The sequence below is a fragment of the Bhargavaea ginsengi genome (assembly GCF_900109165.1).
GTDB classification, from domain to species: domain Bacteria; phylum Bacillota; class Bacilli; order Bacillales_A; family Planococcaceae; genus Bhargavaea; species Bhargavaea ginsengi.
The window spans coordinates 1-57,331 of sequence record NZ_FNZF01000004.1 but is presented as its reverse complement, the minus strand read 5'-3'; the positions used below and the strand labels follow the sequence as shown (position 1 = coordinate 57,331).

Genomic DNA, 57,331 nt, shown 5'->3' with positions numbered 1-57,331 from the left:
TTCCCTGATCAAAGGGAAAGAAGGAACCGATGTCGCCATGACGATATTCCGCCCTGATGAGGACAGGCATCTGGAAGTGACGATGAAACGCAGTGCGATACCGGTCAAGACAGTAAGCAGCCGCCTGGTCGAGAAAGACGGTTACCAGATCGGCATTGTTTCCATTTCGATGTTCGGCGAAGAAACGGCTGCTGAGTGGGAAACCCACACGAAGAAACTGATCGGCCAGGGGGCGGACGGCCTGATCATTGATGTGCGCGGCAATCCGGGCGGGTACCTTCACAGTGTATCGCGGATAGCGGGCAGCCTTCTCCGGGAAGGGACGGTCTTCGCATTTATGCAGAATGCGGAAGGCGTGAAGGAACCCGTACGCTCCGAGGCCCCGAAGGACGATGAGTACGGCAAGGCAATGCGCGGCATGAAGGCTGTACTGATCCAGGACAAGGGCAGTGCCTCTGCAAGCGAGGTGCTGAGCGGAGCGCTCCAGGGTAACGGGCGTGCGTTCATCATCGGTACAGTCAGCTTTGGAAAAGGGACCGTGCAGGAGACCTGGCCGCTTTCGAACGGCGGTGAAGTGAAACTATCGACACATAAGTGGCTGACCCCGTCAGGAGAGTGGATTCACGGCAAGGGCATCAAACCGGACCTCGAATCCGAACAGCAGCCGCTGTACGGTCTGCCGGTCATGCCTGTCGAGGGCAGCTTCCAGCCCGGAGACTATGGGGAAGACGTAGGCTACGCCCAGCGGGTGCTTGCGGCACTTGGCTACGATGTGACGCGTGAGGACGGCTATTATGATGAGACCACATTAAAGGCGGTCGAGCGCTTCCGTGACAATGAAAAGCTGGAACCCGGCGGAGCCATGGATGATGCCTTTTTCCGGGCACTGCGCGCCAAGGTGATCGAATACAAGTCGGACGAGAAAAATGACGATCAGCTGCAGCTTGCCGTCGGCTATATGAAACATGTATTAAAGTCCGGCAACTAAAAGCATTCTCATCCCTCCCCGGGTTTGATAGAATGAAGTGAATGAAGTTTGTTGTCTAGAACCGGGGATGGTGACAGTCTGATGTTCCAGGAAATCTTGTTTGAATTGCTGCAAGCCGCGGGAAGGTTTTTCATGAACCCGCTGCTCTATATTATTTTGTTGTTCTCGGTACTGCTTGGTTATACAAGGGTTCGGCGTGAACGCCGGAACTTCCGGGTGAGGGTGGACGAAGGCCTGACCGAATTTCGCCGGCTGCTGAAGGAGTCATGGCTGACCGCGCTTGTTCTGTCGATCGTCATTGCAGGAGCAGGGCTTGCTGTGCCCAAGGGCTGGCTTGTATTGTTCTGCGGGTTCATGCTGGCCGCCGTATTGCTTTTCCGCTACCATGCGGGGGCACCGGTCTATGCTGCCGGGCTCGCGGCACTTGCCTACTGGCTGATTGGCCGGAACGATATTCCGACGGACTGGCCGGTCATCGGCTGGACCTATGCGGGAATTTCAGGGGAGGAGGCGGTCACCATCACGGCGATTGCCGGCCTGCTGACTGCTGCAGAAGGTCTCCTGATCCGAAAGTATGCGGCCCGGGATTCGTCCCCGCTGCTCCTGAAGACCGGGCGCGGCCTGCAGGGGGCGGCCTATCGGACAAAGCGCCTCTGGCTGTTGCCGCTGCTTTTCGCCGTTCCTGGCGGCCCGTTGGAAGAAATGCTTCCATACTGGCCACAGTTCACGCTCGGCGGAACTTCCTACTATCTGATCCTTATCCCGGCAGTGATCGGCTTTGAGCATACGGCCAAGCACGTTCTGCCCGGACAGGTATACGGACGATACGGCAAGGCGGTCTTCGTCACCGGACTCGGTGTCACGGCAGCCGCATTTCTTGGACTATGGGAGCCTATCGCCGCTTGGGCCGTCCTTGCAATCGGATTTATTGTCCGGATGGTAATCACCATCATGGCCGCAGTCCGTGAAAACAAGGGTAACTTCGCAGTGGCGCCGAGGAGCGACGGTGTCGTCGTGGCGGCAGTGCTGCCGGGATCTCCTGCCGACAAGATGGGGATCCTTCCGGGTGAGACCATCCGGAAGGTGAACGGTGTCACCGTGACGGATGAACGGGAACTGTACGAAGCCATCCAGGTCAATGCGGCGCACTGCCGTGTCGAGGTGCTCAATATGGAAGGGGAACTGCGGCTCTGCCAGCATGTCATCTTCCGTCATGATCATCACCGGATGGGCCTGCTTGTCGTGCGCTGACCGTTCATTTGCAGGAGAGGGGGAGCGATCCGTGGAATCCTACGCACTAAAAATTATCCTTGCGCTTTTCCTGCCGGCGGCTCTGGTGGTCCTGTTTACACGGGTGACCTATCATCATGTCGTCGGACTGATTCTGACCGTGGCCCTGATTGCGGCATCCGTTTATGCGGGTTACACGCATACGTGGCTGCTGTACGCGATTGATGCACTCTCGCTCACCGCCGGCTTCTATATTGCCGGCAGGATGCGTGAGCAGGCGAAACATGGGGACCGGGATCCATCATAAAAACGACCTGGCGCACTTTTGCGCCAGGTCGTTTTTATGATATCGGCCATTAATCAGCCGGCAAGCAGGCTGTATACCGCGAGGATGGCAATGGTGCCAAGGACAGTGCCCATGACTCCTCCGCCCCACCAGGCAATAAGCGCGGCGGAAGCGAGTCCGATTACACCAAACAGGAGATCATCGGGCTGGGCATACAGAATAGCCGGAAAGATCAGTGCGCCCAGTACGGCATAAGGAATGTTGCGAAGCACGCCGGATACGGCCGGCGGCAATTCCTTCCCTTCCAGGAAGGTCAGCGGAATGGCACGCGGCAGATAAGTCACGACCGCCATGCCCAAGAGCATCCACCAGTACCAGTTTCCCATCATGCTCCCTCCTTTCGCTCAACCGCACGGCGGATCACATTACCACGGCGCGTGTAGAGGATTTCAACAAAAATCGCGGAAGCGAGCGTCGACACCATGATCGCCCAGCCGGTCGAAAGCAGTCCGGACCAGAAAAAGAAGCCGTTCATCGCGGCCGCTGTCAGTGCGAGCAGGACGACTTTCCTGTTTCCCTTCAGGGAAGGGATAAGAAGCGCGACAAACATGGCGTAAAGCGCGATTGACATCGCTGCCTGCAGGAAAAGCGGCAGGTTGGCTCCGATCACATGCCCGATTCCGCTAAAGATCACCCAGCTTGCATAGGAAAGGATGATGACACCTGCGGCATAGGAAGTCCGGACACGGCCATCGCCGGTGGTGGAGATCACGGAAAAGGTTTCATCGGTGATGCCGAAGGCGTAGACCGCTTTTTTCCATCTGGCATCAGGCTGCATCTTTTCATTGAGCGAAGCCGTCATAAGGAAATGGCGGATGTTCACGATGAACGTATTCAGTACAATCAGAATGGGGTCCACTTTGGCTGCAATCAGACTGAGGGATATGTATTGGGCAGCTCCGGCAAAGACGAAGATGCTCATGGCCACCGTCTCGATCAGGGAAAGACCGGTTGTCTTGGCGAGCAGACCGAACGTCAGCGCCACCGGGAAGTAACCGATTGCGATGGTCAATCCCGCTTTAAGACCGGCGGAAAGGCCTTCTCGTTGCATGAAATCACATCTTTCTTGCATGATTATAATAAGAATTATACTACAAACGTTTCCCGGTGGACGCCTCATTTTGTAGAGTTGCATGAATAGCGTAAAATAAGGGAAATGACACATGAAATCAAGTCGGGGGTAGGACATGGAGAATTGGCTGGATCTTGACACCTTGTTTGAACTGACATCACAGTATCGTGCGCTGGGGCCGCTGCTGGGCTTTCTGCTGCCGTTTATCGAGGCATTTCTCCCGTTTCTGCCTCTTTTCGTGTTTGTCCTTGCGAATGCCAATGCGTACGGATTCTTTTTCGGTTTTCTGATCAGTTGGGGCGGGACAGTTGCAGGGTCTTACACTGTATTTCTCCTTATCCGGAAATACGGGGATGCGAGAGTGTTCAGGTTCCTTACGAAAAGTGAGCGTGTCCGGAAACTGATCCAATGGGTGGAGCGCAACAGCTTCGGGCCGTTATTCGTATTGCTCTGCTTCCCGTTCACTCCGTCTTCGCTTGTGAACCTTGTCGCGGGGCTCTCCAATCTGAAGAAGAAGGTCTATTTGTTCACCCTGATGGCAGGAAAGTTCGTGATGATCGGCATTGCCAGCTTTATCGGGCATGATCTGCGCTCGCTGATCACGCAGCCCGCACGTACCGCAGTGGTCATAATCGTCATCTTCCTGCTGTGGCTGGGCGGAAAGCAGCTCGAAAAATGGCTGGAAAAGCGAGTGGAAAATGACTTTAGGTCCATTCAGGAAGAGCAGACAGCAGCCGGGGAAGAAGAGTCCCGCGAAAAGGAAAGCTGATCGGATGACCGCAACGCCCTGCAGTGATTACATACGAAAGGAACATTTGTTCGTTTTTGTTTCTTCTATTATACTGGAATGACCAAATAGAAAGGGGTGGCTGCAGATGTCATTCAGGCTGATTACCGGCCGTGCCGGTTCAGGGAAAACCACGATGATCCGGAAAGAAATCGCCGCAAAGCTGCAGGAGAATCCGCTCGGTTCGCCGATTTTTGTCGTTGTCCCGGACCAGATGTCTTTCTCCATGGAGAAAAGCCTGTCGACCGAGTTCGGGCTGAAGGGCACGATCCGGGCCCAGGTGGCAACCTTCAAGAGATTGGCCTGGAGAATCCTTCAGGAAACGGGCGGAATCACCCGGACGGAAGTGAACGGCTTCGGCTACCGGATGTTGATCCGAAGCCTGCTCGCGGAAAACCGTGACGAGTTCAAGCTGTTCCGCCAGGCCGCAGATAAGCGTGGATTCACGGAGCAGCTGGAAGAGCTCCTGAAAGAATTCAGCCGTTATTGCCTTGACTGCACAAAGATGACCGATATGCATGAAGAGCTCGAGCAAGCCGGGGCGCCGAGGGCACTGCTGGACAAAGCCGATGACCTCGAGCTGCTCATGAGCAAGATTGAGGAGCGGCTTGGTACCGCCTACGTAGACAGTGAAGGTTATTTGGCGCTCCTCGCTTCCCAGATCCGGCATTCCGGCCTTGTGAAAGATGCGGAGGTGTATGTGGACGGCTTTGTAACGTTCACAACACGGGAGCTGGAAATCGTGGAAGCGCTCATGATGCATGCCAAGCGAGTGACTGTCGTTCTGCCCATGGAGGATCCATACGGCGCGCCGACAGGTTCACAGCTGTTTTTTAATGCGCAGGGAAGCGCCGCCCGGCTGATGGATGCCGCCAAGCGGAATGCGGTGGAGATGGAAGAGGGATTCCACCTCGGAACACCGCGGCGCTTTAAAAGCAAGGCATTGGCCCATCTGGAAGGGGCGTTTGACCGATATCCGGCACCGACCGCCTCTGCCGAAGGCGATGTGGAGCTGATCCGGGCGGCGGATGCCCGTGCGGAAGTCCACGCAGTGGCCAGAAGGATCCGGCAACTGATGATGTCTGGAATGCGCTACCGGGACATGGCGATCCTGTACCGGCAGCCGGAGGTGTACGATGATCTGATCGAGACGGTGTTTCCTCTCTATGACGTGCCCGTCTTCATCAGCCGGAAAAAGCCGATGCTCCACCATCCGCTTATCGAGTTCAGCCGTTCGGTGCTGGAGGCGGTAGCGGAGGGCTGGGAATACGAAGACATCTTCCGGGCAGTGAAGACCGACCTGTTTTTCCCACACGGGGCCGACCCGTCGGAATGGCGGGACCGGGCGGACCGCCTCGAAAATTTCGTGCTGGCAAACGGCATCCGCGGGGAGCGATGGTTCGATGAAAAGCGGTGGCAGGTAAAACGCTACCGCGGCCTGGAGTTCCACCGCAACGTGCAGACAGACGAGGAACTGGCGATGCAGGAAGACATCCACCTGATCCGGGATGCCGTCAGGGAACCGCTCGCCAACCTGGAAGCACGCCTGCGCCGGGGGCGAACGGGCCGGGACATTGCGACAACGCTCTTTACATTCATGGAGGAACTCCATGTATTTGACAAGATCGTCGACCTGAGAAAGAGGGAAGAAGAGGCCGGCCGGCTATTTGAGGCGGCGGAGCACGACCAGGCCTGGAATTCCTGGATTGAAGTGCTGGATCAGTTTGTTCTCATGTTCGGCGACCGGGAGCGTCCGCTTGCAGAGTTCATCCGCATCCTGGATGAAGGATTCGACACGCTCGAGTTTGCCCGCATCCCGCCTTCGATCGACCAGGTGACCGTGACGACCGTCGACATCTCGAGGCTGATGGACATGGAGGCGGTCTTTATCATCGGCGTCAATGATGGCGTATTTCCGAAGCGCATCGACCAGGAAGGCCTCCTGTCAGACCGCGAGCGGGAATGGTTCATGGAGATCGGTTTTGAACTGGCACCGACGACGAAGATGCGTCTTATGGATGAGATGTATATGGCATACCGCGCATTCACGACCGCTTCCTCAAAACTGTTTATTTCTTATCCGGCCTCAGATCCGGAAGGGAAGGCGCTGATTCCTTCGCTTTATCTGAAGCGAATCCTGCAGGTGCTGCCGGATGCCGCGGAGTCGGATGTGCTCAATGACCCCTCGGGCCTGCCGGAGGAGGAAAGCTGGAAAGAGTACATCAGCCACCCAAGGGCGACGCTCCAATACGCATCCGCCCAGCTCCGTCATGCGGAAAGTGACGGAAACCTTTCCGCTCCGTGGAAGACAGCCATCGGTTTCTACCGGAATGATCCATACTGGTCGATGATTTTCGGCAAGGTGTTCCGTCCCACACGCAAAAGGGAGACGGAGCGGCTGGAGCCGGCCGTCACGGCATCACTCTACGGAGAGGAAATCGGTTCAAGCGTATCGCGGGTGGAGTCGTATTTCAGCTGCCCGTTCCAGCATTATGCCAGCTTCGGGCTAAAACTGCGAGAGCGCGGCGAGTTCACGCTGGACCCGCCGGCCCTCGGCGACCTGTTTCATGCCGCGCTGAAGTGGATCTCCGATGAGACCGGCAGGCTGGACAGGCCATGGGGCTCCCTTAGCCGGACAGAATGCCTGACACTCGCAAGGGATGCCGTGGAGTCGATCAGCCCGTACTTCTTTAATCAGATCCTGCTGAGTTCCAGCAGGTATGCCTATATCCAGAGGAAGATTACACGCATCATCCAGAGGACTTTGCTTGGGCTGGCCGGCCAGGCAAAGCATTCCGGATTCAATCCGGTTGCCATCGAGGCGGCATTCGGCCCGGGTGAGAAATTCCCCCCTCTGCGTGTCCCTCTTAAACGGGGCAGGACGATGCAGCTGAGAGGAAGAATTGACCGGGTGGATGCAGCGGAGGTGGACGGCAAGCCGTTTATCCGGGTGGTTGACTACAAGTCATCGGCCAGGGCATTGGACCTCGCAGAAGTGTACTACGGCCTGTCTCTTCAGATGCTGACTTATCTGGACGTCGCGCTCCTGAATTCTGATGAGTTGTTCGGCAGGGAGGCTTTGCCTGCTGGTGTCCTGTACATGCATGTCCACAACCCGATGCTTCGAGCGGATTCCGGTGTGCTGGAGGAGGCGGAGATCGAAGCCGAGGCGATGAAATCGTACCGGATGAAAGGATATGTCCTGGATAATCCGGATGTCGTGCTTGAAATGGACAAAAGCCTGGACGGCTCTTCCGATACACTGCCGGTCCGCATGAACAAAAACGGCACGTTTTCTAAGACATCCAAAGTTCTTGGACCGGAAAGCCTGTCACTCATGCGCTCCTATGTCCGCCGCAAGCACAGGCAGGCGGGTGATTCCATGATTGACGGCGACACCCGTGTGCTTCCGTATCGGATGAAGGACCGGATGCCGTGCCAGACGTGCGCGTATCGGTCGGTCTGCCAGTTCGATCCCGCGGACCCAGCCCAGCGCTATCAGGCGCTGCGGCAGCTGACTCCCGAAGAGACGATCAAACTGATGGAAAAGGAGGTGCAGGAAGATGAAGATTCCGGCGAAACCCGCTGATGCGACGTGGACGGATGCCCAGTGGCAAGCCATTCATGCCACCGGCAGCGACCTTCTCGTCTCAGCCGCTGCCGGTTCCGGCAAGACGGCAGTCCTCATCAACCGCCTGATCGGCAAGGTTACCGATCCCGAAGACCCGATAGATGTTGATGAGCTGCTTGTCGTGACGTTTACCAATGCGGCAGCGGCGGAAATGCGACACAGGATGGCGACGGCCCTCGAAGAGGCAATCGTGAACAATCCGTCTTCCTCGCGTCTCCGGCGTCAGCTGAGCCTTTTAAACAAAGCCCAGATTTCGACGCTCCACTCTTTCTGTATGAACGTCGTCCGCCAGTATGCCTATGTGCTGGACATTGATCCGGGCTTCCGCATCGCGGATACCGCGGAGGCGGCACTGCTGCGGGACGATGTGGTCGGGCGCGTACTCGAGGAAGCATACGGATCGGAAAATCCGGAGCCGGTCTACCGGCTTGCAGATAGCTTTACATCCGACAGGGATGACCAGGCCATCGAAGTGCTGATCGACAAGCTGTACGACTATTCGCGTGTCCATCCGAAACCGGAAGATTGGCTGAGGGACATCCCGCGGCAATACCACCTTGCACAGGATGCGGACATTGACAGCCTGCCGTTTATCGGACCGCTCAAGGAAGCGATCAGCCATCAGCTTGAAGAGGCGGCGTCGATGGCAGCTGAAGTGGGCCGCATTGCCCGCCTGCCGGACGGTCCTGCGCCGCTCGCAGTGACAGCGGAAGAAGACGGTGCCGTCATCGCCTCGCTGCTCGGTATTATGAAAGGCGGCACATGGGAAGAGGCGTATCATGCCTTTTCTGCGCTTAAATGGGCCAAGGCAGTCACCATCCGCAAAGACAGCTGTGACGAGGAGCTGGCAGAACGCGCAAAGAAAAAGCGCAATGATATCAAGAAACTGGTCAACGGCCTTAAGGAAGCCTATTTCGTCAGGACGCCTGCCCGTCTCCTGGAAGAGATGCGGCTCATGGCACCGATGATGGATACGCTGGTCGGCCTGACAATCCGGTTTGGCGATCAGTATGCCGATGTGAAAAAGAACAGGGGAATCGTTGACTTCTCCGACTTGGAGCACCTGGCGCTCGCCATCCTGTCCGAAGAGGAGGACGGCCGGCTCGTGCCTTCCGGGATCGCGAATGACTTCCGGGAACGGTTCAGGGAGGTGCTCGTCGATGAGTATCAAGATACGAACCGCCTTCAGGAGACGATCATCTCGCTCGTCAAAAGCGGAAGAAGCGAGGACGGCAACCTGTTCATGGTTGGTGATGTAAAGCAGTCGATCTACCGCTTCCGCCTTGCCGAGCCGATGCTGTTTCTCAGGAAATACCTCAGTTTCAACGGAGAGGCGGATGGCACGGGCATGAAAATTGACCTGAATGCCAATTTCCGCAGCCGCAGCGAAGTACTGGATGCGACAAACTATGTATTCCGACAGGTCATGGGAGCACGTGTCGGGGAGATCGACTATGATGAAGCCGCGGCACTCAAGCCCGGAGCGCCTTACCCGGGCGAGGGCAGGGCAGCCTCCCTCACAATCCTCCATGGAGAAGAGGAAGAGGACGGGACAGAGGCTGCAGAGCAGGACGAAGAGCTGAAGCAGCCAAGGCTGGAAGCGCGGGCGATCATCCGGGAGATCCGGCAACTCATGGAATCCGGTTCCGAGGTGACCGATCCATGGACAGGAAGCAAACGCCCGCTCCGTTACCGGGATTTTGTCATCCTGATGCGTTCGATGACCTGGTCCGGTGAGATTGCGGAAGAACTGAAGCTCGCGGGAATTCCTGTATATGCCGAAACGTCCGGCGGCTATTTTGATGCCATCGAAGTGATGATCATGCTGAACACGCTCAAGGTCATCGACAATCCATATCAGGATATCCCGTTCGCCTCCGTGCTTCGTGCACCGTTCATCGGGCTTGGCGAAAATGAGCTTGCGAAAATTCGCCTGGCCGCACCCGACGAGCCTTTCTATGAGGCGCTCAAACAGTATGTACGGAACGGTGTATCAGCGGGAATTCCGGCTGGAACGGAAGAAAAGATCCGCCGGTTCTATGTCCACTTTGAGGAATGGCGTGACCTGGCACGAAGGGGGTCCCTCGCAGACCTGATCTGGCAGGTGTACCTGGATACCCACTACTACGAGATGGCCGGCGCCATGCCGAACGGCAAGCAGCGCCAGGCCAACTTGCGCGCCCTGCACGACAGGGCGATCCAGTACGAGCGGACGTCTTTCCGGGGGCTATTCCGGTTCCTCCGCTTCATCGACAGGATGAGGCGGCGCGGTGATGATATGGGAACCGCCAAAGCGGTAGGCGAACAGGATGACGTCGTGCGGATCATGACCATCCATGCGTCCAAGGGGCTGGAGTTTCCGCATGTATTTGTCGCGGGAGTGGGACGGCAGTTCAACAAAATGGACTTTAACCAGCCATATCTGTTCGACCAGCACTTCGGCCTCGCAGTCAAGGCGGTGGATCCGGACAACCGGATCCAGTACACATCGCTGCCGTTTCTTGCAATCAGAGAGAAAAAAGAACTTGAAATGCGGGCGGAAGAAATGCGGGTCCTCTATGTGGCCATGACCCGCGCCAAAGAAGCCCTACACCTGATCGGTTCCGTGAAAGATCCTGAATCGGCGGTCATGAAGTGGCAGGAAGGGCAGCTTTCCGGCGGCGAGCGGCTTCCGGAATACATCCGATCACGTGCAGCGGGCTATCTGGACTGGATCGGCCCAGCCGTGGCACGCCACCGGGCATTTGCCCCTTATGGAGTCGTTCCGGGTGGGAATCTGATCGATGACCGCTCTTCCTGGACCATCGAGTTCCTGGCGCCTTCAGATCTTTCTGCCGGGTATGGGCCGGCTGCAGAGGCAACGGAAGATGTTCATCGGCCCGAGGAGGAGCAGGCAGGCCACGCGGAAGAGGAGGTGCTTGGCCGGCTTAATGCCTCTTACCCGCATGTGGCTTCTGTGCGCAAGCGTTCAAAGCAGTCAGTCAGTGAGGTAAAGCGGATGTGGCTGCTGGAAAACGCGGAAGAGCCGGATCCGTTCATGTCACGCTCGGATGAAATCAGGCCGATGTATATGCACGGCCGTCCGGAGTTCATGCAGGAGAGGACGCTCACGGCCGCCGAGATCGGGACGGCAATGCACACGATCATGCAGCATATCGATCTATCCGGTCCGCAGACTGTCCGGGATGTGCAGAACTTGATCACCGAACTCATCCGGCGAGAACTCATCACGGATGAAGAAGCGCGGGAAGTGGATGCAGCCGCTGTCGCCCGATTTTTCGGGACGCCGCTTTACGAACGCATCCGGAAGTCCGCTGATGTCCGCCGGGAGCTGCCGTTTACCTACGGACTCGATGCGGGGGACGGCGACCGCCAGATCCTGCAAGGGATCGCCGACTGCCTCTTCCGTGAAAAGGACGGCTGGGTCCTGCTTGACTATAAGACCGACAGGACAGGCATGTTCCGGTCGGAAACATCCATCGAAGCCGCGATGACTGAACGCTACGGCGTCCAGCTATCCTTGTATGCCCGCGCGCTCGGGGAAATCCTGAATATTAAAATCAAAGAGAAGCTCCTTTACCTGTTTGACGGGGAACGAGTACTGACCATCCGGGGGGATCATTTTGCCGACACTGAAACCGACCGCATCTTCTGAACGGATCGCGGCGCTGGATTACTTGAGAGGATTTGCTCTGCTCGGCATTTTCGTTGCGAATATGCTATTTTTCCACACACCGTTCGTTTACATCGATCCGTTCACATGGTTCCGGTCGCTCAGCGACGAGGTCTCCCATATGTGGGTGGATATTCTGTTCCAGAGCAGCTTTTATCCGCTTTTTGCGATGCTGTTCGGCTATGGGATGAATATGCAGTATGAAAAGGCCGTAAGTCTCGGAAAGCCGTTCGTTCCGACTGCGGCCAAAAGGATGGGCGTGCTCCTGCTGTTCGGGATCATCCACGCATTCCTGATTTGGCCAGGCGACATCCTGATCACTTATGCACTGATGGGCCTGATCTTCATGTGGCTGATCCGTCTGCCCGCAGCGGCACTGACGGCCATCGGTGCGGTTGTCTATGTTGTGCCGATGGCGGGGCTCGCGCTTCTGACTTTCTTCGTGGAAAAGCTGGACCCGGAAGGAATGATGGGCGCTTATGCGGATATCACCAACATCAACCGATCGATCGAGGCCTATGCCGGCGGGTCGTTTGGCGAAGTAACTGCACAGCGCGCTGCAGACTGGATGTTCATGAATTCGGCTTCTCTCCCGATGGCCATCTTTATGATCCTGCCTCTTTTCATGTTCGGTGCTGCAGCAGGGAAGGCAAAGCTCATTGAGAAAGCATCGGATAATTGGAAAAAGTGGATTCTTCCGGCCGTGCTTTTCACAGCGATCGGACTCACTATCAAATCACTCCCATATTTTTCTGATTTACGTTATACGACACAAGTGGTCCAGGATTCATTAGGGGGTCCGATCCTGACCGTAGGTTATGTGGGGCTGGTCCTGTTGCTCCTGCAGTCCGGACTTGTCCGGAAAGTGTTCCATCCGGTCGCTTCCGCCGGCAGGATGTCACTGACTGTCTACCTGACCCAGTCGATCATCGCGACACTCATCTTTTACTCCTATGGCCTCGGTTATTACGGGAAAGTGTCAGTTTCGCTCGGGACTTGGATGGCCGTGGCTATCTTCGCCATCCAGTGCATCCTGGCGAATCTGTATTTCCAGAAATTCAGGCAGGGTCCTTTCGAGCGTATCTGGCGCAGACTTGTCTACGGAAAATGACGGAATAAAGAGGATTCCACACTTATCTGTCGTAAGTTGAAGAGAGAACAACCAACTCAGTATGGAAAGGATGGCATCAAGATGAAGTTATTGTCGTTCCGGTATGACGGGAAAGAGAGCTTCGGCCCGAAAGTGAAAAAAGAGGAGGCTGTATGGGACCTGGCCGCCATCCATGAGGATTTGGGGGAAAGGGAGCCTTTCCCGGGGCATATCATCGACGGGATCGCGGCAGGCCATGAATTCGTGGAAGGGATCCGCAGGCTCGTAGAACGGGCGGAGACCTCAAGCAATGCGGATTCCTATAAGCGAGGATTTGACACGATTGAGTGGACAGCGCCGATTCCCCGGACACCCAAAAACGTCATCTGCATCGGTAAGAACTATGCTGAGCATGTCAAGGAAATGGGCGGAGACCGTCCACCGGAAAAGCTGGTCGTCTTCACGAAGGCCCCGACGGCAATCGCGGCGGACGAAGAGGAACTGCCTGCCCATGCAGAGACCACGGACAGCCTGGATTACGAAGGTGAACTGGCAATCGTCATCGGCAAGGGCGGACGGAATATCCAAAAGGCGCTCGCCTACGACCATGTTTTTGGATACACGATCGCCAATGACATTACGGCGCGAGACGTCCAGACGGCCCATGTGCAATTCTTCCTCGGGAAAAGCCTGGACAAGTCGTGCCCGATGGGACCTTATCTCGTGACAAAAGATGAGATCCCTGACCCGCAAAACCTTTCTCTTGTCACGAAGGTCAACGGGGAAGTGCGGCAGAACGGCAATACAAAAGACATGATCTTCCCGATCGACGAACTGATCGAGCAAGTTTCGCGCTATGTAACACTTGAGCCGGGCGATGTCATCCTGACAGGCACGCCTTCCGGTGTCGGCAAAGGGATGAATCCTCCGTCCTTTCTCAGAGCGGGCGATACTGTGAAGGTTTCGATCGAGGGCATCGGCACCCTGTCCAATACGTTCGCCTGACCGTCCTGCGTGATTGCCGGTACCCGATTATGGTAGGATAAAAGGGCAATCATAGAAAAAGAGGTGGACTAGTTGGGCATCTTTACGGATACGACACATCTGCACATCTTCACCTGGGTCGTCGCAATCATTTTGTTCCTGGTGGCAGCGGTCATGGCGAAAGGAAGCAAGGGGCGTAAGATCGTTCATATGATCCTCCGTCTCTTCTACATCCTCGTCATCCTCAGCGGGGCCTTCCTGTTCTTCGCATGGTCCAGCTCCGATGCGGCCATGTACGGAGTCAAGTTCCTGCTTGGCGTCGTGACGATCGGATTCATGGAAATGGTGCTTGTCCGTCAGAACAAAGACAAGCCGACCACCGTCTTCTGGGCGCTGTTTTTCATCAGCCTCCTTGTGACGATGTTCATCGGCATGAGCCTGCCGATCGGCATGGACTTCTTCTGACAGGAACAAAAAGCCGGAAACGGGTCTTCGGACCGGTTTCCGGCTTTTTCCTTTTCATTCTGAAGGGCCGGGGAAAAGGAGTGAGACGTTTACGATCTTTATTGAGGCGTTGACGATCTTAGGTGATACGTTGATTAACTCTACTGAAACGTTGACAATCTCGTCAGAAGCGATCATAAACCCGATTGTGAATTCACATTTCCGCCCCATTTCCGGGAGTTTTCATTCATGGATTTTCCGTACGGGTCGCCGCGTACGGTGCGGGATGATAAAATAACGGATGATGGAACAAGGAGTGACGATATAAGTGTTCAAGAAGACAGTTGCCGCACTTGGCGCGGCTTTACTTTTCGGAACCGCCGTAATTCCTGCAGTTGCTGCGGATGAACGGACGATTCACGATGAAAGCATTTATGATACGCTCGTTGACCGGTTTTACAACGGAGCGACAGAGAATGACCAGGGAGCCGATCCCCGTGATAGCCAGGGATTCAACGGCGGGGACTTTGCCGGCCTTCAGGAAAAGTCTGATTATCTCCAGGAAATGGGCTTCACCTCGGTCTCGATCGGCCCCATTTTCGAAACAGTGACCTATGACGGCCGTGCAGTTCTGAGCTACGAAGCGATCGAGGACCGTTTCGGAACGGAAGACGAACTGAGCGATATGCTGTCTGCCTATCATGAGAAGGACATGTCAGTTTATGCAGACTTCCCGCTGGGCGGTGTGAGTCCTGATCACGAGTGGACCGCAGAACATGAAGGTTGGGCCATCCCTTCCGATGACGGAGAAACGGTCAACTGGGACCTTGGCAACGAGGAAGTCCGGGAAGCACTAATCGATGCGGCCGTCTCGTTTGCGGCGGAAACCGGTCTCGATGGCATCCGGCTGACAAGCTTTGGTGAGGCAGATCCGGCGTTTCTGAACCGGATGATCGATGCTCTGAAAAAAGAAGCGCCTTCGATCACCGTGTTTTCGGTCGCACCTTCCGAAGCTGATTTTGATCTGGTGTATGACCCGGATGTGATGGAGGCTCTCCGTGCGGCATTTGTCGAGATGGATCCGGATTCTGCTACTTTGGACAAGGTTGAAAATACGGATCCTCCGTCGATGATGTTCTTCGACACCCTGAACACCACGAGATTCACGACGGAAATGGTGGAACGGAGGATGTTCCCGCCGACACGCTGGAACATCGCAGCAACGGCGCTCTTCACTCTGCCTGGCGTGCCGGTCATGACTTACGGTACTGAAATTGCAGTGGCGGGCAAGGAAGCGCCAGTTACACATCCGCTCCACAATTTCAAGACGGATGAGGAGCTCAAGGACCACATCACTGATGTGAACGGCCTGCGGAACCAATCGGAGACACTCCGTACCGGAGACTTCAAACTTCTCCACAATGAAGACGGGCTGATCGTTTATAAACGATTCAGTGATGAGGAGACGTGGGTTGTCGTTCTCAACAATACGAGCGAGACACAGCGCATCGACCTGTCCCAAGAGGAAATCGGCGAAGGCAAGCGGCTGCGTGCCCTGATGGATGATAATCTGGTCAGTCAGGCGGACAGCGGTGAATACCGGGTCGTGCTCGACAGGGAAGAGGCGGACCTATTCATTGTCGAGGAAGATACCGGGCTCAATATCCCGTATATCATTGCAGCTATCCTCGTCTACGTGACATTCATCGGATTCATCTACATGGTCTGGAGAAAAGGGAAGCAGCGTGCAAAAGACGAGCAGGCTGCACGGGCAAAAAAATAAATTTATAGGAACAGGCCTCCATCCGGAAAAGGATGGAGGCCTGTTCGATGTGGAAATAAAATTCAGGACCGCATTGCCCGGTATCCGAGCATGTTGACCGGATCTTTCGGGGATCCGTATGGCGGGGCATACGCCGTCTCTATGGCCGAAAGATCATCAACGGTGAGTCCGCCCCGGATCGCAGTGGCGATCACGTCGATGCGCTTGTCCGCGCCTTTTTCTCCGACCGCCTGCGCACCATAAATGGCGCGGGTGTCGGGATCATAATGGACTTTCAGGACAAGTTTTCCGCTGTCGGGATAGTATCCGGCATTTGACCGGCTCTTGTGGATAACCGTTTTGTAGGCCATCCCTTCTTTTTTCAGCATTTTCTCTGTCATGCCGGTCATGCCGGCGGTGAGGGAAAAGAGTTTCGTGATCGATGTGCCAAGCATCCCGTCCATCTCCGTGTCTCCTCCGGCAAGGTGGTTTGCGACGATGAATGCGGCCCGGTGTGCAGGCCATGAAAGCGGAACCCGCTTGGGCTTTCCAGTAAACCAGTCCTTGACTTCGGCAGCATCCCCGATCGCATAGATATCCGGATCGTTCGTCCTCATAAACGGGTCCGTCGCAATCCCTCCGGTCGGTCCGATCTCAATGCCGGCTTCTTTGGCAAGCAGTGTGTTGGGCTCCAGGCCGACAGCAGTCGCGATGAAATCAGCTTCCAGTTCGGTGCCGTCATCGAGGGTGATCCTCCTGCCGTCGATCATTTTCAGCTCCCGTCCGAGATGGAGCCGGACACCGTTCCGCTCCATCTCTTCTGCGAGCAGATCCGACATATCTTCGTCCCCGATCGGCATGACATGGTCATTATGTTCGACAAGGGCAGTCTCGATGCCGCGGTGCCGGAAGTTCTCCGCCAGTTCCACACCGATGAAACCGCCGCCGATCACCAGGCAGGAGGCAGGCTTCTGTTCATCAAGGAATGACTTGAACTGCCCAAGATCGCCGAAGTGACGGAGTGTAAACATTGGAATGTCCGGTTTTCCCGGAACGGCCGGCTTCCGGGCACGCCCACCGGGAGAAAGCACGAGCTTATCATAAGGCAGCTCATCAGTTTGACCCGTCTCCAAATTGCAGATGTGGACTTTCTTGGTTGCGCGATCGATTTTCGTCGCTTCATGAAGTAGACGCACATCGATCGATTTCTTCTCACTGAATCCTTCAGGTGTCGCATGGACAAGGTCTTCCTCGCTATCGATCAGCCCGCCAAGCACATACGGCATTCCGCATGTGCCGAAGCCGAGCTCCGAGTCCTTTCCGATCAGGGTGATGTCGGCATCCGACAAAAAGTGGCGGATCTGAGAAGAAACGGTCGCCCCTCCGGCGACCGCCCCGATGACGACGATTTTCATCCAATCATCCTTTCTGGCTGTTAAGCTTCCGGCCCAAGGAAAAACAAGGCAATGCAACCCGGACCGGTATGGGCACCGATCGCGGAGCCGATCTGGTAGATGCCGACCGACGCCGGCTTGTGGGAATCCTCGATCATCCCCTTCAGAGTGAGAGCCGCTTCCTCGTCATCTCCGTGGCTGATGGCCACGTGCTGGCCGGAAAAGCTGCTGCCCCGTTCTTCCATAAGGCCAACCATGCGCTGGAACACTTTTTTGCGTCCCCGGTACTTTTCAATAGGGACCAGCTTGCCGTCCTCGACATGGAGGAGCGGCTTGATATTCAGCAGGCCGCCGATAAAGGCGCTCGCCTTGGACACCCTGCCGCCTTTGGCGAGGTAGTCGAGGTCTTCCACGGTGAACAGAGAGACGACTCGGTCCACCAGGATGCGTAAAGCTGCAGCGATTTCATCACGGCTCTTGCCGGCATCCCGAAGGCGGGCGGCTTCCTGGACGATCAGTCCCTGCCCCAGGGAAGCACCTTTTGTGTCGATGATCACAATGTCAAGTTCCGGATGGTCTTCTTTGACCTGGTCACGGATCACCACACCCGTGCTGTATGTACCGGAAAGTTCGGAGGAAAAGGCAATGTAGAGCCCTTCTTCACCGGACTCCGCCAGTTCGTTCCATTTCCTCGTGAACAGCTCCGGTGATACCTGGGAAGTTTTTGGGCGTTCCCCGTTCCGGATTCTCCGGAAAATGGTGGTGGAATCGATTTCCGAAATATCGTCGTATGAGTCACCGCCAATCTCCACGCGGAGGGGGAGGAGGGTCACGTCATGTTCCTCAAAAAATGAGAGCGGCAGGTCGGATCCGCTGTCTGTGAACAGTTTCATCATTCGTCCTCCTTAAGTATTGCTTTCCAGTTTCAGTTTTAGCCGCTCTTCAAGTACGGCGGCAATGCCGTCCTCGTTATTAGTCCCGGTCACTTCATCGGCGATTGACTTCAGTCCGTTGATGGCGTTGCCCATCGCAACGCCGGTGCCGGCATATTCGATCATTTCATAATCGTTGTCCTCATCACCGAAAGCGATGATCCGCTCCTGCGGAATATCTAGCCATCCGGCAACTTTCGAAATTCCGACCGCCTTGTTCAGGCCATGCCGGATCACTTCGATGACATGCCACGGAGCTCCCCAGCGGCGGTGGTCGATGACTTCCGCATGCACATCGGCCAGATGCTGCCTGATTTTGTCCTGATCTTCCTGCTCGGGATGGATCAGAAGGCTTGTCGGATTGTCCTTGAGATAGGAACGGAGGTCGCCGACCGTCACCGACGGCTCGCCCATCGTGAAGATGTTCATCAGTTTTTCATCATGGCGGTGGATATAGACATCATCCATCACTTCCGCAACGACGTTGTGCACGTTAAAGTCCTGGAGGGCCTCAACGACTTCGCCGACAACCGGCAGGCTGATCGGTTCATGGAACGGCTTCCAGCTCCGATCCGCAGGATGGTGGACAAATGCTCCATTAAAATTGACGATCGGGACATCCAGGTTCAGCTGCCTATAATAAGGCTCGCTGGCGCGATATGGCCGCCCGGTGGCGATCATCACCTGATGGCCGGCCTGTCTTGCAGCTCGCAGAGTTTGCTCCGTTTTATCGGATATTACTTTTTCATCTGTAAGCAGCGTGCCGTCCAAATCAAGTACGATAAGGTGCTGTTTCATATTCGTTCTCCCCCTTCAAGATTGAGTGTAGACCGCAATGGGAGGCCAAGTCAAAAATAGCCCCCGGGAAGGGCTGCCGTTCCGGTTTAGTTTTCCTGTTCTGTCTGATACGATAAAAAGAAAAAAATAGGAAGTGCTGCACATGGAAATCAGAGAAGAACGGTGGGCGGGCATACCGCTCCTGCATATATACCCCGAAACAGGCGGGGAATCCTCCCCGGTTGTTATATTCCTTCATGGCTTTACAAGTGCCAAGGAACACAATCTGCATTATGCATACAATATGGCCAAGCAGGGACTCCGTGTCATTCTTCCGGAAGCTCATCTGCACGGCGAGAGGGAAGAAGGGCTTGATGAGGTCCAGCTGAGCCTAAGGTTCTGGGAAATCGTCCTGACAAGCATCGAAGAAGTCGGCATACTTAAGGAAGAGATCGGCCGCCGCTACCCGAAGGCGGGGAAAATCGGAGTCGCCGGAACGTCGATGGGCGGCATCGAGACTCTCGGCTGCCTGAAGGTCTATGACTGGATTGATTGCGCGGCTGTCATGATGGGCACGCCGGGATATGTCAGCCTGGCGAAAGCCCAGATGGCGCAATACGAAGCGAAAGGCTTTGAAATTCCGCTGACGCCGGATGAGCGGCGCGGCCTTCTGGAGACACTCGGCAAGTTCGACCTGACAAAAGACCGCAAACCGCTTGCCGGCAGGCCGGTCTATTTCTGGCATGGCGAAATGGACGAGACCGTCCCGTTCAAGCCGACCAGGAATTTTGTCGAGGCGCTGCGGGAAGACTACCGGGAGGCACCGGAGAGGCTGAAAACCCGCTACGAGCGCCAGGCGGGACATGCGGTCTCCAGGACGGGCATGCTGGAATGCGCGGACTGGCTTGCAACCTATTTGAATGATGTCGCCACGGTCTGATATGATGGAGTCAGCAAAGAACGGAAGGGGAATGATGATGGATCAGGAGATGAAAGACAGCCTCATGGGTGCGCTCGAGAACGTGATCGACCCCGAGCTTGGCATTGACATAGTGAACCTGGGCCTTGTCTACGATGTGGATATGGATGAAGCCGGCAAAGTGGATGTCACGATGACGCTTACGTCGCTGGGATGCCCGATGGGCCCGATGATCGTTGATAACGTCAAACGTGAACTGGCCGAACTGCCTGAGGTCAAGGAAACAGAAGTTAACATCATCTGGAGCCCGCCATGGTCGAAGGACATGATGTCCCGCTACGCGAAAATCGCGCTTGGTGTACGTTAATAGAATTACCCAGCCGCACGTGCCTAAAAGGGTCAACGTGCGGTTTTTTCGTTTCGCTTTAATGTTCCGGGGGAATACTTTATAATGAATATAGTCAAATAAGGTCAAAGTCAGTATAGATCAATTCAGGGTTTGGGGGCGAATCAACAATGCAGATGAACATGCAGCAGGACGATCAGCGCAGCCCGTTGGAGAAGTTCGGGCGAAATCTGATCGATGATGTAAAGGCCGGAAAGATGGATCCGATCATTGGCCGTGACCAGGAAATCCGCGACGTGGTCAGGATCCTCTCAAGAAAGACGAAAAACAATCCCGTTCTCATCGGGGAGCCGGGTGTCGGGAAAACGGCGATTGTCGAGGGGCTGGCACAGAGAATCGTCAAGAAAGATGTGCCGGAAGGGCTTAAGGACAGGAATCTGTATGAACTGGATATGAGCGCATTGATTGCCGGTGCAAAATACCGTGGTGAGTTCGAGGAGAGGATGAAGGCTGTTCTTCAACAGGTAAAAGACAGCGACGGCCAGATCATCCTGTTTATCGACGAGCTCCATACGATTGTCGGCGCGGGACGTACGGAAGGATCAATGGATGCGGGAAATATGCTGAAGCCGATGCTGGCCAGGGGCGAACTGCATCTGATCGGCGCGACGACACTGGACGAGTACCGTCTGTATATCGAAAAGGATGCCGCGCTGGAACGCCGTTTCCAGCAAGTGCTCGTGCAGGAACCTGATGTGGAAGATACGATTTCAATCCTGCGGGGCCTAAAAGAGCGCTTCGAGCTTCACCATGGTGTCCGCATCCATGACCGCGCCCTGGTCGCTGCCGCATCGCTGTCCGACCGGTACATTACCGAGCGCTTTCTCCCGGACAAGGCGATCGACCTTGTCGATGAGGCAAGTGCGCTCATCCGTACCGAGATTGATTCGATGCCACAGGAGCTGGATGAAGTGACACGGCGCATCATGCAGCTGGAGATCGAAGAGCAGGCCCTCATGATGGAAAAGGATGACCGGAGCAAGGCCCGCTTGGAAGACATCCGTTCAGAGCTGCACGAACTGAGGACATCCACAGAAGATATGCGTGAGCAGTGGGAACGGGAGAAAGAAGCGATCCGCACCGTCCAGGCGAAGCGTGAGGAACTGGACCGCTACCGGCGCGAGCTGGAAGACGCGGAAAACCGCTATGACCTTAACCGGGCGGCGGAGCTCCGTCACGGCCGCATTCCTCAGGCCGAGAAGGAACTGCATGAACTGGAGGCGCCGCTGACCGCTTCCGAGAACCGCCTTCTCCGCGAGGAAGTGACCGAAGAAGAGATTGCGGACATCGTCGCACGCTGGACGGGCATTCCGGTCTCGAAACTTGTGGAAGGGGAGCGGGAAAAGCTGCTCCGCCTGGACGAGACGCTGGAACAGCGGGTCATCGGGCAGGATGACGCTGTCCGCCTTGTGACCGAGGCGATCTGGCGGGCAAGGGCGGGCATCAAGGACCCGCACAGGCCGATCGGATCGTTCCTCTTCCTGGGACCGACCGGAGTCGGGAAGACCGAACTTGCCAAGACGATCGCGGCGACGCTGTTTGATTCGGAGGATCACTTTATCCGCATCGATATGTCGGAGTATATGGAGAAGCACTCTGTCTCCCGGCTAGTCGGCGCGCCCCCGGGATATGTGGGCTTTGAAGAAGGCGGACAGCTGACCGAGGCCGTTCGGCGCAACCCTTATGCCGTCGTGCTGCTCGACGAGATCGAGAAGGCCCATCCGGATGTCTCGAACATCCTGCTCCAGGCATTGGATGACGGGCGCATTACCGACAGCCAGGGAAGAAATGTGGACTTCACTAACACAATCATCATCATGACATCGAACATCGGCTCCTCGCTCCTCCTCCAGATGGAGGGGATCGAAGACCATGCGATCGAGGACGTTGTGATGGCTGAGCTGAAAAAACACTTTAAGCCGGAGCTGATCAACCGGATGGATGATATCGTCATCTTCAACTCACTTAAGGCTGACGACTTCCTGAAAATCGCAATGAAGATGATGCGCGATCTGGCCGGCCGTGTCGCAACTCAGGGTATCCGGCTTGAGTTCGGGGAAGGCATCGCCGAATGGATCGTTGAAGAAGGGACCGATGCTGAATTCGGCGCCCGCCCGCTTAAGCGATTTATCCAGCGCCATGTCGAGACCGCCGTCGCGCATGGGCTGATCCGGGGAGGCTTCCGGGAAGGCGATACGATCCGCGCAGTGCTTGAAGACGGCAAGGTGCAAATTGAAAAGGCATAAACACCCAACAAAAAACCGTTCCACCCAATGAGGGGGAACGGTTTTTCCGGTTTCATTCGTAGTCCGGCAGCGTCTCTTCCGGAAGAACGGCCGACATCATGAAGAGCATGACCGCGAAAACGACAGAAACGATGGCTCCAAGACCGAAATCGAATGGAACCGCATTGACGGAGCTGACAACATAATTCAGGGTCGTAATGAGAAGGAACGACCAGACAAACGTCATGATAAATTGCATAAGGTTTCACCTCTGAACGGAAATATCCGAACTCATCATACCATAGCGGACAGAGAATGCAAAAGCGGATGAAGACACATTTTTCACCAAAAACAGTCATGCGCAGCAAGTTGTCAAAGAACGTTCATGTATGTTAAATTGATACCAGGTACTAATAGAAGATGATGAGAAAAGGGGATGCAATATGGGCGTCGGCATGATCGGAATCGGGAAGTATGTCCCGGAACAGGTGGTCACAAATGCAGATCTGGAGAAACGCCTGGATACATCTGATGAATGGATCCGCACACGTACAGGCATAGAGGAAAGAAGAATTGCTCCAGAAAGTGAAGACACTTCAGAGCTCGCTTTCCGTGCCGCCGAAGCTGCGATGAAGGACGCCGGAATTACGGCTGAGCAGCTTGGCCTTATCATCGTGGCGACGGTCACGCCGGACAGGCCTTTCCCGAGCGTGGCCACTCAGATCCAGGAGCGCCTCGGTGCAAAAAATGCCGGTGCGATGGATCAGTCAGCGGCATGTGCCGGATTTATGTACAGCGTCGTGACCGCACAGCAATTCGTCGAAAACGGATGCTATGACTATATTCTCGTCGTCGGTGTGGAAAAGCTCTCGAAAATCACCGATTGGGAAGACCGCAATACTGCTGTCTTGTTCGGAGACGGAGCAGGCGCCGCCGTCATCGGGAAGGTTGGAGAAGACCGCGGGATCCTGTCATTTGAACTCGGAGCTGATGGCTCTGGAGGAAAACACCTTTACCAGGATAAAAACATCAAGATGAATGGCAGGGAAGTGTTTAAATTCGCAGTCCGCCAAATGGGCGACTCCGCGGTATCGGTCCTCGACAAAGCCGGTCTGACCAAAGAAGACGCTGATTATCTGATTCCGCACCAGGCCAATATCCGGATCATGGAAGCCGCGCGGGAACGCCTTGGCTTGCCGCCGGAAAAGATGTCCAAGCGGATCCACAAATACGGCAACACCTCTTCCGCATCCATCCCGATCGCTCTTTGTGATGAAGTCGGCGCAGGGAATGTCAAAGATGATGATGTCATCGTCCTTGTCGGATTCGGGGGCGGCCTTACATGGGGTGCGCTCGCGATCCGCTGGGGACGCTGAGAAAGACAAAGCAGCATTATAACAACACCACATATATCAAACCATTCATACAGAAGGAAGGGAAAATGAGATGAACAAGCGACGAGTCGTAGTAACAGGCCTAGGAGCGGTCAGCCCGCTGGGCAATGACGCCAAGAGCACTTGGCAGGGAGTCAAAGAAGGGAAATCAGGCATCGGCATGATGACCCGTCTGGACAGGGAGCAGTTCCCTGCTAAGGTTGCTGCTGAAGTTAAGGACTTTGACATTGAACAATACGTCCCGAAAAAAGAGGCGCGCAAAATGGACCGTTTCACCCATTATGCGCTTGCTGCAGCATTTGAGGCGATGGAGGATGCGGGACTGCCACGCCGTCTGGAAGAGGAAGATGCCCTCCGGACAGGTGTTTGGATCGGCTCGGGCATTGGCGGCATGGAGACGCATGAGCAACAGTTCAAGACGTTCCAGGAGCGCGGTTACCGGCGGGTTAGCCCGTTCTTCGTTCCGATGATGATTCCGGATATGGCTGCAGGACAGGTTTCGATCTATACCAACGCCAAAGGAATCAATTCATGTACAGTGACGGCATGCGCATCCGGTGCCAACTCGATCGGCGACGCTTTCGAGGCGATTCTCCGCGGCGACGCGGACATGATGATCACGGGAGGGGCCGAGGCCCCGATTACAACGATGGCGGTGGCGGGATTCTGTGCAAACACCGCACTCTCGACCAATCCGGACCCTGAAACGGCATCCCGTCCTTTTGACGCGGACCGTGATGGTTTTGTAATCGGAGAGGGTGCAGGCATCCTTATCCTCGAAGAGTATGAACGTGCAAAAGCACGCGGAGCGAAAATCTATGCCGAAGTTGTAGGTTACGGCTCGACCGGTGACGCACACCATATCACGGCCCCGGCTCCGGAGGGAGAAGGCGCGGCCCGTGCGATGACACAGGCGATTGAGAAGGCCGGCATCAGCCCGGATGAAGTCAACTATATCAATGCCCATGGGACAAGCACGCCATATAACGACCAATTTGAGACCCAGGCCGTCAAATCTGTCTTTGGGGAGCACGCCTACAACCTGGCAATGAGCTCCACGAAATCCATGACAGGGCATCTGCTCGGCGCAGCTGGCGGTGTGGAAGCGGTATTTACCGCACTGGCCCTTCACGAAGGCATCTTACCGCCGACCACAAACTATAAAACCCCTGATCCGGAATGCGACTTGGATTATGTCACGGACGGAGCAAGAAAGCAGGACATCCGGTATGCCATGAGCAACTCTCTCGGCTTCGGAGGTCACAACGTTTCACTCCTTTTCAAAAAAGCGGAATAAGAAAATAGATGCAAAGCCCTGATTTCCAATTGTGGAGACCAGGGCTTTTTTACGGGAAATACGATTCAAATATAATAGGTGATTAGTATGATATTAATAAATTATTCAAAAATAACTATTCTGACATATTGGAACAAACCCTTGATATGATTGGGTTTTATAACCGAAAAGGAGGTTTGAATTGTATACTCGTTACAGGAAATTCAAAAAACACCTTGCGGATGTAATCTATTTGTAATAAAATTTAGCAAGAGCAAAAATAACAGAAAAATAGAAATCTTGAGGTGTATTCATGACATCCAAACTAAACACACCGGCAAAGACACCTCTCCTGGAGGTCCGTAACCTACAGACCGGCTTTAAAATCGAGAAACAATACTATAACGCAGTTGAAGGAGTCTCCTTCAAGGTTGACCGCAAACAGATTGTCGGCATCGTCGGAGAGTCCGGTTGCGGCAAAAGCGTCATGTCGCTGTCCATCATGCATCTGCTGCCAAAGGGCATCGGAAAGGTGCGCGGAGGAGAGATCCTTTTCGAAGGTACCGACATCGTTGGATATAACGAGAAAAAGATGAATAACATTCGGGGCAAAGACATCTCCATGATCTTCCAGGAGCCGATGACTTCCCTGAATCCGGTATTCACAATCGGCTTCCAGATCACGGAAGTATTGCTGAATCACCAAGACATCACTAAAAACGAAGCAAGAGCGAAAGCGGTTACATTGCTGAAAAATGTGGGTATTCCCCGTGCTGATCAGATCATCGATGAGTATCCCCACCAGCTTTCCGGGGGAATGCGGCAGCGTGTGATGATCGCGATGGCGATTGCCTGCCAGCCGAAGCTGCTGATCGCGGACGAACCGACCACTGCACTTGATGTTACAGTGCAGGCCCAGATTCTGGATCTGCTGAAGAGTATCCAAGAAGTGAATGACATGTCGATCATGCTCATCACCCACGACCTTGGTGTTGTAGCCGAGATCTGCGATGTCGTCCTGGTTATGTATGCAGGCAAAATTGTGGAGCGGGCAACTGTCGAGGATCTGTTCGAAAATCCTCAGCACCCGTACACACAGCTCCTGATGGAGGCCATCCCGAAGATGGAGGAAGAAAAGGAGCGCCTGGCAACGATCGAAGGACTCGTTCCATCGGTCAAGGACATGCCTGCGGTCGGATGCCGGTTTGCGAACCGTTGCCCAAAAGCGATGCCGGAATGCATGCAGATCACCCCGCTCCTCGAAGACACAAAAGGCGGACACGAAGTGGCCTGCCTGCTGTATGAGGAAAGCTGGCCGAAAGAAGAAAGAGTAGGTGCACGATGACAACAAAAGACTTTACAGAACAGGGGAAACCGCAGCAAGAGCGCAAAAATCTCCTTGAAGTAAAAAACCTCAAAACTTATTATCCGATCCACGGCGGCTTTTTTAAGAGAGTCGTAGGAAACGTAAAAGCCGTGGATGATATCTCATTCACCATCAAAAAAGGGGAAACGATGGGTCTGGTCGGCGAGTCGGGATGCGGTAAATCCACAACCGGCCGGACGATCCTGCGCCTGATTAAGCCGACCGGCGGCCAGATCATCTTCGACGGAGAGGACATTACCAGGATCGGCGGATCCAAGCTTCGCAAGGCCCGCCAGGATTTCCAGATGGTGTTCCAGGATCCGTATGCGTCCCTTAACCCGATGCAGATGGTCGGCGACATCATTTCGGAGCCGATCAAGAACTTTGAGCGCCGGGATAAGAAAGAACTTGAAGAATTCGTCAAGTCCCTTCTGGTCCGGGTCGGCCTTCCGGAGACCGCTTACTATAAATACGCGCATGAATTCTCCGGCGGTCAGCGCCAGAGGATCGGCATTGCCAGGGCATTGGCCCTCAACCCGAAGCTCATCATTGCCGATGAGCCGGTATCCGCACTGGACGTTTCTGTCCAATCCCAGGTCCTGAACCTTCTGAAAGACCTTCAGAAAGAGTTCGACCTCACGTATCTGTTCATCGCCCACGACCTTAGTGTCGTCAAGCATATGAGCGATACGATCGGTGTCATGTATTTGGGCAATCTCGTCGAGGTTGCTTCAAATAAAGATCTTTACAGCGAGCCGCTGCACCCTTACACACAGGCGCTCATCTCCGCGATTCCGGAACCTGATCCGAAACTGCGGAAAGAGCGGATTGTGCTGCAGGGGGATGTGCCGAGTCCCGCGAACCCGCCGACAGGCTGCCCGTTCCATACGCGCTGCCCGATGGCACAGGAAATCTGTTCGCAGGAGAAGCCTCCACTGAAGGAGGTGAGACCGGGGCATCACGTTGCGTGCGTACTGTACTGATCAAAAAATATCCATGAAAATGGGGGGGAAACAAGCATGAAACGCAAATCCATGCTCTGGCTGTTCGCCATGATCCTCGTCCTTTCCGCATTCCTTGCGGCTTGTGGCGGCGGCGGCAGCGACGATGCGTCCGAAACTGATTCGGGCGATAGCAAAGACGGAGAAAAAGCGACTGAAGAACAATCCGGCGAGCCACAACAGGGCGGAACGCTCACATACGGTCTCGACGCTGTTCCTGAAGGTCTCTACAACTGGGCGTTCTACGGTATCGCTACAGATGCCGAAATCATCGATTTCTTCGATGAAGGTCTCATCGACTATGACGAGAACCTCCAGCCGATCCCTAACCTTGCTGAATGGGAAACTGAAGACAACCAGCACTTCACATTCAAGTTCAAGGAAGGCGTCAAGTGGCACAACGGTGAGGAACTCACAGTCAATGACTGGGTATTCGCACTTGAAACTATCGCGCACCCTGACTATGACGGCCCTCGTTACACAAACGTTGAAACAATCGAAGGTGCACCAGCATTCCGCGCAGGCGAAGCAGACAGCATTTCCGGCCTGAATGTCGTTGATGACTACACCATCGAAGTTACATTCGATGAGCCACGCCTGAACAACCTGACGAACATCTGGTCTTACCCGATGTCCCAGAAGGAATTTGAAGGAATCGAAGTGGCAGACATGTCCGGTTCCGAACAGGTCCGCACCAAGCCGGTCGGCCTCGGTCCGTTCAAAGTTGAAAACATCGTTCCCGGCGAGTCGATTGAACTCGTGAAAAACGAAGATTACTGGAATGGCGAAGTTAACCTCGACAAGGTCATCATCCGTGTTATCGACAACACGGCGACAGTCGGCGCTCTCCAGAATGGCGATATCGACATGATCTCGCTGCAGCCGGTTTCGGCTCCTGACGTTGAGAAACTCGACAACGTTGAAGTTGTAACCGCACCTGGCCTGTCGTACTACTATGTCGGCTTTAAACTCGGCAAATTCGACAACGCCTCGAAGACAATCACTGAAGAACTTCCGAAATATCAAGACGTCAACCTCCGTAAGGCTATGGCCCATGCCATCAACCGTGAAGAGTGGATCGACGCATTCTTCTTCGGCTACGGCAAGCCGGTCAACAAGCCGGTTCCGACTGCACACTGGATCGCAGCTGATGACAGTGAAGTCGAAGTATACGACTACGACCCAGAAAAAGCGAAACAACTCCTTGATGAAGCAGGCTTCGTTGATACAAACGACGACGGCTTCCGTGAAGATCCGAACGGCGAAGAATTCGTCGTGAAGTTCTCGCACTATGCAACAGGCAACCCTACTTTCGAATCCCGCTCGACAGCACTTGCCCAGTATTGGGAAGAAGTCGGCCTGAAGTCGGAAGTCGAAATGGTTGAAGTCAACCTTTACTACGACATGGTTGAAAAAGACGAACCTTCGATCGAAACATTCTTCGGCGGCTGGAGCACAGGCACAGACCCTGACCCGTCCGGACTTTGGAAAGCTGACCAGATCTGGAACTACCCGCGCTACAACAACCCTGAAGCGGACAAGCTCCTCGAACAAGCTCTGAGCGTTGAGGAAGTCGGCGACGACCAGGAGAAGCGTGCCCAGATCTATGCTGAATGGCAGAAGAAAGTAACTGAAGATGTTCCGATGATCTTCATCGCTGAACTCGATGAGATCATGGGAGTCGGCGAAAAAGTCGGCGGCTTCTCGATGGACGTTTCGGGCTACAACAGTCCTGCTGAATGGTATCTGAAACAATAATTACACTGATCTGACCTGTCAGTGGCGGGCGGCAAGCCCGTCCGCCACTGCTCTTTTTTTGCTCTTAAACACGGTAAGACGTATTTATTCTAAGGCTCTGTTAGCGGATAATGTTGATATTTAACTGTGGATTGGAGTGAAGGGCGGCGACTCCTGCATTGAAAGCGAAGGGGGCTGGTCAGCTCCGACAGGCATAAGACATGCCGCGCAGCGAAGCCTGCTTCGCGGAGTGGAATGGCTTATGACCCGAGGAGTTGGCCCTCTACAGCTGGACAGCGGAAAAGGAAGTGGGGAGAGACTTCGCAGAAGGCTCGATGCCTTCCCCGCGGAAAGCGTCCGCCCGTAACGGAAAGCAACAACACTCTATAACAGAGCCTAATTTAAATATCTCTTACCGTGTTTGAGAGTCACAACGAAGAGAGACAGACAAGAAGGAGAGTACCCGTATGCTTAAATACACGCTGCGCCGCGTTCTCGGCATGATTCCCATGCTGATCCTCGTATCCGTCGTGGTGTTCTTCCTGGCGAAGGCGATGCCCGGAGATTCATTGAGCGGCGAGATCGACCCGAACAACACCAACCCGGAGTACATAGCAGAGATGCGTGAAAAACTGGGTTACAATGATCCGGTATATGTCCAGTACTACCGCTGGGTAACTGACTTCATGCAGGGGGACTTCGGAAAATCGACACGCTATAAGATGCCGGTTGCCGACCTGATTGCGGAAAAGTTGCCGAACACCATTTTCCTGGCACTGACATCACTGCTGATCACCTATGTGTTGGCATTTGCAATGGGGATGTATTCAGGAAGGAAACCGTATACGGTCGGAGATAACCTCATTGCCGGATTCAACTATGCGGGCATAGCGATCCCTTCGTTTGTCGCCGGTGTATTCGCCGTATACTTCTTCGCATTCAAGCTGAACTGGTTCCCGTTTGCAGGATCAGTGGATATCGAAATTGACAGAGGAACACTTGAGTACTGGATGAGCCGCATCCACCACGTCATGCTTCCGGCATTTGTTCTCGGGATGTTCAGTACGGCGTCCTACACCCAGTTCCTCCGGAATGACCTGATTGAGAACTCGAGAAAAGACTTTGTTCGGACGGCACTCGCCAAAGGAACGCCGATGGGCAAAATCTATAATGTCCACATCCTTCGGAATTCCATCATCCCGCTCGTGACGTTCCTCGGATTCGATATCGCCGCACTTGTCGGCGGTGCCATTATCACGGAGAAGATCTTCACTTACCCGGGAATCGGGCTCCTGTTCCTGGATTCCGTCAACAACCGTGACTATCCGACCGTCATGGCTATCACGATGATGCTGTCCGCGATGGTCCTGATCGGCAACCTGATCGCCGATATCCTTTACGGAATCGTCGATCCGCGGATTCGCTTAGGTTAAGGAGGAAGCAACATCATGACAACCAATGCAGCAACCGGGGCCGTCAAGCGCCCCGAAAAGAGCTCATCTCCATGGGCGATTGCCAGGAGAAAATTCCTGAAAAATAAAATGGCGATGATCAGCACCGTATTCCTGATTCTTGTAATCATCCTTACTTTGCTGGCTCCATTCCTTGCACCTTATCTGTCGCCGATTCCTGACATCACCAAAGTCAATATCAGCAAAATGAGCATTGCGCCAAACGGTGACCACCTGCTCGGTACGGATAAGAGTGGACGAGACGTCATGACCAGGCTCCTTTACGGCGGAAGGATCTCACTTCTGGTCGGCGCGAGCGCGACATTGATCGTGGTCGTCCTCGGGACCATTGTCGGATCCGTGGCAGGATTTTTCGGCGGCGCGGTCGACAGCCTGCTTATGCGATTCACGGACTTTGTCCTGAACTTCCCGTTCCTTGTCTTCGTCATTGTCCTGAACACGATCCTCTTCGGGATCATTGACGGCCTCTGGGTTCTGATCCTTGTCATCGGGCTGCTCAGCTGGGGCGGGGTCGCGCGGATTGTGCGTTCGAAGGTGCTCGCGGAGAAGGAAAATGAATATGTTCTCGCAGCCATTTCGATCGGCACATCACCTGCGAAGGTCATCATCAAACACCTTCTGCCGAACGTCCTGTCAACGATCATTGTTCAGTCGACACTCCTGTTTGCGAGCCTGATCGTGGCGGAAACCGGTCTCAGTTACCTCGGATTCGGTGTCCCTCAGGAAACGCCGAGCTGGGGCAACATGCTCGCCTTCGCGAACGAACCGGATGTCCTCCAGGGCAAGCCGTGGATCTGGATGCCGCCGGCACTCATCATCACGGCAACCATTCTGTCCATCAACTTTATCGGGGAAGGCCTGAAAGATGCCCTCAACCCGAAATCCCAGCGCTGATTTAAATCAGTTCTTATACAAAAAGCGGATCCCTCCGAAAGAAGGGGTCCGCTTTTTCATATGGTGTATAAATCAGAGAAAGGATAGGGCGCATCCGATGAACCGAATCTTCCTGTTTCTCGTATCGTATGGACTCTGCGTCATCACGCTGTCACATCTTGTGCTATTTCTGAACTACCGGGCCCTGGGACATTCATGGGAAACAGTGTTCCGGTATATTTTGTCCACGGCGGACTTCAAGCTCATGGTCCTGTCGCTGATCGTGCTTATTTTCTGCGTTTCCGGCCGAGCCCCATCGCGGATTCCATCCGGGAAAGAGTAGCAGAAGCGATTGCATCGGCTTTCTCGGCACCTTCGTCAAGGATCCGGTCGAGCTCCTTTGAGCCGATCAGTTCATTGTAGCGCTCCTGAATCGGCGTGAGGTGCCCGATAACAGCTTCTGCCACGCCGGCTTTGAAGGCACCGTAGCCGCTGCCCTCATATTTCTGGACAAGTTCCTCGACTGTGTGGCCGGTCAGTGAGGCCTCGATATTCAGCAGGTTGCTTACACCAGGTTTGTTCGTGACATCATAAGCAACCTTGCCGTCCGAATCCGTTACCGCACTCTTGATCTTTTTCTCGATTTGTTTCGGCTCATCGAGAAGGGTGATGAGTGCTTTTTTGTTGGTGTCGGATTTGCTCATCTTCTTAAGCGGGTCCTGCAGGGACTTGATGCGGGCCCCGTGCTGCGGCAGCCGGATATCCGGAATGGTGAGCGTGTCTCCGTAACGCTTATTGAAGCGCTCAGCAAGATCGCGCGTCAGCTCTACGTGCTGCTTCTGGTCGTCACCGACGGGCACGATGTCAGAGTCATAAAGCAGAATGTCCGCCGCCATCAAAGGAGGGTAGGTGAGCAGGGCAGAAGAGACCGCCTCGCGGCCTTCGGATTTGTCTTTGAACTGAGTCATGCGCTCGAGTTCTCCAATATAAGAAATGCACTGCATGATCCATCCTGCCTGGGCATGTGCCGGAACCTCCGACTGGATGAACAGCGTTGCCTTTTCAGGATCGATGCCTGCCGCAATATAGGTGGCCGCAAGACGACGGATGGCCTCGCTGAGGTCATCAGGCTCTTGGGGCATCGTAATCGCATGCTGATCAACGATGCTGAAAATACAGTCGTACTCATGCTGAAGTTCTGTAAACTGCCGGAATGCGCCGATATAGTTGCCAAGTGTCACTGTACCAGTCGGCTGCACCCCTGAGAAAATCCGCTTCATTCATAAAACCTCCCGAAAAATAAAAAAATCACCATGCCATCCCATTAAAAAGGGACGGATGATGTTTAATCAGCCGCGGTACCACCCGCATTGCCCGAAGGCCGCTCAGCCCCTTAACGCGGGCGGACGGGCCGGGCTACTGAAGTTCGCCCGGCCGGCTCCGGAGTCCATTCACCGGGGACCGCCGTCCTGTTCGCACCATCCACAGGCTCTCTGTGCGGCAGGTCCCCGCTTACTCTTCTCCATCGAAGCTGATCATCAATTTCTAACTATTATATAGCCCGCCCCGGGAACTTGCAACTGCCTGTCACGAATCTTCTTGAAATTCCTTCCTTCTAATTGTCTGAGCTGATAGAATAATAGGCACAAGAGAAAAAGGGGTTGTTTGCATGAAACTTAAATGGATGGCGGCGCTTGCTCTCGTGGGCACAATGGCAGCAGCTCCGGTAGCCGCGGCCGAGGAGCCTGCTGATGATTTCAAAGGCGTGACCTATGAATACGGAGAGATCGATCAGGAAATGGTGGCTTCATCCAAGCTGTTCCGCTTCGACTCGGGACTGTCATTCGAATATCCGGACGCGGTCAGAGGTGTTTATGTGACAGGACATTCTGCGGGAGGAGAAAGATTCGGACGTCTTGTTAATCTGATTGAAAAATCCGATCTGAATGCCATGGTCATCGACATCAAAGATGATTTCGGATACTTGACCTACGAACCGACGGAAGACTCACCGCTCCATGAAATGGGGATCGGCCAGCCATACATAAAAGACCCGAGAGCGATGCTGGTGGAGCTTGAGGAAAAGCAGATCTATCCGATCGCCAGGGTGGTAGTCTTCAAAGATACCATACTAGCTGAGAAGCGCCCGGACCTTTCTTACACGACCGGAGGGCAGGTGTGGAAAAACGGACGCAAAGAAGCGTTCGTCAGCCCCTTCATGAAAGAAGTCTGGGATTACAATGTCGAAATCGCCATCGAAGCGGCCAAGCTGGGGTTCAAAGAGATCCAGTTTGATTATGTCCGTTTCCCTGAAGGGTTCGAGACGAGGGCGGATTCACTTCAGTATACGTTCGGCGACTACGAGGACTCGGAGCTGGATCCGATCCAGCGTCGCGTCCAGGCTGTCACGGACTTTGTTGCCTATGCCAGGGAGCAGCTGAAACCTTATGACGTGGAAGTCTCCGTGGATATCTTCGGCTACTCGGCCACTTTGCCTGAAGCGCCGGGCATCGGACAGAACTTCTCGAAGATATCGGAAAATGTGGATGTTATTTCTTCGATGATCTACCCGAGCCACTGGACTTCCTATTTCGGCATCTCAAAGCCCGACCTGGAACCATACCGTCTCGTGGCCGAATACGCAAAGGTCGAGAACGAGAAGCTTGCGGCCCTCGAAACCCCGCCGGTCTCCCGGCCGTGGCTGCAGGACTTCACCGCAAGCTGGCTGGGGAGCGGCAATTATAAGCGCTACGGTAAAGCGGAAGTGGAGGCGCAGATCAAGGCGCTCAACGACGCAGGCATTGATGAGTTCCTCCTGTGGAATGCAGGAAACACATATACGGAAGGCGTCGACTACACGCCGTGAAAAAGCAGGTTCACACCAATTTAATTTACAGGTGTGGGCCTTTTTTCGTTTATCTCTATATAAAATGGGAAATAGTACAAATAAAGCGGAACTTATTTTCACCCGGGACGTACTAATAGATAGGGAGGCCATCATGGTCCCGCTTTTCCGCTATTTTCATTCGCCATGCCATAATTGAGAATGGACTGTCAAACTGTGTTTGTGCCTATTCCGGAATGGGTATAACAGCTCCGACGCAAACGTCCGCTCGGTATAGCCGGAAAATATAGCGAAGGTGTGAAGGTTAACGGCTAAATGAAAACTTTTTTCAAAACTGTGTTTCGCCAAGTATAAAAATGGTGTATAATAAACTTATGACATTAGACATTAGAATGATTTTAAAATAGCATATTCAAACAGATTCCAACTTCCTACTTCTTGAAAGGACGTGTTGTGGATGAGCGTGACCCTCTTTACATCCCCTAGCTGTACTTCCTGCCGAAAGGCGAAAGCCTGGCTGGAGGAACATGAGATTCCATATACAGAACGGAACATTTTCTCCGAGTCCCTGACGATCGATGAGATCAAGCAGATCCTTCGTATGACGGAGGACGGGACGGATGAAATCATATCGACCCGTTCGAAAATCTTCCAGAAGCTTGATGTCGATCTGGAGAGCCTGCCTCTGCATGAGCTATATGAACTGATCCAGGAACATCCGGGCCTTCTGAGGCGACCGATTATCCTGGACGACAAACGGCTTCAGGTCGGTTATAACGAGGATGAAATCAGACGTTTCCTTCCGCGCAAAGTAAGGGCATACCAGCTCCTTGAAGCACAGCGGATGGTCAACTGAGAAAAATGGGTGGACTGACGGGATGTTCCGAATGACCTGTCAGTCTTTTTCGTTTTTTTCTCTTGCTTTCCTGCATTTGCTCCAATACAATGCTAATACTACAAGCAGCCGCTCCGACTGGACACGCCTTTCCAGTTTTGACGGTGACGGCATATACTGACAGCAGGACACTTGCCATCGGCGGAATGCATTGTCACACCCGGCTCTGAGAAGACCGTCGGAAAGGAGAGGTGTAACATGGAAATCGAACGCATCAATGAAAATACTGTAAAGTTTTTCATTTCGTATATTGATATTGAAGAACGCGGTTTTACGCGCGACGAGATCTGGTACAATCGCGACCGGAGTGAAGAGCTGTTCTGGGAAATGATGGAGGAAGTCGATGAGGAAGCCGACTTCACCATCGAGGGGCCGCTCTGGATCCAGGTCCACGCGATGGATAAGGGACTTGAAGTGACCGTGACCCGCGCCCAGGTGTCCCGTGACGGGAAGCAGCTGGAACCTCCGTTCGGCCAGGACGGGAAACGGATGTTCCAGGAAGATGAATCTTCATACGCAGACCTCCAAAATCTTGACCAGTACGTCCCCGGATTCCGCCAGGAAGAGGACGACTGGGAAGATTCCACCTTCCTCGTCGGCGAATTCGATGATCTGATCCCGCTGGCGCAGATACTAAAAGAAGAGGCGCTCCGAACTTCGCTGCATCTTTTCGAGGATCACTATTATCTACATGTGGGCTTCGACGGCCTGCCTGGCGATGAAGATGACCTCGAGGATGTGGTCAGCGTGCTCACAGAGTATCTTCAGCGGACGAACGTCACGATTCACCGCATCGAGGAGTACGGTAAAACGATTATCGCCGAAGACGTCTTTGGCACCATCGCGGAACATTTCTGATTTCAGGGCTGTACGGAACCGACCGTGCAGCTTTTTTCTTTTGGTCGGGAAAAGCCAAACTAATGAGATCTCCAGATGCGGATTGCAAAATCCGCATCTTTTTATTTTGGCGTGATTTTTTGGGGTAAAATTTAATTTTGGAACAAATTCAGAAGTCAAAATCAAAAAATGGCAATTCCTTTGTCAGTGAGTGTGGTTGCCGGAATTCATGAACGCGCTTACAATGTCGGAAAGAGAGGGGGAAGGATGCATCATGTTGGCCGCTGTATTGGATGATGGGACACCAATGATCATTACTCAGGAGCTGACCAGAGACTCACTCCATGCACTCAAGGGCAAGCATCATTTCCGCTGCCCTCAATGCCTGGGGAAAATGTGGCTGAAAATAGGGGATGTACGGGTTCCGCATTTTGCCCATGCAGCAAGAAGCGACTGCAGGCGCATGTTTTCGGAAGGGGAGACACCAACCCATCTTGCCGGAAAACAACAGCTTTATGACATGTTTACCGGGCTCGGGCTCAGGACGGGCATGGAGACCTCTCTGAATGCCCTTGGGCAGCGGCCCGACTTGCTGGTGGAATATGACGGCCGGGCACATGCCATCGAGTTCCAATGCAGCCGGATCCCGCCCGTGCTGGTCAGGAGACGGACAGAAGGCTATGAACAGGGCGGCGTTATTCCGCATTGGATTCCGGCCACTCCTGAAAAATGGAGTGCGGGCGGACAGCCGGTGCGTGCCCTGGCCATCTCTGAATTTTTGCAGCTGTTCATCCGGCAGGACAGCCAGAACGGAAAGTACCTGATGACCTATGACCCGATTACCAAACACTTTTTTTATTTCATCCATCCGATGCATATCAGCGGCAACACATTCCTTGGGAAACTTGTCGCCATCCCTTATTCACTTCAAAAGTTCCCGTTTGCGGTCCCATCTCCGGCTGATGAAGAAACGTTCGGGCAGTATTTAAAGATTTACTCTTCAAGGCGGCAATCGCATCTGAACCGTCGAGTCTCATACAACAGGAAAGGCATCAGAGATCCGCTTCTACGGGCATGCTACGAGAACCGGATCAGCGCAGAACGGTTGCCGCCCCTGATCGGTGTGCCGACACCCGGAGCGGAAGCTTTCAAAGAGAATGATGCGGAGTGGCAGGCTTTGTTCGTATTCTTTGTGTTCGGGGAAAAGGTGAAGGATCCAGAAAGTCCTGTTGTTATCCGAAACTTTCTGAGGACAGTCCCGCCCGAAAAGGGAGATGGTTTTGCTGCAGTTTCTGCCTATGGCCGTTTTCTTGCTTCCAGCGGCGTCACATGCCTGAAGGACATCTTCGGCTGTACGGAGCTGGCGGCTCCGTCAATCTTGTTTCTTTGGAAAGAATTCCTTGCAAGCCATAATGAATATTGAGAAAATGTTCTTGAGTTTATTTTGGCAATCGAAGGAAGGAGCAATCCAATGAGCAACGAACCCAAAACGGATGTGCTGACAAGAGACGAGGTCGCAGTCGAAGAGACGTGGCGTCTGGAAGATATCTTCGCGTCGGACGATCAATGGGAAACCGAATACAAGGCCATTGAAGAACTGGCAAAGAAAGCGGATACATTCCGCGGCACACTCGGAAATAGCCCGCAGGAACTTTTGGCTGCCATGAAATACCGGGATGAGCTGTCCGAGCGCCTCCAGCGCCTCTACGCGTATTCTCACATGCGCTATGACCAGGACACGGCGAACAGCACCTACCAGGCGATGGACAGCCGGGCAAAATCGCTGTATGTCAAAATTTCAACAGGACTGTCCTATTTGGTCCCTGAACTTCTTTCGATCGACGAGGAGAAGCTTACCCGCTTCGTGGAAGACGAGAAAGAGCTGCAGGTCTACCGCCATGCCCTCGAAGAAGTGAACCGCCAGCGGCCACACGTCCTGCCGGCAGATCAGGAAGCGCTCCTCGCGCAGTTCTCCGAGGTGGCCAATGCATCATCCGAGACTTTCGGCATGCTGAACAACGCTGACCTGGAGTTTCCGACGATCAAAGATGAAAACGGCGACGAGGTAAAGCTGACCCACGGTCGTTATACGACGTTCCTCGAAAGCGGTGACCAGTCGGTGAGGGAAGCGGCATTCCGCGCAATGTACGGTACGTACGGGAAGTTCCGCAATACCTTCGCATCGACATTGGCAGGTGAGGTCAAATCGAATAACGTGAACGCACGCATCAGGAATTATTCATCGGCACGGGAAGCGGCTCTTTCGAACAATCATATCCCGGAATCCGTCTATGATAACCTCGTTTCAACGATCAACGATAACCTTCACCTGCTGCACAGGTATGTGGCGCTCCGGAAAAAGCTTCTTGGTGTGGACGAACTTCATATGTGGGACCTCTATACTCCACTTGTAAAAGATGTTGAAATGAAAGTTCCTTATGAAGAAGCCAAAAAGCTGATGCTTGAGGGACTGGCACCACTGGGTGACGAATATACGGAAATTCTCCGGGAGGGTCTTGAGAACCGTTGGGTGGATGTCCGTGAAAACAAAGGCAAACGCTCCGGCGCCTATTCATCCGGGTCTTATGGGACAAACCCGTACATCCTCATGAACTGGCAGGACAATGTGAACAACCTGTTCACGCTCGCCCATGAATTCGGCCACAGTGTCCACAGCTATTACACACGGAACAACCAGCCGTTCATCTACGGCGATTACACCATCTTTGTCGCGGAGGTCGCTTCGACCTGCAATGAAGCGCTCCTGAACGATCATCTTCTGAAGACGCTGGACGATGAACAGAAAAAGATCTATCTGCTCAATCACTGGCTGGAAGGCTTCCGCGGCACGGTATTCCGCCAAACGATGTTTGCGGAATTCGAGCATGCGATCCACCAGCTTGATCAGCAGGGAGTCGCACTTACCGCCGATAAGCTGACCGAAGTGTACTATGAGCTCAACAAGAAATACTTTGGTGATGACATCATCGCCGACGAGGAGATTGGCCTCGAGTGGGCGCGCATCCCGCACTTCTACTATAACTACTACGTGTATCAGTATGCGACGGGATATAGCGCTGCAGTCGCTCTCAGCAACAAAATCCTTGAAGAGGGAGAGCCGGCCGTTGAACGCTATATCAGCCGCTTCCTGAAGGCAGGTTCTTCCGACTATCCGATTGAAGTCCTGAAGCAGGCAGGGGTCGACATGACTTCAAGCCAGCCGATTGAGGAAGCTTGCCGGGCCTTTGAAGAGAAGCTTTCCGAACTTGAGAAATTGCTCGGCTGAACCATCCGCTTGAAGAAGCGTGAACGATGCCGGCAACAGACTGCAGACAATGTATCCTTGTCTGCAGTTTTTTCTGCGTTATGACTTGGACAACTGATCTTAGCCAGGGTGGGAAGTATCGGACAGTTCCGTTTCTCATCATTCAGATTCTTTTTGCTGGAATAGTAAAATTAGGGTTGAAAACGCTCGCAATATGACAACCCTGTGAATTCTTATGTGAAATCTTGCGCAATCAATTATTTCGTGATAAATTAAGAGCGTGAAATATTTCACGAAAACAAACACCCCTTTTGTTTGAACGTGAACATTTCCCCCATCCCCTTCGTGTAATACGAAAATGGCACCCGCTCCTCCCCCGGAGCGGGTGCTCTTTATTTTTTCGGCTTTGTTTATAGAGTGTGTTGTTGCTTTCCGTTACAGGCGGACGCTTTCCGGGGGGAAGGCTAAGGTAATGCCCGCGGACTAGCGGCGCCGTTACGAAGAAGGGCGTCTGTGACCAAAAGCGAAAGCGCTGGTCAACAACGATCTTCCTGCGACCAAAACGCAGTTTTGGTAAGCAAGGGCCTGGAACTGAAATCAATAATTATACTTTTTCAGTGCCCACCTCGTCCGCCGGGTCCTAACAATAAAGCCGGGACCTTTTATCAGGTCCCGGCTTTCGTGATTGCTTAGGAAGTTATAAATCGTCACTCTGTGGATAACGGATATTTCGTGGCGTCTCCGTCCAGCTCCAACGCCCAGCAACTAGCAAACTTCACCCTTCTCCACTGCGATAAGTCAACATCGACTCGTTCCTCGCCGTGTTTCCTTTATCTCATTGCGAAGGGCTCCAGTTTGTACGTTGCTTAGCGGGCGCTTGCGCTTTTGTTCTTATAAGTCCATTTTTCTGCGCCAGAGAGTGGCGCCCCGGACTGGCAGGCATTCGATGCGGCGCTGGAGCAGGCGTTTCTTCAGCTCGCGCTCTGCCGTACGGACATTCACCTTATAAATGGCGGCGATTTCACCTGTTGTCAGGGAGTCGAACCGCCTGAAGAGTTCGTCAAGGGATGGAGGGACGGCTTTTTCCATCTGCCGGCCGAGCAGTTCCTCAAGTACTTTTACATACATTTCATAGTCGTGGATGCCTTCCACCATGAGGCCCTCGTCTTCGAAGTTGTTGTTGAAAAAGACGAAACTTGGAGCCTGGTGCACTTCCATCTCCCGGGAGATGTACAGATCGCACTGAAATGACTTGGCAGCATTGACCGACCTGAAGTCCTGGATGAACTCTGCCGCATCAATCCCCGTCAGTTCGGCGATTTCGAGAAGGACTTCCTGGGTCGTGATGTCACGACCCTTCAGGAAGCGGTAGTCGAGAAGCCTGGACAAGTACTTGAATCCGGCCCGCTTCCCCTGGAACTCAGCAGCTTTGACAGCGACTGCCGGCAGAGCCGGATGGGGGACCCGTGTATCATGGGGGCCCTGGCCAAGGTTCTTTTGTGGAGAGAGGGAGGTCTTCATGATGATCCGATAAGTGAAGTACTGTTCATACTCTACCTGGAGGCGGCGGAGGACCGGAATCAGCCCATAGCAGCCGGCATCGGAAGGGTCGATGAAGACATAGAGTTCAAGCGGTTTGGACGAGCATTCTGCCGCCAGCATCTCGGAATGATTGGGAAGCAGGTTCAAGGCGATCCCTCCTCATCCGGTGTGGTCCGGTTGACCATATGGTTTGCAGTCAGGATCAGCCGGTTATAGAAGTCATCACGGATCTTGCCTTCCATCCCGACCTCATCCATCGCCTCGGCCATGCACTCGAGCCAGGCCTGTGCGCGGTCGTATGTGATCGGAAACGGCATATGCCGTGCCCGCAGCATGGGATGCCCATGCTCTTCGCTATATAGATTGGGGCCACCCAGGAACTGGGTAAGGAACTGTTTTTGTTTCCTGGCGGTTTCAGTCAGATCATCTGGGAAAATGGGATAGAGCATCGGATGCCGGGCGACTTTCCCGTAGAACGTGTCGACGAGATCGGACAGCAGCTCCGGGCCGATCTCTTCATAAGGAATGATGGGTTTCCGGGTCATGATGCATGCTCCTTTGCAAACTCCATTGCCTGTGATTGTAGACTCATTCTATCAACCGGATTCCGGTTCTACAAATAAATCGATTTCCATCCGGGTGACAGGCCTTTGTTCCCAATTGGTAACTGCGCGCGGATGCAGGCTGTGATAGACTGAAGTGAGATGAATTGCTTGTTGAGAAAGGAAGAGAACTTGAGATGAATCAGCCAATCATTCAGAGTGCCGGAACAACCGGCGATGTAACCGAATTTATCCTGCGGGAAGGGACGGAATTGTCCGGAATGCGTCCCGCCGGAAGAATGATCACCGACACCGATTCCGGGACGTTCGTCTACCTGCTGGACGACGGGGAGCGGTTCGTCCATGTTCATTTTCCGGAAGAGGTCTGGCCGCAGATGGCGACAGCCCTGCAAAGCGGACAGACGCCCGAGCTCTCCGGCGGTGGACACCGGCTCGAGCTGGTGAATTTCGCGGAGGAGCTGGAGATGCTGATTTTCAATATCGAAGGCAATGACAATTACGGCGAGGTCTTCTCGACGGCGGTCGAGAAGGCATTTAGTCAGATCCTGGGCGCCTGAGCAGCGCCAGACCGAACGGGGGAGTAGCCAATGGGACAATGGGAACGGTTTCTCGAGCCTTACAAGCAGGCGGTCGATGAACTGAAGATCAAGCTGAAAGGCATGCGGACGCAGTTTGCAACCGAGATCGAGCACGCGCCGATCGAGTTTGTGACAGGCCGTGTAAAACCGCTCGCGAGCATTTACGACAAAGCGCTTGAAAAGGGAATCCCGTTTGAGCCGTCGGATTTGCTGGCGTCGGAAATACCCGATATTGCAGGATTGCGCATCATGTGCCAGTTTGTGGATGACATCGGAGCAGTCGTCGAAAGTATCCGGCGGCGCAAGGACATGGTCGTGACTGAAGAGCGTGATTATATTTCGAAAAATAAGCCGAGCGGCTACCGCTCCTATCACATGATTGTCGAGTACCCTGTCCAGACAATCCACGGGGAAATCGCGATACCGGTTGAAATCCAGATCCGGACGCTTGCGATGAATTTCTGGGCGACGATCGAGCATTCTCTGAACTATAAATATAAGGGGGATTTTCCGGAAGTGATTAAGGAGCGCCTGCAAAGTGCAGCGGAAGCGGCCTTTTCACTCGACGAAGAAATGTCGAAGATCCGTGACGAAATCCAGGAAGCCCAGCGCTATTTCAGTGAATACAAGAGTGATTCAAGAAATGACCTAAGGAAATCCGGAAAAGGAGGCGATGAAGGATGAAGTACTCGATCCAGTCCAGGGGCGATGATCTATCCAACGATCTTGCGGCACGCGCAAAACAGTACCTGAATGACTTCGGCCTCGAGTATGACGAGAAGGCACCCGATATCGTTTTGACCATCGGCGGTGACGGAACGCTTCTCCATGCCTTCCACCGCTACCGGGACAGGCTGGCGGATACTGCGTTTGTCGGTGTTCACACGGGACATCTCGGCTTTTATGCAGACTGGCAGCCGCCGGAAATCGAGAAGCTCGTCATCTCAATCGCCAAGCATGACTATGACGTCATCGAGTATCCACTTCTGGAAGTGGCGATCCAATACCGGAACGATATGAACGATGCGGTCTATCTCGCCATGAACGAATCCACCGTAAAGTCTCCGGACGTTACGCTCGTCATGGATGTCGAGCTGAACGGCATGCCGTTCGAGCGTTTTAGGGGGGACGGGCTTTGTGTTTCTACGCCTTCGGGAAGTACGGCCTACAATAAGTCGCTGGGTGGAGCGATCATCCACCCTGCACTGCCGGCCATGCAGCTGACGGAGATGGCGTCCATCAACAACCGGGTGTTCCGTACTGTAGGCTCCCCGCTTGTTCTGCCGGCCCATCACAGTTGTGTGCTGAAACCGGTGAAAGGCCCCGACTTCATGGTGACGGTTGACCATCTGCACCTTCTCCACAAGGACGTCAAGACGATCAGCTACAGGGTTGCGGATGAACGCGTGCGCTTTGCGCGTTTCCGTCCGTTCCCGTTCTGGAAGCGGGTCCACGACTCCTTTATTGACAGCGATGTCCTCTGACCGCCGCTACCGTCTTTCGTTCACTGTGGAAGCGGACGGTGTCGTATTAAGGGACTTCCTGGCGGAATGCGGGATCTCCCGGAGGACGCTTACTGCGGTCAAATACAAAGGCGGGAACATATTCGTGAACGGTGAGGAAAAGACGGTGCGCCATAAACTGGAGGCAGGAGACGGGGTCACCATCATTTTCCCTCCGGAAAAACCTGCGGAAGGGCTTTTCCCGGAAGAGGGCAGACTTTCAGTGATCTATGAGGACGAGGCGCTGCTTATTCTGGACAAGCCTGCCGGACAGGCGACCATTCCTTCCAGGGATGCGCCCTTAGGCACCCTTGCCAATTTGGTAGCCGGGAAGTTCATGAAAGACGGAACGCCGGCGACGGTACATGTCGTCACCAGGCTCGACCGAGAAACATCGGGAATCGTATGTATCGCAAAAAACCGCCACATCCATCACCTCATGTCAGAGAAGATGAAGGCGGGCGGCGTTCTCAAACGTTATGAAGCAATCGCTGGCGGCGAGTTCAAGGAGCGGCACTTTTTCATCGATGAGCCGATTGGCCGCAAGGATGGGAGCATCATCGAGCGGATGGTTCTTCCCGGAGGTCAGCGGGCTGTAACGGAAGTACGGGTGATCGAAACAGCAGGGCTGCCCGGGGATGAGGTTTCCAGGGTGTCGGTGATTCTCCATACGGGAAGGACCCACCAGATCCGTGTGCACCTTGCCCATATCGGCCATCCGCTTGAAGGGGATACGCTTTATGGGGGCAGCACGAAGCGGATCGGACGCCAGGCGCTCCATTGCGCCGGGTTATCTTTCAGCCATCCGCTTACCGGGGAACCGATTGCCATCAGCAGCCCGGTGCCGGCAGATATGCTTGCGGTGGCCGGCTTTCACAGGTGAATGGAGGAGGTCAGGTGAAATCGCTGAATTTCTCCGGCTGGAAAGGTTGTCGGGATGGGACACTGACCACTGTTTTTTCGGGGTAGCGGAGTGCGCTCAGTTTGCCGCCGAACACACAGCCCGTATCGATGTTGACCGTATTATTCACGAAACGGCATTCGGAAACCGGGGTATGGCCGTAGACGATGAAGGGCTTTCCTTTATAGTGTTTTGCCCAGTCCCGCCTTACAGGACGTCCGTCCGACAGCGTCTCGCCGGTGATGTCCCCGTACAGGGCAAACGTACGCAGCCGGCTTCCGTCTTTTCTGCCGATCAGGTCTTCGCGGATTCCGGCATGGGCGATGATCAGTTTCCCATCATCCAGCATTTCATAGAGCGGGAGCGATTCGTAGAAGCGGATATAGCGCTTGCGGATATGCTCCCGCTCCTTGCCTGAAAGGGCACCCAATTCCGCAACAGTCGTTTCCAGTCCATGCTTTTGCTGGACGTTATTGCCGAGCATGTACCGGTATAGTTTGTTGCAATGATTTCCCGGGGAATAAATCAGCTGACCGGCGTCCTGGAGGGTAAAGAGGAATTTAAGAATTTCGACCGACTTCGGGCCGCGGTCCGTCGCATCACCTACAAATGCAGGCTTTCGGCCATCGGGATGGACATACCGACCGTTCTCCATATGGTATCCGAGCTTGCCGAATAGCTCCATAAATTCATCAAAGCAACCATGAAGGTCCCCGAAAATGTCCAGTTTCAACATGATAACACCCCATTCAGCATTGTTAATCAGGAATCGTCTTATCTTGAGTCTACCCCGGACAGCCGTCCTCCAACGCGTTTAAGGGAGATTTGCGGAATGTCAGTATTGAAAGGAGGGCTCTACATGCCGGAAGCACTGAATGAGCAGGAAGAAACCTATATCGACGAGGACCTGGTTACACGATTATTGGAAGAGGGGGATCCGGAGGCATTCAGGGATGAGTTCCTCGCAGGCCATCCGTATGACCAGGCAAAGTACTATGAAAAAGCCGGTCCGGAACTCCGGAGGAAAATGTATGAATTCCTTTCTCCGAAGGAACTCGCGGAGATTTTCGAAGTATCGGAGATTGAGGACGATGAGTTTGACGCATACCTGGATGAGATGGACACGCGTTATGCCGCGGACATGTTCGCCGGCATGTACGCAGACAACGCGGTCGATGTGCTTAACGAGCTCGACAAATCCAAAGTACTGACCTATCTGACTCTCATGGATGACGAGGCTGAAAGTGAAATTAAAGACCTTCTGCACTATGAGGAATATACGGCCGGATCGATCATGACAACGGAATACGTCACAATCCCCGAAAATTCGACGGTCCGCTCCGCGATGACCATTCTCCGGAACGCGGCACCCGACGCCGAAACTATTTATTATATTTTCGTCACCGATGATGAGAACCGCCTGGCGGGCGTTGTGTCGCTTAGGGATATGATCATCGCGGATGAACATGCAATTGTGTCGGACATTATGAATGAGCGGGTTGTCAGCGTCCTAGTCAGCGAGGACCAGGAAGAAGTTGCTCGGATGATGAAAGATTATGACTTCCTGGCAATGCCTGTGGTCGATTTCCGGCAGCATCTGCTCGGGATCATCACAGTCGATGACATCATCGACGTTATTGAAGAAGAAGCTTCAGACGACTACTCCAAGCTTGCGGGTGTATCGGACATGGACACCATCGACCGGAACCCGCTCGCGGCGGCCAAAAAGCGTCTGCCATGGCTGATTTTGCTTACTTTCCTGGGGATGGTGACGGCCAACCTGATGGGACGTTTTGAACAGACCCTCGATCAGGTCGCACTTCTCGCAGTCTTTATCCCGCTTATTGCGGGAATGGCCGGCAACAGCGGGACACAGGCGCTTGCTGTCGCTGTCAGGGGAATCGCTACGGGCGATATCGAAGGCGAAAGCAGGATGAAGCTTCTCGCGCGGGAAGCGGGAACAGGACTGATCACCGGAACGGTGTGCGGCATCTTTGTCGTCGGGCTGATTTACTTTTGGAAACACGAGCTCGTCCTCGGGCTTTTGGTCGGCGTGGCAATCGTCGGTTCAATCTTCGTAGCTACGCTGGCCGGCTCCTTTATCCCGCTATTGATGCACCGGCTGAAAATCGACCCTGCGGTCGCATCCGGCCCGTTCATCACGACGCTGAATGACATTATCAGCATTTTGATTTATCTTGGGCTTGCTACGGTATTCATTTCCCAGCTGTGACAGTTGGGCACCACCCGGCATAGGATGGGGGAAAAAGGATGTGAGCCCATGGCAGAACGTGACGGAGGGCCATTGCTGTTTGTGGATGCGCCGCCTGTTTACTTTGTTTCAGAGCCGGTCTATAGCCGCGAGGCGGTGGAGGAGGAGGTTCTGGCAGAGGAAGAAGTTGTGGAAGAAAGCACATCGGTGTATGAATTGCCGAAGCGGCCCGAAGAGACGGCCCGTTTGCTCACACAGCTCCGGTTTCTGTCACGCCCGTTCCAGCGGGAAGTGTACCGGCCAATCCAGTTCCGTTTAAAAGACGGAACTGTAATCAACGGTGAAATTTTGAATCTCGAGGAAAGCAAAGTCGCTGTCAAGGGCATCAACGAAGAAAAAATCGAAATGGAATTATCCATCGATGATCTGGATGCCATCTGGTGGAAAGGAAAACCTTTTCCGTATTAAAGAACCCAAATTGTAAACCCTGAAAGCTGACGGAAATCCGTCGGCTTTTTATTTTGGCTCTGTTAATGGATGATATTGATATTTAGCTGTTGATTGGAGTGAAGGGTGGCGACTCCTGCGGAAAAGGAAGTGCGGAGAGACTTCGCAGAAGGCTTGATGCCTTCCCCGCGGAAAGCGTCCGCCCGTAACGGAAAGCAACACCATTCTATAACAGAGCCTTATTTTTGGGCGGAAGCTTTTCGAAGCACATAAAAACACCGCCCGGTTGATTCCGGACGGCGGGACACTTTGCCTTTTCGATTACATGCAGATATCGAGGAAAGCATCTGCCACACATTCGATCGCACAGAAGCAGCGGATATCCACCGTAATGCATCGGCTTGTCGCTTCGAATCCATCGCCATCCTTAGTCAGGAGTCGAAGCGTTACGCAGCATTTGCCGACGATTTCCTCAATCCGGAAGAAGCAAGACTTCGGTCCTGTAGGATTGCACGGATATGCGCTCAAGCTGAACGGGCAACCATCTTTCGAGTAGAGAACAATCACACGTGTATCAATCGGTGTAGTTGTCGGATTCACAAGGCCGCCAAGCGGGGTAGTGAAGCAGCTATTGCAGCCCATGCACTCATCGGCACCTGCATCCTGAATGTCCTTGATTGCGCGAACAACGTCGCACAAGCAGTGGTCGAAGGAAGAGGATCCGGCGGTAAAGTCTTTCTTATCACCACAGCAGCTCATTTCTGAACACCTCCTCCCTTTTGATCTCTGTCTACCATATGCGCTCTGAAAAGGGGTGTCCGGGCGAACGCACAGCCTGCATAGCTGTAAGTGTGCATAACTGTAAGTGGTGGTGGACATACTAAGAGAAAAACGGGAGGTGGAGCCGTTGAAACGATTGGCAGCTTCTGCCGGGCTGTGCCTGCTGGTCGCCGGCTGTGGAGCCGGCGGAGAGGAGATCCGGGTTTCAGGCGGAGAACCCGAAGACAACCGGAAAGTGCAGGAAATCCTCGGTGAAGAGGAACAGATCACATCGGCCGTGGCGGTCTTTGTAAAAGAAGACCTTTTGGTGGGCGTGGAGGTCAGCCCGTTTAACCGATACCGCAAAGCGAAAATCGAAGAAGAACTGACCGGCAAGATGGAAAAAGCATTTCCGGATGAGACAGTCACCCTTTCTGCGGATCTGAAGATCTACTGGGAGACGGACAAGCTGGAAGAGCTTGAGGAGGAAGATAAGTTGCATAAAAAAGTTGAAACAATCAAATCCCTCTCTAAGGAAGAAACCTGATGGACCGCCAGGCGTATACACAGTTGGAGCAGCAGACCACGCCCAAGACGCCGCTGGCCCTGAATTTGCTGAAGGCATTTGTGACAGGCGGAATCATCTGTGCCATCGGGCAGGGCATCATGTATTTTTATATGTACTTCTTTGACTTTACAGAGCGGACTGCAGGCAATCCGACAGTTGCGACAATGATTTTCATCGCCATGCTTTTGACCGGATTCGGAAAATACAAACGGATCGCCCAGTTTGGCGGGGCGGGTTCCGCCGTGCCGGTGACCGGATTCGGAAACGCCATGATTTCAGCTGCGATTGAGCACCGGACAGAGGGCTACGTTCTCGGGGTCGGCGGAAATATGTTCAAGCTTGCCGGATCCGTCATCGTTTTCGGTGTCTTTTCCGCATTTGTGGTTGCGCTCATCAAAACGATCCTAGTGAAGTTCGGGGTGGTCGGATGGTAGCCAGGGGTGTAATTCGTTTTGCAGGCAGGCCTATAATCCGTGCGGCTGCTGTGGCAGCGGGACCTGCGGAAAAGAAAAACAGTCCATTCAGCCCTCAGTTTGACCGCCTATATGACTCAGAGCTTTGCGGCCAGAAGACGAATGAGCAGGCTCACCGGCAACTCATCGAAGATGCGTGCGACCTTGTGCTGAACAAGGCTGGAAAAACGATCAGCGATGCGGATTATCTGGTGTGCGGGGATCTCGTGAATCAGATGACACCTTCCAACTTTGCCGCCGCCTCAACGGGACTGCCATATGTGGGGCTGTTTTCGGCCTGTGCGACTTCCACTTCTGCCCTTGCCAATGCGGCCCTGCTTACGGAAGCGGGGGCAGCCTCGCTGGTGCTGGCGGGAGCGGCCAGCCATCATAATGCCATCGAGCGTCAGTTTAGGTATCCGATCGAATATGGTTTCAAGAAGCCGCAGAATGCCCAATGGACAGTGACGGCAGCTGGGATTGCCGCAGTTACTCCTCACGAGAAGGGCTATCCCGGAATCGCTCAGGCAACAGTGGGCCGGGTCGTGGACTATGGCCTGACCGACCCGTTGAATATGGGAGCGGCAATGGCACCCGCCGCATTCGATACTTTCAGAAGGCATCTGGAAGCTGCCGGGACTGCACCCGAAGACTATGACGTCATCATTACCGGTGATCTCGGTGCGATCGGTACACAGCTGTTCCTTCAGATGGCTTCAGAAGCAGGATACAACGCCGAAGGGGAAAGGTGGAGAGATGCAGGGAAAGAATTTTATGGGGGAGACTCAGCATTCTTTTCCGGTGCAAGCGGGGCGGGCTGTTCAGCCGCCATATTTTTTTCCGATGTGTATAACCGGATGATTGAAGGGGAATACAGCCGGGCGCTTCTGATGGCCACCGGCGCCCTTCTTTCCCCGCTTTCCTTCCAGCAGGGGGAAAGCATCCCGTGCACCTGCCATGCGATTGAATTGGACATGGGAGAGGGGGCGGAAAGATGATGGCTGCATTTGTCATTGCTTTTGTCGTCGGCGGACTGATCTGCGTGATCGGTCAGCTGCTGTTTGATGTCGCCAAGCTGTCCCCGGGCCATACATTATGCCTCCTGGTCGTCTCAGGCGCGATTCTCGACGGGTTCGGACTCTATGAACCGCTGATCGACTTTGCGGGGGCCGGGGCAACGATACCAATCACCTCTTTCGGGAATTCCCTGACGCACGGCGCCCTTCAGGAAGCGGAAAAGCATGGTCTTGTAGGTGTCATTACCGGTATGTTTGAAGTGACGAGTTCGGGCATCAGTGCCGCAATCCTTTTTGGGTTTATCGCCTCACTGCTGTTCCGTTCCAAAGGACGCCCCTAATAATGCCCGGCTGCCCGTTATAGAGGCAGCCTGGTTTATGTTTCCCCAACGTCCGGGCAATCGCCCTTTCCCCCATTAGGGTACCGCCATACCTTACAAGGAACAGGAAAGGGGGGAGTGCAATGTTCGGTTACGGTTATGGCGGCGGTGGCGGCTACGGCGGTGGCTGGGGCTGCGGTTATGGTGGCGGTGGCTACGGCGGTAAGTCCAGTGGCGGTTCGATGTTCGTGCTGATCGTCATCCTGTTCATCCTGCTGATTATTGTCGGCAAAAGCTACAACTGCTAAGGAGGAGACTGGATGAACGAGTCGCTCTTCAAGAAAATCGAGAACAAGACCGGTGTCTCGATGGACGAATTGTTTGCGTTGGCCAATGCGATCCAGCACGCCAATTTCCAGGATGAGCGGCAAGTAAGGAAGATCATCCGGAAAGTCGGGCGGCTGGCGAAGAAAGATGTTTCACAGCAGCTCGAGGACCAGATCGCCGCATCCATCCTGAAAAACGGCAATTCCCTGAATGTCGGGGATATCCAACGGATGATCGATAAAAACGGCTGAGCCGCAAAATAAAAATCCGCGTCAGACAAAGTCTGCGCGGATTTTTCAATTATACCGATTTTTCCATGACGCGGTGCGGGATGCCTGCATCCATGAATTCCGGAGAGGTCACCATGTAACCGATCTTTTCATAAAACGGGACGGCATGGTTCTGTGCGTTGAGCCGGATTTTGCTGAGCCCGGCATTCCGGGCATGCTCTTCCAGCATCACCATCATCTGCTGGCCAAGGTGCTGGCCGCGGTATTCGGGCAGTACACAAACCCGTTCAACTTTTCCGATGCTGTCACCGATGTCCCGGATCCTGCCGGCGGCAATCGGCCGTTCGCCGTCATATGCGATGAAGTGAACAGCTTCGTCGTCCAGCTCGTCCAGCTCGATATGGATGGGCACGCCCTGCTCCTCAACAAAGACCGCCTTACGGACGGTAAAGGCATCCTCGCGTTCCGTTTCGGTCGAGGCGAGCTTCAGGCTGACCATCTATCACTCATCTCCCGACAGTGTAAAGGTTTCGTACACAGTCCACGGACCGTCCTCAAGCTGGTAGAGGAGATGGACGCGATCGATCGTCTCTTTATGCTCAAAGTTGTCCATCTTGACCTGGCCGATGATATCGTCATGCTCGCCGTCGGACATTTTTTGGGCGATCGTGATGTGGGGCACGTATGGATGATTTTCGATGTTTTTGATGAAATCGAGACTGAGGGCCTCGCGAAGTGCAAGGATTTCATCATTCGGTTCAATCTTGAGGTAAATCGCATTTGTGATCGGGGCAAACGTGCTTGCCCTCATCACTTTCAGTTCGAACGGTTTTTGTTTGGCAGCGACCTCAAGGAGTTCGGCTGCCGCTTCCTTCATTTCCTTCCCTTCGAGCGTGAACGGCCCCACGACAGTCATATGGGGCGGAATCAGGGCGTAGTGTGCATCATAGCGCTTTCGGTATGTGTTGGTCCTGTCCTGCAATTCTTTTGAAGGGAATGCAACGATTCCGTATTTCATGCGAAGGCCTCCTTTTATGTGTTCTCCCTTAAGGATATCAGAAAGTTCACCGATTGGTTAATCTTCACTTTCCGAAAGCAAACCGGATGGCTCGTTCGAGATCTTTCTGCCAGTATTTCCAGGTGTGCTTGCCATCAAATTCTTCATAGAATGACGAAAACCCTTTTTTCTCTATCAAGTTCCTCAGTTTTCGGTTCGGATTCAAAAAGTCATCGATTTCCCCTGTGGTGGTCGGGACTTCGGTCTCGCCAGTTCCGATCACCTGATAGATATCGAAAGCAGAGGGTTCCCGAACCGATTCGACAGCATCCATGACCTGGTCATCGACATAGGGGGAGTGGCAGACGACTTTGCCGAAACTGTTCGGATACTTGCATGCAGTCATCAGAGAGACCGTGGCTGCGAGAGAATCACCGATGAGGCCGCGTCCCGCCGCCATTTGGTACGTCGGAAACTCGGCATCGATGAACGGAACGAGCTCATGGGCGATAAACCGGATGTAGTCGCTGTTCCGGTCGCCGTCGGGATGATACATCCTTCTGCGTTCGCTGACGCTCTTGTAGGGGACACCTACGACGATGAGCCGCTCGATCGCATCTTCCTCGTACAGTTTTTCAAGCAGCCGGGTCATCCGTCCGTACTGAAAATAGTCTTTTCCGTCCGATGCAATCAGCACCGAGTGTTTATATAGGTCGGAATAGTTCTCGGGAAGATAGACAAGCAGTTCCATCTCTTCGCCGAGCGCTTCGCTTTTAAAAGTCAATTCGTTGATGCGTCCTTTTTTCAAACCATATCCTCCTCATGTAACGTATAGGTAAAATTGTAGCATACTGAATATTGCAGGTATAATGTGTGCATGCGTCCAGCAAAGAAAGGGGAAGTTGTCATGTTTGACCAAAGCAGGAAAGTCCCGTCCGCAACAGTCACGAAAGCCGCAAAAGATGCCCTCACACGCCGCGGGGTCAGCATCGAGGCCATTGCCAAAATCGTCTATGAGATGCAGGCACCATACAATGATGGGCTGAAGCTTGCCCACTGCATCGAGTCCGTGGAGAGCGTTCTGGAAAAACGGGAAGTCCAGCACGCCCTGCTCGTCGGGATCGAGCTTGACGTACTCGCAGAGAAAAAGCAGTTGTCCGAGCCCCTTCAGTCGATTGTCGATTCGGATGAAGGCCTCTTCGGGGTGGATGAGACAATTGCACTTGGTGCTGTCTACACGTACGGCAGCATTGCGGTAACCACCTTTGGCCACCTCGACAAAAACAAAATCGGCGTCATCAACCATCTTGACACGAAAAAGGGCATCGGTGTGCATACTTTCCTGGATGATCTTGTCGCCAGTGTGGCTGCATGCGCATCATCCAGGATTGCTCACCGGACCCGTGATCTTGAGGAAAAAGGGGAAACTTTCAAGGAGCTTCCGCCGGAAGAGACGGCGCCGGAAAGCAATGTGGACGGGGCCCAGTAAGAATGTCAACGTTTTCAAGAAAGCGTTGACATGCGAAAATAGTCTCAGTAGAATGAAAACTAGTATGAACAACTAAATAGAGAAGGGGAGGATTATCCATGAAAAAGAAATTCCGATTTTTGTCTATCATCGGAATCATTTCGCTATTTATGCTGGCAGCTTGTGGGAGCGGCGACAGTGCCGACAGCGGCAGCAGTGAGGGCGGAGGAGACGAAGGTTCAAGCGATGTCAAGTTCCTCAGTATCCTGACTGGTGGAACACAGGGCACATACTACCCGCTCGGAGGTTCATTCGCGGAGTTCATCTCGGAAGAGACGGGCATCAAGACAACTGCGGAAAGCTCCCAGGCTTCTGCAGCCAATATGACTGCGCTTGCTGATGACACAGCGGAAATCGCATTCGTCCAGACGGATATTGCTTATTACGCCAATAAAGGTGAACTGATGTTCGACGGACAGGCGATTGACAATGTTTCCGCGCTCGGTGCGCTTTATCCGGAAACGATCCAGCTTGTTACGACGGAAAAGTCAGGTATCAAGTCTTATGACGACCTGAAGGGCAAGAAAATCTCTGTAGGCGCTCCGGGTTCCGGTACGTATGCAAATGCAGAGCAGCTCCTTGAAATCCACGGTCTCACAATGGATGACATCGATGCGCAAAACCTGGACTTCGGCGAATCGACAGAAAGCCTTCAGTCCGGCCAGATCGACGCGGCATTCATCACTTCCGGTACACCGACAGGAGCTGTTGAAGGCCTGAACGCAACGACACAGGTCTACATCGTTCCGGTTGAAGATGCCAAAGCAGATGAACTGATCGAAAAGTATCCGTACTATGCAAAAGATACGATTGCTTCGGGCACATACGGTCTGACAGAAGATGTTCCGACTGTATCCGTAGGAGCAATGCTCGTCATTCAGAACGACATTCCGGAAGATGTTGTTTACGACATCACGAAGGCCATCTATGAAAATACAGATAAGATCACGCATGCAAAAGGACAGCTGATCAAAGCTGAAAAAGGCCTTGAGGGCATCGGTATTCCTGTACACTCGGGTGCACAGAAATACTTCGACGAAGTAAACGGCAACTGATTTCGCCGTAACATGCAGTGAAGCGATGAAGCCGTGCTTCATCGCTTCACTTTGTTCTTTTTAAATGGCCGGATCATAAAGGGGGGGGACGTGATGCGGAAAGTGCTGGGCACTGCATTGCTCATGGTGTCATTTACATGTGTTCTCGCAGTCCCGTTTTCAGACGCCTTTGTGTTTACGGAGACCCGCTCGGGCAATCCGGCCATCCACTACATACGGCAGACGGAAGAGGACCGATTCGTCATCCGCTATACCCATTCAATCCATCTGACGGACGTGATTGAAACCTATGAGGTGACAGATGATAGCAGAATCCGTCTTCTCCGGATGGAATACGAGGACCTTGCAATCGGCATGCCAGGCCATGCGGAGGAAGGGGAGACCTTCACCGCTGAGGATGGCCGATACACGCTTGCGTATGAAAATCGTGTACTCGACTCGTTTGTCCTATTTGTGGCGGATATCGATACGGACCTCGAATTCCGGTGCGGCGGACACAGTTATGATTTGAAGAAACTGTTGGAGCGGGGATCTTCTTACCGTTTTGAATCAAGAAAATTGTCCCTACTGGAGTTATTGAAAGGAGTGAATATGAATGGCGGATGAGAAATCATTGAGGGAAGAGCAGAATCTCCAGCTGTCCGAGGAAGAGCAGCAGGAGCTGCTGAAAAAATATGACCCGGAATCCAACACCCGTGACGTTCGGGGGATTATGAAGAAAATTGTTTTCTTCGGTCTTCTGGCTTTTTCTGTTTTCCAGCTATACACCGCGATTTTTGGACAGTATACAGCCTATATCCAGCGCTCTGTCCACCTGGGTTTTGCCCTGTCTCTTATTTTCCTTCTGTTCCCGTTTCGCCGTAAATCGGCCAAAAAGAACAGAGTCCCGTTTTATGATATTATCCTGGCGCTGCTTTCGATTGGCGTCGGCCTGTACTGGCCGCTGCAATACGATGAATTGGTCATGCGTGTCGGACGGGTGACCGATCTCGATATGACAGTCGCCATCCTGGCCGTCTTACTGACCCTCGAAGCCTCACGGCGTGCAGTCGGCCTGCCGATTACGATTATCGCCTCGGCATTCCTGATCTATGCGTTTACCGGACCATACTGGCCAGGATTCCTGGCGCATCGCGGACAGGACCTGACGGCACTTGCCCAGCTGATGTTTTACACGACCGACGGAGTGCTCGGTACACCAATCGGAGTGTCGGCCACGTTCATCTTCGTCTTCCTTCTTTTCGGGGCCTTCCTCGTAAAAACAGGTGTGGGTCAGTACTTCAACGATTTGGCTGTGGCATTGGCCGGGAAACTGACCGGCGGCCCGGCGAAGGTGGCTATCTTCTCAAGTGCCCTCCAGGGAACCATATCCGGGAGCTCTGTAGCTAACGTGGTGACTTCCGGTTCGTATACCATTCCGATGATGAAGAAGCTTGGCTACCGCAAAGAGTTTGCCGGGGCGGTAGAAGCCTCGGCTTCCACCGGCGGACAGCTCATGCCGCCAATCATGGGAGCAGCGGCATTTCTGATGGTCGAATTCATCGGCGGCATCACTTATTGGGAAATTGCAAAAGCCGCTGCTATTCCCGCGCTGCTTTACTTCTCGGGAATCTGGATCATGACACATTTTGAGGCCAAACGGGTCGGGCTGTCCGGTCTTTCGGATGACCAGCTTCCAAACCGAAAGGAAGTCTTGAAGAAGATTTATCTTCTGACTCCGATTCTTGGAATTATTATCTTCTTGCTCGTCGGTATCCCGACAATGCAAGCCGCGCTTTGGGGAATCGTACTGACGATTGTCGTCAGCGCGTTCGACAAACAGACCCGCCTGAACTTCAAGGACATGATTAATGCCCTTGTTGACGGGGCACGGACAGCATTGGCTGTTGCGGCTGCAACGGCATGTGCCGGCATCATTGTCGGTGTCGTTGTCAAGACCGGTCTAGGTCTGAGCCTGGCCAACGGACTGATTTCAGCCTCAGGCGGCCATCTCTTCCTGACACTGTTCTTCACTATGCTCGCGGCGATCGTTCTGGGAATGGGCTCACCGACAACGGCGAACTATGTCATCACTTCGACGATTGCGGCTCCCGCCGTCATCGCCCTGCTCATGATCGATGAGCCGTCAGGCGCAGCAGTACCGGTTGTTGTAGCTCTATCTGCGCACTTGTTCGTATTCTACTTCGGAATCATTGCAGATATCACACCTCCGGTCGCACTCGCAGCATTTGCAGCATCCGGAATATCTGGAGGAGATCCGATCCGGACAGGGGTCAACGCGGCGAAACTCGCGATTGCAGCGTTTATCATCCCGTATATGTTCGTCTATAACCCCGCGATGCTGATGATTGATGCAAGTGTCCTTGAAATCGTTTGGGTGACCGCAACAGCATTAGCCGGTATGATCGCGGTTGGTGCAGGCTTCGTCGGCTTCTGGTATCGCAAACTAAACTGGCTGGAGCGTATACTCGCTCTTGTGGCTGGCGGCATGCTGATTTTCCCGGAAGGCATGACCGACGTATTCGGATTTGCCCTGTTCGTCATTCTTCTCGCCATCCAGTTTGTGACTAAGAACAAAGGTGGCAAGCAGACCATTTCGACTGCATCCTAAAAGACAGAAGGGGCTGTCCAATAAGTCCCCAAAATAAAGCAGGCGGAGAAAAACGAGTTGTTTTTTCTCCGCCTGTTTTTGTTTTTTATGTTTTTTGCAGAA

At 53.7% G+C, this 57,331-nt stretch carries 55 protein-coding genes and 1 other annotated feature (1 of these 56 cut by a window edge); of the genes, 41 read left to right on the top strand and 14 right to left on the bottom strand.

The window, feature by feature from the left end; genetic code table 11:
- The 3 genes from BMX91_RS11395 to BMX91_RS11385 form a co-directional block, all read left to right on the top strand.
- Positions 1-988, top strand: the 3' portion of a protein-coding gene (locus tag BMX91_RS11395; RefSeq protein ID WP_245744432.1) for a S41 family peptidase. The gene continues 440 nt to the left of window position 1, outside the view; 988 of the gene's 1,428 nt are visible here — the last part of the coding sequence; the start codon falls outside the window, past its left edge; the stop codon is at positions 986-988.
- A gap of 132 nt (positions 989-1,120) precedes the next feature.
- Entirely contained in the window at positions 1,121-2,239 is a 1,119-nt protein-coding gene (locus tag BMX91_RS11390) for a PDZ domain-containing protein (RefSeq protein ID WP_177168364.1), read from the top strand.
- Positions 2,240-2,270: 31 nt separating this feature from the next.
- Positions 2,271-2,525, top strand: a complete 255-nt coding sequence (locus BMX91_RS11385; protein ID WP_245744417.1) for a CsbA family protein — start codon at positions 2,271-2,273, stop codon at positions 2,523-2,525.
- A gap of 53 nt (positions 2,526-2,578) precedes the next feature.
- Here the strand turns inward: BMX91_RS11385 and BMX91_RS11380 are convergent, their stop codons facing one another.
- A complete protein-coding gene (locus BMX91_RS11380; RefSeq protein ID WP_092054212.1) occupies positions 2,579-2,890 on the bottom strand; it encodes an AzlD domain-containing protein in 312 nt (103 codons plus the stop codon).
- A complete protein-coding gene (locus tag BMX91_RS11375; protein WP_092054208.1) occupies positions 2,890-3,615 on the bottom strand; it encodes an AzlC family ABC transporter permease in 726 nt (241 codons plus the stop codon). The genes BMX91_RS11380 and BMX91_RS11375 overlap by 1 nt, the downstream gene beginning before the upstream one ends.
- A 136-nt stretch (positions 3,616-3,751) precedes the next feature.
- On the opposite strand from BMX91_RS11375, the gene BMX91_RS11370 reads away from it, so the two are divergent.
- The 7 genes from BMX91_RS11370 (at position 3,752) to BMX91_RS11340 (ending at position 16,028) form a co-directional block, all read left to right on the top strand.
- On the top strand, positions 3,752-4,405 hold the full coding sequence (locus BMX91_RS11370) for a TVP38/TMEM64 family protein (protein ID WP_092054203.1): 654 nt from the start codon (positions 3,752-3,754) through the stop codon (positions 4,403-4,405).
- Positions 4,406-4,511: 106 nt separating this feature from the next.
- Positions 4,512-8,012 (top strand): helicase-exonuclease AddAB subunit AddB, encoded by a 3,501-nt coding sequence (addB, locus tag BMX91_RS11365; RefSeq protein WP_092054199.1) that lies wholly within the window; start codon positions 4,512-4,514, stop codon positions 8,010-8,012.
- A complete protein-coding gene (addA, locus tag BMX91_RS11360; RefSeq protein ID WP_092054195.1) occupies positions 7,987-11,709 on the top strand; it encodes a helicase-exonuclease AddAB subunit AddA in 3,723 nt (1,240 codons plus the stop codon). Before addB ends, addA begins: the two co-directional genes overlap by 26 nt.
- Positions 11,678-12,838: a DUF418 domain-containing protein gene (locus BMX91_RS11355; RefSeq protein WP_092054191.1), complete on the top strand. Its 1,161-nt coding sequence runs from the start codon at positions 11,678-11,680 to the stop codon at positions 12,836-12,838. Before addA ends, BMX91_RS11355 begins: the two co-directional genes overlap by 32 nt.
- Positions 12,839-12,919: 81 nt before the next feature.
- Positions 12,920-13,822, top strand: a complete 903-nt coding sequence (locus tag BMX91_RS11350) for a fumarylacetoacetate hydrolase family protein (protein ID WP_092054187.1) — start codon at positions 12,920-12,922, stop codon at positions 13,820-13,822.
- Positions 13,823-13,894: 72 nt separating this feature from the next.
- Complete coding sequence (locus BMX91_RS11345; protein ID WP_092054184.1) at positions 13,895-14,266, top strand: YisL family protein; 372 nt, start codon at positions 13,895-13,897, stop codon at positions 14,264-14,266.
- Positions 14,267-14,573: 307 nt separating this feature from the next.
- Entirely contained in the window at positions 14,574-16,028 is a 1,455-nt protein-coding gene (locus tag BMX91_RS11340; RefSeq protein ID WP_092054180.1) for an alpha-amylase family glycosyl hydrolase, read from the top strand.
- 62 nt (positions 16,029-16,090) lie between these two features.
- On the opposite strand, the gene BMX91_RS11335 is transcribed toward BMX91_RS11340, so the two are convergent.
- Genes BMX91_RS11335 through BMX91_RS11325 form a run of 3 tightly spaced genes read right to left on the bottom strand, consistent with a single transcriptional unit; the run spans position 16,091 to position 19,131 of the window.
- Positions 16,091-17,422 (bottom strand): CoA-disulfide reductase, encoded by a 1,332-nt coding sequence (locus tag BMX91_RS11335; protein WP_092054176.1) that lies wholly within the window; start codon positions 17,420-17,422, stop codon positions 16,091-16,093.
- 20 nt (positions 17,423-17,442) lie between these two features.
- Positions 17,443-18,294, bottom strand: coding sequence for a DegV family protein (locus BMX91_RS11330; RefSeq protein WP_092054172.1), 852 nt, complete (start codon positions 18,292-18,294; stop codon positions 17,443-17,445).
- A gap of 12 nt (positions 18,295-18,306) precedes the next feature.
- Positions 18,307-19,131, bottom strand: coding sequence for a Cof-type HAD-IIB family hydrolase (locus BMX91_RS11325; protein WP_092054168.1), 825 nt, complete (start codon positions 19,129-19,131; stop codon positions 18,307-18,309).
- Positions 19,132-19,273: 142 nt separating this feature from the next.
- Between BMX91_RS11325 and BMX91_RS11320 the strand changes: the two genes are divergently transcribed.
- The 3 genes from BMX91_RS11320 to BMX91_RS11310 all read left to right on the top strand — a co-directional run bounded on the left by BMX91_RS11320 (position 19,274) and on the right by BMX91_RS11310 (position 22,681).
- The gene (locus tag BMX91_RS11320; protein WP_092054164.1) at positions 19,274-20,050 is read left to right on the top strand and encodes a prolyl oligopeptidase family serine peptidase; all 777 of its coding nucleotides are present in this window, start codon (positions 19,274-19,276) and stop codon (positions 20,048-20,050) included.
- Between the two features lie 37 nt (positions 20,051-20,087).
- Positions 20,088-20,396, top strand: a complete 309-nt coding sequence (locus BMX91_RS11315) for a metal-sulfur cluster assembly factor (protein WP_092054159.1) — start codon at positions 20,088-20,090, stop codon at positions 20,394-20,396.
- 155 nt (positions 20,397-20,551) lie between these two features.
- Positions 20,552-22,681 carry an ATP-dependent Clp protease ATP-binding subunit gene (locus BMX91_RS11310; RefSeq protein ID WP_092054677.1) on the top strand — a complete coding sequence of 710 codons (2,130 nt, stop codon included), beginning with the start codon at positions 20,552-20,554 and terminating at the stop codon, positions 22,679-22,681.
- A 52-nt stretch (positions 22,682-22,733) separates the two neighbouring features.
- Here the strand turns inward: BMX91_RS11310 and BMX91_RS11305 are convergent, their stop codons facing one another.
- Entirely contained in the window at positions 22,734-22,919 is a 186-nt protein-coding gene (locus BMX91_RS11305; protein ID WP_092054156.1) for a DUF2929 family protein, read from the bottom strand.
- Between the two features lie 184 nt (positions 22,920-23,103).
- Between BMX91_RS11305 and BMX91_RS11300 the strand changes: the two genes are divergently transcribed.
- The 7 genes from BMX91_RS11300 to opp4C all read left to right on the top strand — a co-directional run bounded on the left by BMX91_RS11300 (position 23,104) and on the right by opp4C (position 31,800).
- On the top strand, positions 23,104-24,036 hold the full coding sequence (locus BMX91_RS11300; protein WP_092054153.1) for a beta-ketoacyl-ACP synthase III: 933 nt from the start codon (positions 23,104-23,106) through the stop codon (positions 24,034-24,036).
- A gap of 70 nt (positions 24,037-24,106) precedes the next feature.
- Positions 24,107-25,351: a beta-ketoacyl-ACP synthase II gene (gene fabF, locus BMX91_RS11295; protein WP_092054149.1), complete on the top strand. Its 1,245-nt coding sequence runs from the start codon at positions 24,107-24,109 to the stop codon at positions 25,349-25,351.
- A 292-nt stretch (positions 25,352-25,643) separates the two neighbouring features.
- Positions 25,644-26,675, top strand: coding sequence for an ABC transporter ATP-binding protein (locus BMX91_RS11290; RefSeq protein WP_092054144.1), 1,032 nt, complete (start codon positions 25,644-25,646; stop codon positions 26,673-26,675).
- Positions 26,672-27,679, top strand: a complete 1,008-nt coding sequence (locus BMX91_RS11285) for an ABC transporter ATP-binding protein (RefSeq protein WP_092054140.1) — start codon at positions 26,672-26,674, stop codon at positions 27,677-27,679. The genes BMX91_RS11290 and BMX91_RS11285 overlap by 4 nt, the downstream gene beginning before the upstream one ends.
- Before the next feature lie 36 nt (positions 27,680-27,715).
- The gene (gene opp4A / locus BMX91_RS11280; RefSeq protein WP_092054136.1) at positions 27,716-29,455 is read left to right on the top strand and encodes an oligopeptide ABC transporter substrate-binding protein; all 1,740 of its coding nucleotides are present in this window, start codon (positions 27,716-27,718) and stop codon (positions 29,453-29,455) included.
- 446 nt (positions 29,456-29,901) lie between these two features.
- A complete protein-coding gene (gene opp4B / locus BMX91_RS11275) occupies positions 29,902-30,867 on the top strand; it encodes an oligopeptide ABC transporter permease (protein ID WP_092054132.1) in 966 nt (321 codons plus the stop codon).
- A 15-nt stretch (positions 30,868-30,882) separates the two neighbouring features.
- A complete protein-coding gene (gene opp4C / locus BMX91_RS11270) occupies positions 30,883-31,800 on the top strand; it encodes an oligopeptide ABC transporter permease (protein WP_092054127.1) in 918 nt (305 codons plus the stop codon).
- A 266-nt stretch (positions 31,801-32,066) separates the two neighbouring features.
- Here opp4C and trpS read toward each other — a convergent pair whose 3' ends face one another.
- Positions 32,067-33,059: a tryptophan--tRNA ligase gene (gene trpS, locus BMX91_RS11260; RefSeq protein ID WP_092054118.1), complete on the bottom strand. Its 993-nt coding sequence runs from the start codon at positions 33,057-33,059 to the stop codon at positions 32,067-32,069.
- 47 nt (positions 33,060-33,106) lie between these two features.
- Positions 33,107-33,317, bottom strand: a binding site (T-box leader).
- Between the two features lie 131 nt (positions 33,318-33,448).
- Here trpS and BMX91_RS11255 point away from each other — a divergent pair.
- The 5 genes from BMX91_RS11255 (at position 33,449) to pepF (ending at position 39,642) form a co-directional block, all read left to right on the top strand.
- On the top strand, positions 33,449-34,645 hold the full coding sequence (locus BMX91_RS11255; RefSeq protein ID WP_092054113.1) for a putative glycoside hydrolase: 1,197 nt from the start codon (positions 33,449-33,451) through the stop codon (positions 34,643-34,645).
- A gap of 436 nt (positions 34,646-35,081) precedes the next feature.
- Positions 35,082-35,480, top strand: a complete 399-nt coding sequence (spxA, locus tag BMX91_RS11250; RefSeq protein ID WP_008296836.1) for a transcriptional regulator SpxA — start codon at positions 35,082-35,084, stop codon at positions 35,478-35,480.
- Between the two features lie 237 nt (positions 35,481-35,717).
- Positions 35,718-36,377, top strand: a complete 660-nt coding sequence (mecA, locus tag BMX91_RS11245) for an adaptor protein MecA (protein WP_092054109.1) — start codon at positions 35,718-35,720, stop codon at positions 36,375-36,377.
- A gap of 253 nt (positions 36,378-36,630) precedes the next feature.
- Positions 36,631-37,779 carry a competence protein CoiA gene (locus BMX91_RS11240; RefSeq protein ID WP_177168363.1) on the top strand — a complete coding sequence of 383 codons (1,149 nt, stop codon included), beginning with the start codon at positions 36,631-36,633 and terminating at the stop codon, positions 37,777-37,779.
- Between the two features lie 48 nt (positions 37,780-37,827).
- Positions 37,828-39,642, top strand: coding sequence for an oligoendopeptidase F (gene pepF, locus BMX91_RS11235; RefSeq protein ID WP_092054101.1), 1,815 nt, complete (start codon positions 37,828-37,830; stop codon positions 39,640-39,642).
- An 870-nt stretch (positions 39,643-40,512) separates the two neighbouring features.
- Here the strand turns inward: pepF and BMX91_RS11230 are convergent.
- The gene (locus BMX91_RS11230) at positions 40,513-41,310 is read right to left on the bottom strand and encodes a DsbA family protein (RefSeq protein ID WP_092054097.1); all 798 of its coding nucleotides are present in this window, start codon (positions 41,308-41,310) and stop codon (positions 40,513-40,515) included.
- On the bottom strand, positions 41,307-41,708 hold the full coding sequence (locus BMX91_RS11225; protein ID WP_092054093.1) for a globin domain-containing protein: 402 nt from the start codon (positions 41,706-41,708) through the stop codon (positions 41,307-41,309). Before BMX91_RS11225 ends, BMX91_RS11230 begins: the two co-directional genes overlap by 4 nt.
- A gap of 194 nt (positions 41,709-41,902) precedes the next feature.
- Here BMX91_RS11225 and BMX91_RS11220 point away from each other — a divergent pair, with 194 nt between their 5' ends.
- Genes BMX91_RS11220 through BMX91_RS11205 form a run of 4 tightly spaced genes read left to right on the top strand, consistent with a single transcriptional unit; the run spans position 41,903 to position 44,689 of the window.
- Positions 41,903-42,283, top strand: coding sequence for a UPF0738 family protein (locus tag BMX91_RS11220; protein WP_092054089.1), 381 nt, complete (start codon positions 41,903-41,905; stop codon positions 42,281-42,283).
- Between the two features lie 30 nt (positions 42,284-42,313).
- Positions 42,314-42,988: a GTP pyrophosphokinase gene (locus tag BMX91_RS11215; protein ID WP_092054086.1), complete on the top strand. Its 675-nt coding sequence runs from the start codon at positions 42,314-42,316 to the stop codon at positions 42,986-42,988.
- Positions 42,985-43,788, top strand: coding sequence for an NAD kinase (locus BMX91_RS11210; protein ID WP_092054082.1), 804 nt, complete (start codon positions 42,985-42,987; stop codon positions 43,786-43,788). The genes BMX91_RS11215 and BMX91_RS11210 overlap by 4 nt, the downstream gene beginning before the upstream one ends.
- Positions 43,778-44,689, top strand: coding sequence for an RluA family pseudouridine synthase (locus BMX91_RS11205; RefSeq protein ID WP_092054078.1), 912 nt, complete (start codon positions 43,778-43,780; stop codon positions 44,687-44,689). Before BMX91_RS11210 ends, BMX91_RS11205 begins: the two co-directional genes overlap by 11 nt.
- 10 nt (positions 44,690-44,699) lie before the next feature.
- Here BMX91_RS11205 and prpE read toward each other — a convergent pair whose 3' ends face one another.
- Complete coding sequence (gene prpE / locus BMX91_RS11200) at positions 44,700-45,440, bottom strand: bis(5'-nucleosyl)-tetraphosphatase PrpE (protein ID WP_092054674.1); 741 nt, start codon at positions 45,438-45,440, stop codon at positions 44,700-44,702.
- Positions 45,441-45,566: 126 nt separating this feature from the next.
- On the opposite strand from prpE, the gene mgtE reads away from it, so the two are divergent.
- Positions 45,567-46,940 (top strand): magnesium transporter, encoded by a 1,374-nt coding sequence (gene mgtE / locus BMX91_RS11195; protein ID WP_092054074.1) that lies wholly within the window; start codon positions 45,567-45,569, stop codon positions 46,938-46,940.
- A 48-nt stretch (positions 46,941-46,988) separates the two neighbouring features.
- Positions 46,989-47,387 (top strand): hypothetical protein, encoded by a 399-nt coding sequence (locus BMX91_RS11190; RefSeq protein WP_092054069.1) that lies wholly within the window; start codon positions 46,989-46,991, stop codon positions 47,385-47,387.
- A 300-nt stretch (positions 47,388-47,687) separates the two neighbouring features.
- Here the strand turns inward: BMX91_RS11190 and BMX91_RS11185 are convergent, their stop codons facing one another.
- Entirely contained in the window at positions 47,688-48,125 is a 438-nt protein-coding gene (locus BMX91_RS11185) for a CotY/CotZ family spore coat protein (protein WP_092054066.1), read from the bottom strand.
- Positions 48,126-48,273: 148 nt separating this feature from the next.
- On the opposite strand from BMX91_RS11185, the gene BMX91_RS11180 reads away from it, so the two are divergent.
- The 6 genes from BMX91_RS11180 (at position 48,274) to BMX91_RS11155 (ending at position 51,059) form a co-directional block, all read left to right on the top strand.
- Positions 48,274-48,672, top strand: coding sequence for a hypothetical protein (locus tag BMX91_RS11180; protein ID WP_092054063.1), 399 nt, complete (start codon positions 48,274-48,276; stop codon positions 48,670-48,672).
- Positions 48,672-49,127, top strand: a complete 456-nt coding sequence (gene spoVAC / locus BMX91_RS11175) for a stage V sporulation protein AC (protein WP_092054060.1) — start codon at positions 48,672-48,674, stop codon at positions 49,125-49,127. The genes BMX91_RS11180 and spoVAC overlap by 1 nt, the downstream gene beginning before the upstream one ends.
- Complete coding sequence (locus tag BMX91_RS11170) at positions 49,121-50,143, top strand: beta-ketoacyl-[acyl-carrier-protein] synthase family protein (RefSeq protein WP_092054056.1); 1,023 nt, start codon at positions 49,121-49,123, stop codon at positions 50,141-50,143. The genes spoVAC and BMX91_RS11170 overlap by 7 nt, the downstream gene beginning before the upstream one ends.
- Entirely contained in the window at positions 50,140-50,502 is a 363-nt protein-coding gene (gene spoVAE, locus BMX91_RS11165) for a stage V sporulation protein AE (RefSeq protein ID WP_092054052.1), read from the top strand. Before BMX91_RS11170 ends, spoVAE begins: the two co-directional genes overlap by 4 nt.
- Before the next feature lie 122 nt (positions 50,503-50,624).
- Positions 50,625-50,789 (top strand): YjcZ family sporulation protein, encoded by a 165-nt coding sequence (locus BMX91_RS11160; protein WP_092054048.1) that lies wholly within the window; start codon positions 50,625-50,627, stop codon positions 50,787-50,789.
- A gap of 12 nt (positions 50,790-50,801) precedes the next feature.
- Positions 50,802-51,059, top strand: coding sequence for a stage VI sporulation protein F (locus tag BMX91_RS11155; protein ID WP_092054045.1), 258 nt, complete (start codon positions 50,802-50,804; stop codon positions 51,057-51,059).
- A gap of 49 nt (positions 51,060-51,108) precedes the next feature.
- Here the strand turns inward: BMX91_RS11155 and BMX91_RS11150 are convergent, their stop codons facing one another.
- From BMX91_RS11150 to BMX91_RS11140, 3 genes are all read right to left on the bottom strand, one after another.
- A complete protein-coding gene (locus BMX91_RS11150) occupies positions 51,109-51,537 on the bottom strand; it encodes a GNAT family N-acetyltransferase (protein WP_092054041.1) in 429 nt (142 codons plus the stop codon).
- Positions 51,538-51,540: 3 nt separating this feature from the next.
- A complete protein-coding gene (locus tag BMX91_RS11145) occupies positions 51,541-52,056 on the bottom strand; it encodes a 2'-5' RNA ligase family protein (RefSeq protein WP_092054038.1) in 516 nt (171 codons plus the stop codon).
- Between the two features lie 64 nt (positions 52,057-52,120).
- Positions 52,121-52,843 carry an alpha/beta hydrolase gene (locus BMX91_RS11140; protein ID WP_092054032.1) on the bottom strand — a complete coding sequence of 241 codons (723 nt, stop codon included), beginning with the start codon at positions 52,841-52,843 and terminating at the stop codon, positions 52,121-52,123.
- Positions 52,844-52,942: 99 nt separating this feature from the next.
- Between BMX91_RS11140 and BMX91_RS11135 the strand changes: the two genes are divergently transcribed.
- The 4 genes from BMX91_RS11135 (at position 52,943) to BMX91_RS11120 (ending at position 57,229) form a co-directional block, all read left to right on the top strand.
- The gene (locus BMX91_RS11135; protein ID WP_092054028.1) at positions 52,943-53,524 is read left to right on the top strand and encodes a phosphatidylglycerophosphatase A family protein; all 582 of its coding nucleotides are present in this window, start codon (positions 52,943-52,945) and stop codon (positions 53,522-53,524) included.
- A 98-nt stretch (positions 53,525-53,622) separates the two neighbouring features.
- Positions 53,623-54,618: a TAXI family TRAP transporter solute-binding subunit gene (locus BMX91_RS11130; protein ID WP_092054026.1), complete on the top strand. Its 996-nt coding sequence runs from the start codon at positions 53,623-53,625 to the stop codon at positions 54,616-54,618.
- A gap of 93 nt (positions 54,619-54,711) precedes the next feature.
- Complete coding sequence (locus BMX91_RS11125) at positions 54,712-55,224, top strand: DUF1850 domain-containing protein (protein WP_092054022.1); 513 nt, start codon at positions 54,712-54,714, stop codon at positions 55,222-55,224.
- A complete protein-coding gene (locus tag BMX91_RS11120) occupies positions 55,214-57,229 on the top strand; it encodes a TRAP transporter permease (RefSeq protein WP_092054019.1) in 2,016 nt (671 codons plus the stop codon). The genes BMX91_RS11125 and BMX91_RS11120 overlap by 11 nt, the downstream gene beginning before the upstream one ends.
- The last annotated feature ends 102 nt before the right edge of the window (positions 57,230-57,331 follow it).

What these genes read in the sequence shown, in the direction of transcription:
- BMX91_RS11390 (WP_177168364.1), top strand. Translation starts at nt 1,121, where the DNA reads ATGAACCCGCTGCTCTATATTATTTTGTTGTTCTCGGTACTGCTTGGT.
- BMX91_RS11380 (WP_092054212.1), bottom strand. Translation starts at nt 2,890, where the DNA reads ATGGGAAACTGGTACTGGTGGATGCTCTTGGGCATGGCGGTCGTGACT.
- BMX91_RS11375 (WP_092054208.1), bottom strand. Translation starts at nt 3,615, where the DNA reads ATGCAACGAGAAGGCCTTTCCGCCGGTCTTAAAGCGGGATTGACCATC.
- BMX91_RS11370 (WP_092054203.1), top strand. Translation starts at nt 3,752, where the DNA reads ATGGAGAATTGGCTGGATCTTGACACCTTGTTTGAACTGACATCACAG.
- addB (WP_092054199.1), top strand. Translation starts at nt 4,512, where the DNA reads ATGTCATTCAGGCTGATTACCGGCCGTGCCGGTTCAGGGAAAACCACG.
- addA (WP_092054195.1), top strand. Translation starts at nt 7,987, where the DNA reads ATGAAGATTCCGGCGAAACCCGCTGATGCGACGTGGACGGATGCCCAG.
- BMX91_RS11350 (WP_092054187.1), top strand. Translation starts at nt 12,920, where the DNA reads ATGAAGTTATTGTCGTTCCGGTATGACGGGAAAGAGAGCTTCGGCCCG.
- BMX91_RS11335 (WP_092054176.1), bottom strand. Translation starts at nt 17,422, where the DNA reads ATGAAAATCGTCGTCATCGGGGCGGTCGCCGGAGGGGCGACCGTTTCT.
- BMX91_RS11330 (WP_092054172.1), bottom strand. Translation starts at nt 18,294, where the DNA reads ATGAAACTGTTCACAGACAGCGGATCCGACCTGCCGCTCTCATTTTTT.
- BMX91_RS11325 (WP_092054168.1), bottom strand. Translation starts at nt 19,131, where the DNA reads ATGAAACAGCACCTTATCGTACTTGATTTGGACGGCACGCTGCTTACA.
- BMX91_RS11320 (WP_092054164.1), top strand. Translation starts at nt 19,274, where the DNA reads ATGGAAATCAGAGAAGAACGGTGGGCGGGCATACCGCTCCTGCATATA.
- BMX91_RS11315 (WP_092054159.1), top strand. Translation starts at nt 20,088, where the DNA reads ATGGATCAGGAGATGAAAGACAGCCTCATGGGTGCGCTCGAGAACGTG.
- BMX91_RS11310 (WP_092054677.1), top strand. Translation starts at nt 20,552, where the DNA reads ATGAACATGCAGCAGGACGATCAGCGCAGCCCGTTGGAGAAGTTCGGG.
- BMX91_RS11305 (WP_092054156.1), bottom strand. Translation starts at nt 22,919, where the DNA reads ATGCAATTTATCATGACGTTTGTCTGGTCGTTCCTTCTCATTACGACC.
- BMX91_RS11300 (WP_092054153.1), top strand. Translation starts at nt 23,104, where the DNA reads ATGGGCGTCGGCATGATCGGAATCGGGAAGTATGTCCCGGAACAGGTG.
- fabF (WP_092054149.1), top strand. Translation starts at nt 24,107, where the DNA reads ATGAACAAGCGACGAGTCGTAGTAACAGGCCTAGGAGCGGTCAGCCCG.
- BMX91_RS11290 (WP_092054144.1), top strand. Translation starts at nt 25,644, where the DNA reads ATGACATCCAAACTAAACACACCGGCAAAGACACCTCTCCTGGAGGTC.
- BMX91_RS11285 (WP_092054140.1), top strand. Translation starts at nt 26,672, where the DNA reads ATGACAACAAAAGACTTTACAGAACAGGGGAAACCGCAGCAAGAGCGC.
- opp4A (WP_092054136.1), top strand. Translation starts at nt 27,716, where the DNA reads ATGAAACGCAAATCCATGCTCTGGCTGTTCGCCATGATCCTCGTCCTT.
- opp4B (WP_092054132.1), top strand. Translation starts at nt 29,902, where the DNA reads ATGCTTAAATACACGCTGCGCCGCGTTCTCGGCATGATTCCCATGCTG.
- opp4C (WP_092054127.1), top strand. Translation starts at nt 30,883, where the DNA reads ATGACAACCAATGCAGCAACCGGGGCCGTCAAGCGCCCCGAAAAGAGC.
- trpS (WP_092054118.1), bottom strand. Translation starts at nt 33,059, where the DNA reads ATGAAGCGGATTTTCTCAGGGGTGCAGCCGACTGGTACAGTGACACTT.
- BMX91_RS11255 (WP_092054113.1), top strand. Translation starts at nt 33,449, where the DNA reads ATGAAACTTAAATGGATGGCGGCGCTTGCTCTCGTGGGCACAATGGCA.
- spxA (WP_008296836.1), top strand. Translation starts at nt 35,082, where the DNA reads ATGAGCGTGACCCTCTTTACATCCCCTAGCTGTACTTCCTGCCGAAAG.
- mecA (WP_092054109.1), top strand. Translation starts at nt 35,718, where the DNA reads ATGGAAATCGAACGCATCAATGAAAATACTGTAAAGTTTTTCATTTCG.
- BMX91_RS11240 (WP_177168363.1), top strand. Translation starts at nt 36,631, where the DNA reads ATGTTGGCCGCTGTATTGGATGATGGGACACCAATGATCATTACTCAG.
- pepF (WP_092054101.1), top strand. Translation starts at nt 37,828, where the DNA reads ATGAGCAACGAACCCAAAACGGATGTGCTGACAAGAGACGAGGTCGCA.
- BMX91_RS11225 (WP_092054093.1), bottom strand. Translation starts at nt 41,708, where the DNA reads ATGACCCGGAAACCCATCATTCCTTATGAAGAGATCGGCCCGGAGCTG.
- BMX91_RS11220 (WP_092054089.1), top strand. Translation starts at nt 41,903, where the DNA reads ATGAATCAGCCAATCATTCAGAGTGCCGGAACAACCGGCGATGTAACC.
- BMX91_RS11215 (WP_092054086.1), top strand. Translation starts at nt 42,314, where the DNA reads ATGGGACAATGGGAACGGTTTCTCGAGCCTTACAAGCAGGCGGTCGAT.
- BMX91_RS11210 (WP_092054082.1), top strand. Translation starts at nt 42,985, where the DNA reads ATGAAGTACTCGATCCAGTCCAGGGGCGATGATCTATCCAACGATCTT.
- BMX91_RS11205 (WP_092054078.1), top strand. Translation starts at nt 43,778, where the DNA reads ATGTCCTCTGACCGCCGCTACCGTCTTTCGTTCACTGTGGAAGCGGAC.
- mgtE (WP_092054074.1), top strand. Translation starts at nt 45,567, where the DNA reads ATGCCGGAAGCACTGAATGAGCAGGAAGAAACCTATATCGACGAGGAC.
- BMX91_RS11190 (WP_092054069.1), top strand. Translation starts at nt 46,989, where the DNA reads ATGGCAGAACGTGACGGAGGGCCATTGCTGTTTGTGGATGCGCCGCCT.
- BMX91_RS11185 (WP_092054066.1), bottom strand. Translation starts at nt 48,125, where the DNA reads ATGAGCTGCTGTGGTGATAAGAAAGACTTTACCGCCGGATCCTCTTCC.
- spoVAC (WP_092054060.1), top strand. Translation starts at nt 48,672, where the DNA reads ATGGACCGCCAGGCGTATACACAGTTGGAGCAGCAGACCACGCCCAAG.
- BMX91_RS11170 (WP_092054056.1), top strand. Translation starts at nt 49,121, where the DNA reads ATGGTAGCCAGGGGTGTAATTCGTTTTGCAGGCAGGCCTATAATCCGT.
- spoVAE (WP_092054052.1), top strand. Translation starts at nt 50,140, where the DNA reads ATGATGGCTGCATTTGTCATTGCTTTTGTCGTCGGCGGACTGATCTGC.
- BMX91_RS11160 (WP_092054048.1), top strand. Translation starts at nt 50,625, where the DNA reads ATGTTCGGTTACGGTTATGGCGGCGGTGGCGGCTACGGCGGTGGCTGG.
- BMX91_RS11155 (WP_092054045.1), top strand. Translation starts at nt 50,802, where the DNA reads ATGAACGAGTCGCTCTTCAAGAAAATCGAGAACAAGACCGGTGTCTCG.
- BMX91_RS11150 (WP_092054041.1), bottom strand. Translation starts at nt 51,537, where the DNA reads ATGGTCAGCCTGAAGCTCGCCTCGACCGAAACGGAACGCGAGGATGCC.
- BMX91_RS11145 (WP_092054038.1), bottom strand. Translation starts at nt 52,056, where the DNA reads ATGAAATACGGAATCGTTGCATTCCCTTCAAAAGAATTGCAGGACAGG.
- BMX91_RS11135 (WP_092054028.1), top strand. Translation starts at nt 52,943, where the DNA reads ATGTTTGACCAAAGCAGGAAAGTCCCGTCCGCAACAGTCACGAAAGCC.
- BMX91_RS11130 (WP_092054026.1), top strand. Translation starts at nt 53,623, where the DNA reads ATGAAAAAGAAATTCCGATTTTTGTCTATCATCGGAATCATTTCGCTA.
- BMX91_RS11125 (WP_092054022.1), top strand. Translation starts at nt 54,712, where the DNA reads ATGCGGAAAGTGCTGGGCACTGCATTGCTCATGGTGTCATTTACATGT.
- BMX91_RS11120 (WP_092054019.1), top strand. Translation starts at nt 55,214, where the DNA reads ATGGCGGATGAGAAATCATTGAGGGAAGAGCAGAATCTCCAGCTGTCC.